We start from the raw sequence: 56541 nt of genomic DNA on the forward strand, positions 1-56541 counted from the left end.
GGCTCGCCGCAGCGCGTCGTGGGCGAGCGCGGACAGCAGGCCGGCCGCCGCGGCCTCCGGCAGGCCGTCGCTCGCGCCGGCCCCGGCGCGGGACGGCTCGAACCGGCGGTCCTGGTTGTCCGGACCGAAGGGCCGCACCGCGCCGGCCGGCACCAGCGCCTGTTCCTTGGTCAGCAGCGACGTGGCCGGGGCCCAGGAGGCGACCGGGTCACCCCCGGCGCCGGTGGCCGTGGTCAGCGCGTCCGGGTCCACCTTCGGCAGCGCGTCGGCGCCGGAGGCGTCGTCCGGGGCGGGGGAGCCGGGCACCACGTGCTCGGCGTAGACCTCGGCGGCGGTGTTGAGGGCCCGCAGGCGGGCGCCCGCGGTGTGCTGGACGTCGAACGCGACGACGGTCCGGGTCCCGGCGGCGCCCAGACCGACCTCCACGGCGCCGACCTTCAGCGGGGTCTGGGTGACCGGCTCGTCCGCGTACCGGGTGAAGACCCCGACGGACGGACGGAGCGCGAGCGAACGGCGGTCGAGCTCGACGAGCGGCCCCTCGGTCGCGTCGTCGTCCGGAGCGGCGGCGACGACCGGCTCGAAGGCGGGCCGTTCGGGGGCCGCGGTCAGGTCGACGGGCTCGGGAGCGCCGGGCCGGGCCCGGCAGAACGGGCACTGCGGATGGGGCAGCAGCCGCTCCGCCAGGACGTCGAACGAGGCCATGTCCTGGAGCAGCACCTGGCCCCGGGTCTCGGCCGGCAGCGCCTTGGTGACCAGCCGGAACACCTCGTAGCCGAGCAGGTTGCCGAGCATCGCGGCGAGCGGGCCGCGCGGCCCGGGGCCGGGGGAACCCCCCAGGGCCAGACCGCTCCAGAGACCGGCCGCGACCGCCGCGTCCCCTGTCGCGCCGAGGCGCAGCGCCGCGCAGGCCAGGCATCCGTCGGAGCCCGGGCCGCTGACCGGTCCGACCACCGCCCGGTCGCCGAAGGTCCAGGCGGGGAGCAGGAAGCGGCCGTCCGGAACGCCGTGGCCGAGCAGGGCGATCGAGGTCCGGAACGCGTCGCGGCCGCAGGCGGCGACCACCACGTCGTACCCCTCGTACGCCTTCCAGTCGCCCGCCGAACCGGCCCCGGCGTCGGGCAGTACCGTCACCTCGGCCGGACTGCCCTGCGTGGTGAACTCCGCCGCCTCGGCCCGCAGCTCGCCGAACTCGGCGGCAGTGGCGGGGCCTTCGGCCAGTGCGGCCTCCACGGCGACGGAGGCGCAGCCGTTGCGGATCAGGGAGAGCGCGCACCAGCGGGCGACCGGACCGTCGCCGAGCACGGCGATGCGGGTGCCGCGGAACGCGGCGAACCTGCTGTCGGCGTCGTCGGCGTAGTGGTCGAGGTAAGCGATCTGCGGCGCGAAGCGCGCGGCGACCGCCGGCTGCACGGGTGCGTCCGTTCCCGGTTCGCCGGGAGCCGGCACCGGCCGGGCGAACCCGCGGGCGTAGAGCGCCTTGACCAGGCCGCCCACCATGGCCTTCTGCTGGTCCTTGAAGCCCGTGCAGATCTCCGCCACGGTCCGGCTCCCGTCCAGGTGCGGGACGAGGAGGGTGGCGAACCGGTAGGCGGACGGGGAGCTGAGCTGGAAACCACCGTCGGCGTTGTGGAAGATCACGCCGGTGGGCGTCTCGGTGAACAGCACGTCGCGGCGCACCCTGGGACGGGTGTCCGAGGTCTCCTCGTACGGGGTCGTGGACATACGGAGTCGCACCTCCGGGTCGGGCCTGACGGCCACTCGGTTCTGAAAAGTCGAGGAAAGACAGAAAAGGAGAGAAAGACAGAAAAGGCGGGAAAAGCGGGAAAGGGAGGATGTTCGGGTGTCCGGCCCACCGGGCCGGGCCGCGTTCCGGGCCGCAGCCCCGGTCCGTCAGGTGGCCCCGGACGGAAGGGCGCGCCGGGCCGTGGCGATGACGGCCTGCGGGATGTCGCCGGTCCGGGCGGCCCCGTGCAGCGCGTGGGCGCGGAACAGGGCGTTCATGCGGAGCGTCCCGGGTTGTTCCTCGTCGAGGAGCCCGGTGTCCAGGAGCCGCTCGAGCAGCTCCTCGGCGTGTGTCTCGGGGACGGAGAGGGCACGGGCCGCGGCCGGTGCGGTGATCTGCCCGTCCAGTCGCGCCAGGCGCAGGTGCGCGTCGGCCACCGGGGCGGGCAGCCGGTCCAGGGCACCGTCGAGGGTCAGGGGCACGGACATCCGGGCGTCGTCGGGCAGCGCCAGCCGGGCGGGCAGGTCCCGCCGCAGCCATGCGGCGTGGTCCGCCAGGCGCAGCTTCGGCCGGGTCAGCAGCCGGGCCGCGACGATCCGCAGGGCCAGCGGGACATGCCCGCACGTCTCCGTGAGGGCGTGTGCGGCCGGGGCCTCGGCCGTCACCCGCTCATGACCGAGGACGGCGACGAGGAGCGCGTGGGACTCCTGCGGCGGCAGGGCGCCCAGTTGCAGCACCGCAGGGCCGTGCGTGGCGACCAGGGCGGCCAGTCGCATACGGCTGGTGACGACGAAGGCGCCGCAGCCCGGCATGTCGAGCAGCCCGCGGACCTGGTCGGGGTGCACGACATCGTCGAGTATCACCAGGCACGATCCGGGAGAAGCGCCGGAGGGGAGTGCGGAGCGCAGTTCGGCGGCCGCCTCGTCGGCGGACCGCGGCGTGCCGTCGGGCCCGGTCAGCGGCAGCAGTACGCCGCCCGCGGGGTACCGGTCCGCCACCAGCTGCGCGGTGTGCAGGGCCAGCGCGGTCTTGCCCATTCCCGGTCCTCCGGAGATCACCGCGATCGCCGGGCCGGCGTTCGTCCGCCCGTCCCTTCGGCCCTCGCCGCTCAGGTGGCTCACCAGGTCGGCGGTCTCACGGGTGCGGCCGGTGAAGCCGGGGACATGGGGCAGCCTGGGCCCCGGCGGATGCGCCGGCCCTGAGGGCGGGCGGCCGTCGCCGGGGAAGGCGGGCCCGCCGGAGGGGACTCTCTCCCCCCGGGGCGCAGGGGCGCCGGGCACGGCGTCGGCCACCGCGGGCGCCGCGCGCGGGGTGAGGGTGAGCGGTGCGGCCTCCAGGGCCGGGCCACGGGGTTCGTCGCCCCGCAGGATGGCCAGTTCCAGGCCCTGCAGTTCCGCGCCGGGATCGACGCCGAGTTCCTCCCGGAGGTGCGTCCTGATCCTTCGGTACTCGGCCAGCGCCTCGATCTGCCGTCCCGCCCGGTACAGCGCCCGCATCAACTGGGCGGCGAGCCCCTCGTGCTGGGGGTGGGTGCGGGTGGCCTCCCAGAGGTCCACCAGGACCTCGCGGGCCTGTCCCCGGGCCAGCTGGATCTCGCAGACGCGTTCCAGGACGCGCAGGCGCTCCTCGACCAGCCGGGGCACCTCGTCGCGGTGCAGCAGCTCGGAGGGGACATTGGCGAGAAGGGGCCCTTGCCACAGGTCGAGTGCCGTGCGCAGCAAGGGGAGTTCGGACTCCCCCGCCCCGGCCGCGTCGGCCACCAGGCCGCGGAAGTGCAGCAGGTCCAGGGTGCCGCCGTCGGCCGGGAGGCGGTAGCCCCCGGCGACCGCGACCACCGACTGTTCCTCTATGTCGTACTTCGCGAAGAGGCGGCGCAACCGCAGGACGCAACTCTGCAGGGCCGCCTTCGCCGTCGCCGGCTGCTCGTCGCCCCAGACGGCCTGCCGGAGACGCTGCGTCGGGACCACCTCACCGGGGCGGATCAGCAGCGCCGCCAGCAGTGACGTGGGTTTGGCCGGTGGGAGGACGGCCACATCGCAACCGTCGGTGATGCTGAGTGGGCCGAGCAGCTGAAAACGCACGATATTCCCCCGTTGACCTTCGAAGATCTGCCGAACCGGCTTGTCATGGTCCGCTTCGAGAAGCGGTGTCCTGTCACCGTGACCACCCGTGGTCGGGAGGGTGGCTGGTACAGGACCTCTCCCCGCACTCTGACGAGGGCGGGTACGAGCACATGCGAAGTCGGTGTGCACGGCATCAATCGGCCTTGTGGCAGTGGTGAGTGTCTACTGGCGTAGACCGACGGTCAAGAGGAGGTTGTGAAGAGCTCCCAAGGTGGACTGCTGAAGCTGAGGGGCAGTCAAATGTCGCTAAATACAGCCTTGTTGCTGGTAAACGATGCTGTCGGTGCCGGCGCGGAACGGACGCCTCCGGCAAAGCAGGCATGTGGTTGTGGGGGGGGGTACCCACACGAGGTTTGCGGCGGCCGGCACCGACCTGGCCGCACGGACGTCCGGACGCACGGACGGACGGGCATGGCGAAAGCCCGGTCGGAGCCCGCCCCTTGAGGGGAGGGACGCCGACCGGGCGTCTGCTGCACCGGACGTGCGTCAGGCGGAGCAGGAGGTGGTGCTGCAGGTGGAGCTGGAGGTCGAGGTGGAGCTGGTGCTGGTGCAGCCGGCCAGCACGACCTCGCTGGCGTCCGAGTAGTCGGAGATCTCGAAGGTCTCGGCCTCGAGCTCGAGGATCTCGTCCGCGAGGGTGCTCAGGTCCTTGTTCATGGTGACTCCTGATCGGTCAGGGGGACCGCCGTGGCCGGCTGCCTCCGCCGTGTGGGTACGGAACCATTCCAGCGGCCTCCGCTCACCGTTCGGCATGTCTCCCGCTGGCATCCCGCTGGCATCCCGCTGACACGCTCCGCCGACGGACGACATGGACGGTCCCCACCCTCCGTGCAGGCCCTGCTCCTGGGGTGCGACGCGAGGGTCGAGACGGCCGCGTCGATCCCTTTATGGGGGCAATCGTTTGCGTAGCCTCACGGCAGTCGATCGCGAAGAGAGGGCTCATGCGTCGAATCCAGGTCGTGGCCACCGGCGGCACCATCGCGAGCCGGTCCGGGGCGGAGGGCCGCCGGGCGACCGTGCTCGCGAGGGAGCTGGTCGCGTCGGTCGGTCCGCTGCCGGCCGGCGCGGAGGTGAGGACGCGGGACGTGGTCACCCGGGGCAGCTACGCCTTCGGCACCGCGGACCTTCTGGCGCTTGCCCGTGAGGTGCGCGACGCGCTGCACGCCGGGGTTGACGGGGTGGTGATGACGCACGGCACCGACACCATGGAGGAGACCGCCTTCCTGCTGGACCTGGCGTTCGACGACCCGCGGCCGATCGTGCTGACCGGTGCCCAGCGCCCCTTCGACGACCGCGCCGCGGACGGCCCGGCCAACCTGGGTGACGCCCTGGCCGTGGCCGCCGACGACGCGGCCCGGGGGCAGGGCCCGCTGCTGGTCTTCGACGGCTTCGCCTTCCCCGCCCGCGGGGTGCGCAAGAGCGACACCATGTCGGCGCACGCCTTCACCGCGCCCGGACGCGGACCGGCGCTCCGCGTCGTGGACGGGCGCGTGGTACCACTGTCACAGCCGAGGCCCCGCCCGCGGCTTCCCCTCGACCTCGACCTCCCCGACCTGCCCCGGGTGGACGTGGTGCCGGTCTATCCCGGAGCGGACGGACTGTTCGTCCGGGCCAGCCTGGACGCCGGCGCCGCGGGGGTCGTGGTGGCGGCGGTCGGCGCGGGCAACGCCGGGCCGGAAATGGTCGAGGCGGTCGCCGAGGCGGTGGCCTCGGGTCACCCGGTGCTGATCTGCTCACGGGTGCACTCCGGTCCCGTCGCACCCCTCTACGCGGGCGGCGGCACCGAACTCCAGCGGGCCGGCGCCGTGTTCGCCGACGACCTCAGCCCCTGGCAGGCCCGGCTGCTGCTGGCCGCCGCGAGCGCCGTACCCGGCCGTTCACCCGAAGTCCTGGTCCGCGCCTGGCTCGCCGGAGAGGACCCGCCGCCCGGCTCCTGAGCCTGAGCGCCCCGCACCACCCACCACCCGCCCCATCCCCAGAATGTCATCAAAGGAGATGTCGATGACCAAGGAAATCCTTGTCGGCTTCGGAGCGGACGTCGACGCCGTCGGCGGTTGGCTCGGCTCCTACGGAGGCGAGGACTCGCCCGACGACATCTCCCGCGGTCTGTTCGCGGGCGAGGTCGGCGTGCCGCGCCTGCTGGAGCTGTTCCGGCGCCGCGGCCTGACCCAGACGTTCTTCTGGCCCGGCCACTCCGTCGAGACCTTCCCGGAGGAGTTCGACGCCTGTGTCGCCGCAGGCCACGAGATCGGTGTGCACGGCTACAGCCACGAGAACCCGATCGCCATGAGCCGGGAGCAGGAGGCCGCGGTCCTGGACCGCTGCATCGAGCTGATCGAGACCCGCTCCGACCGCCGTCCGACCGGCTATGTGGCGCCCTGGTGGGAGTTCAGCCCGGTCACCAACGAGCTGCTGCTCGAGCGGGGCATCAAGTACGACCACTCCCTGATGCACCGCGACTTCGAGCCGTACTACGTGCGGGTCGGCGACACCTGGACGAAGATCGACTACAGCGCGCCCGCCGAGACCTGGATGAAGCCGCTGGTGCGCGGCCGGGAGACCGACCTCATCGAGATCCCGGCCAACTGGTACCTCGACGACCTGCCTCCGATGATGTTCGTCAAGGCCAGCCCGAACAGCCACGGCTTCGTCAACCCCCGCGACCTCGAGCAGATGTGGCGCGATCAGTTCGACTGGGTGCACCGGGAGATGGACTACGCGGCCTTCACCATGACCATCCACCCCGACGTGGCCGGCCGCCCCCAGGTGCTGCTGATGCTGGAGCGGCTGATCGACCACATCAACTCCCACGAAGGCGTCCGCTGGGTGACCTTCGACCAGATCGCGGACGACTTCGCCGCCCGCAACCCGCGCCAGAAGAGGGACAGCGGTTGACGCTCTCCTCCCTGAAGGGCGGAGTGTCCACGGAGGAATCCCGATATGACCGCCGTGCGCGTGGCCGACCTGGACACGCTGTGGCGGGCGGCGATGCCGCACGGATCCGGGAGCCCTCCCGACAGCAGTGGGCCGGACGCCGGAGAGCGGTCAAGAGAGGTCATATCTGCCTGTAGGGGACCCCTCACCGGGAACCGCCGGGGCACCAGGCACACTCTGTGGTTGTAATCCCTCTTCACAAAGGATGACCCAGGCATGATCACGCTCACGAAGGAAGACGGCCCGGCGGACCTGGACGGAGTGACCCATCTGTCCATCGGGGTCTCCTGGGACCCCACCGCGGGCAGCAGCGGCGGGTTGTTGGGCAAGCTGCGCCACAAGACCGGCACCGACCTCGACCTGATCGCCATCGCCATGCACGGCGGGGACCCGGTGCGGCTGGCCGGCCTGGACTCGCTGGACCCCATGGGCAACGGATCGCTGGTGCACAGCGGGGACAACCAGACCGGGCACGGGGACGGCGACGACGAGACCGTCACGGTCGAATTCGCCCGGATACCGCCCCACATCACGTCGATCGTGTTCGTCGCCGCCGCGTACAAGAAGGGCAGCTCCTTCCAGAAGGCACGCAACATCAGCTTCAAGGTCTACGACGCCACCGGAGGCAGCTCCCAGCAGGTCGCCGACATCTGGCCGAGCATGCTCACCCAGGACAACGGCTGTGCCGTCGCCAAGGCGATCCGGGTCGGCGGCACGTGGAAGCTCGAAGTGATCAACGAGACGGGCAAGATCAAGCAGGGCGACGAGCACGCCCTGATGCGCTTCGCCGTCAGCAAGTAGCCCGTTCCCGGGGGGCGGCCTCGTCGTCACCCACGGCCCGGCAGGTCACCCGGGCCGCGACGCACGTCGGTGCCGGACGTGCTCGGTGAGGGGACGTCGAGGAGCCCCCCGAGGGGGCTTATCGGTGCGGGGAGTTCGCGTATGCGGATGTGGACGGGTCGGCGGCGGGGACGACACGGAAGGCCAGGCACACGACGGGCGTGTCGTCCTGAACCGGCGTGCCCTCGCGCTCCCAGAAACGGCGGTGCCCGGCGCGCCACTCCTCCAAGGAGGCGTCCCCCTCGCCCTCGGCGGCGGCGTGTTCCCAGCTGACCTCGCTGAAGGAGGTCAGCTCCACCCCGGTGATCTCGATGGTGGCGACGGCACGGCCGTCGTTGTCCAGAAGGGCCAACCGCTCACCGACGAACTCCAGACCCTCGGTCTCCTCGACGTACTCGGCCAGCAGACCGGTCGTGGCGGTCTTCCGTCCGCTCAGGACAAGGGAGTTCAGTTCGGTCCGCAGGTCATCGGGGGTACCGAGTTCCATCGCGCGCATACCGCTGACACGTGGCCACACTGCCGCATCGCCTCACTTGATCACCCGCGTCGGTCGCGGTCCGCTCCGGGGCGATCATTATGGCCCGGAGCCCGGGGGCGACCACCTCACGCCCGGTCCGTCAGCTCCTCCGCGTAGACCGGGGACAGCGGCTGGGGCCCGACGTACTGCCGGCAGTCGCACTCCCCGGCCTCGTGACGCAACGGTTTCTTGTTCTCGTCCCAGGCCGTCGGCACCTCGACGCGTTCGTGGCATCGCCCCTGTTCGTCGTGCTTGGCGAGGTGGTGGGTGCACCCGCACACCGGTTCCGGGGGCCTGCGCGCCGCTTCGACGGCCGGTCGTTCCTGCTTCGCCGCCTCCAGCAGTTCGAGCTTGCGCTCGTGCCGGTCGCGCAGCGCGGTGCCTCGGTGCCGGGTCTCCACCGGGCACCGAGGCCGGAACGGGGGGTGACGTCGAACAGCGCGTCCAGCAGGGCGTCTTCCGTCACGCCGGCCGTGGCGAACCGCCCCGCAGCGCCGGGCGGTTCCCGGCGCCTCACACGGGAAGCCGCGGCACGCTCTCGAGGAGCCGGCGGGTGTACGGGTGCGCGGGGGAGCCCAGCACCTGCGCCGTGTCTCCCTGCTCGACGACCCGTCCGCGTTCCAGGACGGCGGTGCGTTCGCACAGGGACGCCACCACCGACAGGTCGTGGGAGACCATGACCACGGTCAGCCCCTGTTCCCGCTGCAGTTCGGCGAGCAGATCGACCACGGCGACGCGTGTCGTGACGTCCAGCGCGCTGACGGGCTCGTCGGCCAGCAGCACCCGCGGACGGCACACCGTCGCCCGGGCGATCGCGATGCGCTGGCGCTGGCCGCCGGAGAACTCGTGCGGGTAGCGCTCGGCCGCGTCCGCCGGAAGCCCCACCCGCTCCAGCGCCTCGGCCACCTTGGGGACCGCCGTGGCCTTCGAGTCGAGGCCCAGGGAGCGCAACGGCTCGGCGACGATGCCGCCGACGCGGCTGCGGGGGTCGAGCGACGAGTACGGGTCCTGGAAGACGCACTGCACGCTGCGCCGGAAGTGCCGCATCTGCCGGCGGTCACGCACGTCCAGCCCGGCGCCGTCGAAGCCGACCGTGCCCCGGGTCGGCCGGGCCAGGCCCAGGAGCAGCCGCAGCAGGGTCGTCTTGCCCGCGCCGGACTCGCCGACGAGCGCGAGGCTGCGGCCGGCCTCGACGGCGAGGGAGACGTCCCGCACGGCGGGCGTGGCGCTTCCCCGGTGGTGCAGCGAGACGTCCTTCAGCTCCAGGACCGGCGGCGGTGGCGGCGGTGGCGGTGTCATCGGGGGTCTCCCAGGTTCAGGGCGGACTCCAGCCGCCGGGCACTGCCCACCAGCGCCTTGGTGTAGGGGTGGTTCGGTGAGCGGACGAGGTCGAGGAGGGTGCCCTCCTCGACGGCGCGGCCCCTGCGCATGACCAGGGCACGGTCGGTGATCCTGGCGACGACGGCGAGGTCGTGGCTGACGAAGACGACGGCCATGCCGCGTTCCCGGACGAGTGCGTCGATCAGGTCGAGCATCTCGGCCTGCACGGACACGTCGAGTGCGGTGGTCGGCTCGTCGGCGATGAGCAGCTTCGGGTCGCAGGCCAGTGCCATGGCGAGCGCGACCCGCTGGCGCTGGCCGCCGGACATCTCGTGCGGGAAGGACCGGGCGATACGGTCGGGTTCGGGCAGCCGCACCTGTTCCAGGGCGTCGACGACGGCCTTCTTCAGGGCGGCGCCCCTCAGCCCCCGCCGCCTGCGCAGGGGTTCGGCGACCTGCCTGCCCGCCCGCATCAGCGGGTCCAGGGCGGTGAGCGGCTCCTGGAAGACGACGGCGGCGTCCCGCCCCCGCACCCGCGTGAGGTGCTCCTCACGCGCGCCGACGATCTGGGTTCCGGCGAGCTCGACGCTGCCGGTGGCGGTGATGCCCTCCGGCAGGAGGCCGAGGACCGCCAGCGCGGTCAGCGACTTGCCGGAGCCCGACTCGCCGATGAGGCCGAGCCGTTCGCCGCGTGCGACGGACAGCGACAGGTCGTCGACGAGTGTGGTTCCGTCCGCGGTGCGCAGGGTGAGGCCGCGGATGTCGAGGAGGGTCATGCGCGCCTTCGCCGGGTCGTCGGGTCGAGGGTGTCGCGCAGGCCGTCCGCGACGAGGTTCACGCCCACGACCAGCAGGACGAGCAGAACGCCGGGAGCGAGCGCGCCGGTCGGTGCGGTGGTGAAGGTGGCCTGCGCCTCCTGGAGCATGCGGCCCCACGACGCGTTGGGCGGCGGTGCGCCCAGGCCCAGGTAGGACAGGCCCGCCTCGGCCAGCACGGCGAGCCCGAACTGGAGGGCCAGGTTGACCGCGAGGGTCGGCCAGATGTTGGGCAGGACGTGCCGGGCCACGGTACGCGGCCAGGACGTGCCGGAGATACGGGCCGCGGTGATGTAGTCCTGGTTCAGGACCCGTTTGACCAGGATGCGGGTCAGCCGGGCCACGACCGCGCTCTGCGCGAGTCCGATCGCCAGCACGGCCGAACCGAGCGTCGCCGAGCGCGCGGCGACGATGAGCATCGCCAGCAGCAGGGTCGGGAAGGCGATCAGGATGTCGAGGAACGCGGAGAGGGTGTCGTCCAGCCAGCCCTGGGCGAAGGCCGCGAGCAGCCCCAGCAGGACTCCGAGGGTCGCCGCGATCAGGACCGAACCCAGCCCGGCCTCGACGGCGATCCGCGATCCGATCATCACCTGGGTGAACAGGTCGCGTCCGAGTTTGTCGGTGCCCAGCAGGTGGCCGTCCCCGGGAGCGGTGAGCCGGCCGCCGGAGGTGTCGTCGGCGTCGTACGGGGTCCACACCAGCGAGACGAGCGCGAGCAGCGCGATCAGGCCCGCGAGCACGCACCCGGTGAGCAGGGTGTACGAGCGCACCGGACGGCGTCGTCCGACGGCGGCCCCGGTCATCGGGCACCTCCCGCGAGGCTGCCGCGCAGCCTCGGGTCGATGATCCGCTGGACGAGGTCGGCGGCGAAGCCGATGAGCAGGACGGCCAGGGTGGAGACGAACAGCACGCCCTGGACGACCGGATAGTCGTGCTGGGCGATGCCGGTGACGAGCAGGGAGCCGAGGCCCGGCAGGGCGAACACCGACTCCACGACCACCGCGCCGAGCAGTGTGGACGCCAGCTCGATACCGAGGACGGAGACCACCGGCACGGAGGCGTTGCGCAGCCCGTGCCGCCACATGGCCTGGCCGAACGAGGAGCCCAGCGCCCGTGCCGTGCGCAGGTAGTCGCTGCCCAGGACGTCCAGGGTCGCCGAGCGGACGTACCGGATCAGCGACGCGCTCATCACCAGCGCGATGGTCACCACGGGCAGCACCAGCGACCGGATCGCCTCGCCGGGCAGCGACCAGCCGTCCGGCGGGAACCCGCCGGCCGGCAGCCAGCCCGCGTTCAGCGCGAACACGGCGATGAGGATCATGCCGAGCCAGAACACCGGTACGGCGATGCCCAGTTGCGAGACACCGCTGAGCAGGCCGCCGTACCAGGTGTGCCGCTTGTACGCGGCCGTGAACCCGGCCGGCAGCGCGATCAGGACCGCGAGGACGAACGCGGCCAGCGTCAGCGGGACCGTCACGTCGAGCCGGGCGGTCACCTCGGGCCCGACCGGCAGCGTGCTGACGAACGAGGTTCCCAGATCCCCGCTCGCCAGCTGCCCGAGCCAGTGCGTGAACTGCTCGGGCAGCGGCTTGTCGGACCCGATGGACTGCCGGGCCGCCGCGATCTGCTCGGGGGTCGCGCCCACCGTGGTGAGCGCGTTGGCGGGGTCGCCGGGCAGCAGACGCAGCAGCGCGAACAGCACCACGCTCGCGAGCGCCAGCGACACCAGCAGGAAGCCGAAGCGGCGCAGGAGGTACCGCGTCATCAGCTCTTCTTCTTGATGTCGTAGGCGAAGAACTGCGAGTTGAGACCGTTGAGCGGGTAGCCGGACAGCTTGGTGTTCGCCACGACGATCTGCGGGTAGAGGTAGAGCCAGTCGCTGGCCGCGTCCTCGGCGGTCTTGCGGTTGACCTTCTTCAGCAGCTCGGTCTGCTCCGCCTCGGTGGCGGCCGCCTCGGCCTCCTCGACCCAGCGGGTGACCTGCTTGTCGTCGTAGCCCCAGTAGAAGTCGGGGTTGCCGTACCAGACCAGGTCGCGGTCGTTGACGTGCTCCTGGAGCGTGGCCGTGAAGTCGCGGTTCTGGTAGACCTTCGTGTACCACTCGTCCGACGTGATCGTGTTGATCTTGACGGTGATGCCGACCTTGGCCAGCTCCGACTTGATGAACGTCGCGGCGGTCGGGTGCGGGTCGTAGTTGGGGGTGTCGAGGGTGAAGCTGAAGCCGTCCGCGTGACCGGCCTCCTTCAGCAGCTTCTTGGCCCGCGCGGGGTCGTGGGTGTCGACGTCGGTCAGGTCCTCGTACCACGGGTCGGTGGGCGGCACCATCGAGCCGATGAGCTTGCCGTAGCCGCCCCAGACGGATTCCAGCAGCTTCTTGTCGTCGATCGCGGCGGAGACGGCCTGTCGCACCTTGGCGTCGGTGAAGGGCTCGGCCTTGTCGTTGAAGGCGAGCAGCAGCTTGGTGGTGGAGTTGCCGTCGTTGACCTTGTAGTTCGGGTTCGACGTGAACTGGTCGAGGGCGTCGGGCGACTGCTCGCTCGTGACGATGTCGACGGCGTTCGTCAACAGCGCGTTGTTCAGCGCGGTCGCGTCCTTGTAGTAGTGGAAGACGACCTGCTTGTTGGCCGCCGCCTCACCCCAGTACTCGGCGAACCGGTCCAGGCTCAGGGCCGATCCGCGCGTCCACTTCTTCAGCCGGTACGGCCCCGTGCCGTCCTCGCTCGTCTTCAGGTCCTTCGCCTCGGAGTTGATGATCCAGACGTAGGAGAGGTTGTAGACGAAGGAGATCGACCGCTTCGACAGGGTGACCTTCACCGTCCGGGCGTCGGGGGTGGCGATGTCCTCGATCACCTCGAGGTTGCTCTTGCGGGCGGACTGCGAGTCCTCGGCGAGCACCCGCTCCAGGCTGTACTTGACGTCCTGGCTGCTGAGCTGCTTGCCGCTGTGGAACGTCACGCCGTCCTGGAGGGTGAAGGTGTAGGTGAGGCCGTCCTCGCTGACCTCGTGGTCCTCGGCGAGCAGCGGCTCGACCTCGCCGTCGTCGGCGAGCTTGAACAGCCCCTCGTAGACGTTGCCGTTGAGGGCCTCGGTGACGCCCTGGCCGCCGCCCGCGGTGTTGTCCAGGTTCTGCGGCTCGTAGAGGGAGCCGATGTTGACGGTGGCGTCCTTGTCGTACGTGCCGCCCGCCGCGCCGCCGCTCCCCGAACCGCCGCCGCACGCGGAGAGGGTCAGGGCGAGCGTGACCGCGATGGCGGTGCCGTACAGGGAGGACTTCTTGATGCTCATGACAGGGTGTGCCTTCGTGCTGCGAGGAGGGGGAGGAAAGACGGCGGAGGCGATCAGCGCTGCGCCGGGAAGCCGTCGCGGAAGACGGGGAGCTTCTCGCCGGCCTCGACGGGCAGGTGGAAGCGGTTCTGCCGCGGCGGCATCGGACAGTTGTACTGGTCGGAGAAGCCGCAGGGCGGGACGAAGGCGCGGTTGAAGTCGAGCACGACCCGGCGGTCGTCGTCCGCCGTCCGCCGCACGAACAGGAAACGCCCCGCCCCGTAGGTGGTGGCGCCGTTGGTGGGGTCGCCGAAGACCAGCAGCAGGGTGCCGTCGTCGTCGAAGGCGCTGAGTGTGTAGGTGTGTCCGTCCAGCGTGAGTTCGATGTCCCCCGGGACCACCAGGTCACGGGTGCCGCCGTTGTCGCGGATGTGCTCGAAGGGGACACGCCGGGCACCCGGCACCGGTGTGTAGGAGGCCTCCAGGACCCAGGCCGGGTCGTGGGGGAAGGCGTCGGTGCCCTCGAAGTGGCGGAGGGCCGGCGCCGCGGAGTCCCAGAACCGGAGCCCGTACTCGGGCGCGCCGGTGACGCGGTCGGTGCGCTCCAGTGCGGTGACGGTCACCGTGTCCGGTTGCCCCGCCCGGGCCGCCTCGACGTCGGGACGCTCACCGGCCGGCAGCCAGCGGGTCTCGACGAGGGCGAGGTTTCCCGTCGGGGAGGTGAGCGCGCGACGGCGCTCGGCACGCCAGGTGTCCCACTCCGCCGCGGAGTCGGCGGCGGGCGGGACGGGGACGGCGGGGTGGGACACGGTCTGGCTCATTCACGTCGAGGTCGGGGGCGGTCACACCGCGCGCATCACGCCGCGTGAATAGATGCCCAAAGCATGGACTATATGATCCATAAGTCGACCTAATGTCAAATTCCGGCCAGGAGCGTGCGGGCTGCTCGACGGCGGTTCAGGCCCGGGGCGGTGCCGGCGCGGACGGTGCGGCGGCCGACGACCGGAGCTGTTCGATCACGTCGTCCAGGTGTGCGGCGGCGGCTCGTGCCGCCGCCGTGGCATCACCGCTGACGATGCCGTCGATGATGTCCAGGTGCTGCCGCAGGGACTGGGCGGGACGGCCGGGGCGCAGGGCCAGCCGGAACTGGAAACGCACCATCGGCCCGTTGAGCCGTTCGAGTTGGCGCCTGGCCACCTCCTGGCCGCTGGCCTCGACCACCAGCTCGTGCAGGCGCTGGTTGAGGGCGGAGTAGGTGTGCACCGCTCCGTCCGCGACGGCCTGCCGCATCTCCGTGCCGATGCGGCGCAGCTCCGCACGCTGCGCCTCGGTCGCCCGCGTGGCCGCCTTCTTGGCGCACAGCTGCTCCAGCGCGGAGCGGCACTCGGTGATCTGGATGGCCTCGTCGACGGAGACCGCCCGGATGCGGGCGCCGCGGCGGGGGACGATCTCGACGATCTCCTCGGCGGCGAGGTCCTGCAGGGCCTCACGGACGGCGCTGCGGGTCGTCCCGTAGGACTCGGCGAGGTCGTTCTCCACAAGCCGCTGCCCGGGCACCAGGTCCCCGGCGCGCAAGGAATCCCTGATGGCGTCGGTCACGTACTGGCGTCCGGCTGCGCCCGTCAGCTTGTCGGTCAACTCGTTCGACCTCTTTCGTCGGCAGGTCTGTGCAGGTGAAGCCTAGAGCCGCGGCGGCTTTGGCCGTTCCCCCGAGAACTTCTTTTGTGATTTCTTCAAACATCTTGTCAACAATCTGGTTGATGATCTAGCTTCCTCTGCGTACCCCCCCGTTCACGAAGGAGTGGCCGATGCCTGCCGAAGCAGTCGCCCGGACCCGCGTGGCGCGCCGTCACGGCTCCCAGACCGCGATTCCGTGCCTGTTCATGCGAGGCGGTACGTCACGTGGGCCGTTCTTCGACGCGCGACTGCTGCCCGAGGACACCGGGCTCCGGGACGCCGTGCTGCTGGCCGCGATGGGATCGCCCGACCCGCGCCAGATCGACGGCGTCGGCGGCGGGCACCCGCTGACCAGCAAGATCGGCGTCGTGCGGCCGGGAACGGAACCCGGCGTCGACGTGGAGTGGACCTTCGTCCAGGTGCAGCCTGGCGGGGACACCGCCGACACCTCCTCCAACTGCGGCAACATGCTGGCCGCCGTGCTCCCGTTCGCCGTCGAGAGCGGCATGGTGGTCCCCGACGCCGACCGCACCACCGCCCGCGTACGCACCGGCAACACCGGCATGGTCGCCGAGATCACCGTCGCCACCCCGGAGGGCCCCGACGGGAAGCGGTACGTCGACTACCAGGGGCAGGCCCGCATCGACGGGGTCCCCGGCACCGCCGCCCCCGTCGAGATCGGCTTCCTGGACACGGCCGGCTCCGTCGCCGGCTCCCTGCTCCCCACCGGGCGTACGCGCGACACCGTCGAGGTCCCCGGGACCGGCGCCGTCGACGTAACCCTGATCGACAACGGCCAGCCCCTGGTGATCGTGGAAGCCGGGCGCCTGGGCGCCACCGGCTACGAGACACCCGCACAGATCGACGCCGACGACCGGCTCAAGGCCCGGGTCGAGGCCCTGCGCCTGGTCTGCGGCGAAGCCATGGGCCTGGGCGACGTCACGGAGAAGAACTACCCGAAGATGACGCTGGTGGCGCCGCCGCGGCACGGGGGCACCCTCTCCACGCGCAGCCTCATCCCACGGGTGTGCCACCAGTCCATCGGCGTGCTGGCCGCCGTCACGGCCGCCACCGCCTGCGTACTCGAGGGCAGCGTCGCCCGCGACGTCGCCGCCGCGGTGTCCGGCACGGAGCCCACCGTCTCCGTCGAGCACCCGTCCGGAGAGTTCAGCGTCACCCTCGGCCTCGACCCGGACGACCCCCAGCGGGTCACCCGCTCCGCGCTGCTGCGCACCGCCCGGCCCATCATGGCCGGCGACCTGTTCGTACCCCGTTCCGTCTGGGACCCCGTCCCCGCCACTCAGGAGAACACCGCGTGATCATCGACGTCCACGGCCACTACACGACGGCGCCGGCCCCGCTGGGGGAGTGGCGTGAGGCCCAGACCGCCGCGCTCACCGACCCGGCACAGGCACCCGACCCCGCCGGGCCCGTCATCAGCGACGACCAGATCCGCGAGTCCATCGAGACCAACCAGCTGCGTCTGATGGACGAGCGCGGCATCGACGTCACCGTCTTCTCCCCCCGCGCCTCGTTCATGGCCCACCACATAGGCGACTTCGCCACCTCCTCCGCCTGGGCCCGCATCTGCAACGACCTGTGCCACCGCGTCTCCGAGCTGTACCCCGGGCGATTCGCCCCCGGCGCGATGCTGCCGCAGTCACCGGGAACCGATCCGGCCACCGTCATCCCCGAACTCGAACGCGCCGTGCTGGAGTTGGGCGCCGTCACCGTCAACATCAACCCGGACCCCTCCGGCGGTCACTGGACCGCACCGCCGCTGACCGACCGGTCCTGGTACCCGGTGTGGGAGAAGCTCTCCGAACTGGACGTGCCGGCCATGGTGCACGTCTCCACCAGCTGCAATCCGGCCTTCCACACCACCGGGGCGCACTACCTCAACGCCGACACCACCGCGTTCATGCAGCTGCTGACCGGGGACCTGTTCGCCGATTTCCCCGAGCTGCGTCTGATCGTCCCGCACGGGGGCGGCGCCGTGCCGTACCACTGGGGACGCTTCCGGGGCCTGGCACAGGCACTGGGCAAGCCGGAGGCGGTGGAAGAGCTGCTGCGCAACGTCTTCTTCGACACCTGTGTCTACCACCAGCCCGGCATCGACCTGCTGCTGGACGTGGTCCCGCACGCCAACATCCTCTTCGCCTCCGAGATGATCGGGGCCGTGCGCGGCATCGACCCGCACACCGGCCACCACTTCGACGACACCCGCCGCTACGTGGAGAACGCGGGCCTGTCCGACGAACAACTGACCGCGATCGAGGAACGGAACGCCCGGCGCGTCTTCCCCCGTCTGGACGCCCGCCTGACCGCCCAGGGCCGCTGAGCCCTCCGGGCCCCGCCCCACACGGCCGGGCCCCTCGATCACCCACGACAGCGCAAGGAGCCAACCACACCATGCACGAACTCGGAGTCGTCCACCGCACCGTAGAGCGCGCCGACCGCGCGGCGGTCGAGGCCCTGTCACGGTTCGGGGTCGCCACGGTCCACGAGGCCATGGGCCGGCTCGGCCTGATGCGGCCGTACATCCGGCCCGTCTACGAGGGCGCGAAGCTCTGCGGCACCGCCGTCACCGTGCTGCTGCAACCCGGCGACAACTGGATGCTGCATGTGGCCGCCGAGCAGGTGCGAGAGGGCGACGTCGTCGTCGCCGGCTGCACCACCGAGAGCGAGGACGGCTTCTTCGGCGAGCTGCTCGCCACATCCCTCCGTGCCCGCGGGGCCGAGGGCCTGGTCATCGATGGCGGCTGCCGCGACGTCGACGAGCTGCGGCAGATGGACTTCCCCGTCTTCTCCCGCGCGATCAACGCCAAGGGCACCGTCAAGGCCACGCTCGGTTCCGTCAACGTCCCCGTCGTCGTCGCCAACGCGCTGGTCGAGCCGGGTGACGTGATCGTCGCCGACGCCGACGGTGTCGTCGTGGTCCCCGCCGCCCGGGCCGCCGCGGTGGCCGAGGCGGCCGCCCGGCGCGAAGCCGCCGAGGAGGGCAAGCGAGAACGGTTCAAGGCCGGGGAGCTCGGCCTCGACATGTACGCCATGCGCGGACCCCTGGCCGAACTCGGCCTGACCTACGTCGACTGACGGCACGAGGAGCACTCTGATGACCGACCAGGCCTTCGCCGTCACCCCCGGCTGGCTCGACTGGTACCGCGGCCCCGCCGAGCCCGCCTTCGCCCTGCCGGCGGGGACCGTGGACGCCCACTGCCACGTGTTCGGCCCCGCCGCCGAGTTCCCCTTCGCGGCCGAACGCAAGTACACGCCCGTCGACGCCTCCAAACACGACCTGTTCGCCCTCCGGGACCACCTCGGCATCGCGCGCAACGTCATCGTGCAGGCCACCTGCCACGGTGCCGACAACAGCGCCCTGGTGGACGCCCTGCACACCGCGGGCGACCGGGCCCGCGGGGTGGCGACCGTACGCCCCGACGTCGGGGACGACGAACTGCGGCGCCTGCACGAGGCCGGAGTGCGAGGGGTGCGCTTCAACTTCGTCCGGCGCCTCGTGGACGCCGCGCCCACCGAGGCGCTGGCGACCATCGCCCGCAGGATCGCGCCGCTGGGATGGCACGTCGTCCTCTACTTCGAGGCCCCGGACCTGGTCGACCTGGAGACGTTCTTCGCCTCCCTGCCGGTCCCGCTCGTCATCGACCACATGGGCCGCCCCGACGTCACCCGGAGCCCGGACGGGCCCGAGTTCGCCCGCTTCCTGCGCTTCGTCGAGACCAACGACGTCTGGGTCAAGGTCTCCTGCCCCGAGCGCCTGACCGTCACGGGACCGCCTGCCCTGGACGGCGAACGCCACGCCTACCGGGACGTCGTGCCGTTCGCCCGCAAGGTCGTCGACGAGTTCACCGACCGGGTCCTGTGGGGCACCGACTGGCCCCACCCCAACCTCAAGAACCACATGCCCGACGACGGCCTGCTCGTCGACCACATCCCGCACGTCGCCACGACCCCTGCCCGGCAGCAGGCCCTGCTGGTCGACAACCCCCGGCGTCTGTACTGGCCCGAAGAGGCCGGCTGACCGCAAACCACCGGCCCCGCAAGGGTGCCGCGTCCCCATTCCTGGAGCGTGCAGTGCAGCACATCCCCACCACCAACGCGGCCAACCGGCTCGACCGGTTGCCCATCTCGAAATTCCACAAGACCACCCTCTACGCGGTCGCGTTCGCCTACTTCTTCGAGTTCGCGGACATCAACACCTTCGCCATCACGGCCCCCGTGGTGCGCGAACAGTGGGGTGCCGAGGTCAACCACATCGCCTATGTGACCTCGTTGTCCTTCGTCGGCATGTTCATCGGCGCCATCGTGGCCGGCGGACTGGCCGACCGGATGGGACGCAAGCGCACCCTCACCGTGACCACGCTGTGGTTCACCCTGTGGTCCTTCGCCTGCGTCTTCGCCTGGGACCTCTGGTCCCTCAGCGTCTTCCGCGTGCTGACCTCGGCGGGTCTGTCCGCGATGACCGTCGTCGCCGTCGTCTACATCAGCGAGCTGTTCCCCAGCGCCAAGCGAGGGAAGTTCCAGGCGTACGCCATCGTCATCGGCATCTGCGGCACCCCCGCCACCAACCTCATCGCCTCCGCGGTGGTGCCGATGGCCGACTGGTCCTGGCGCCTGGTCTACCTGTGGGGGTCGCTCGGTGTGCTGTTCCTGTTCTTCGTGCGCAAGCTCGAGGAGTCCCCGCAGTGGCTCGAGTCCCGCGGCCGCCACGAGGAGGCGGAGGCCGTCCTGACGCGCATCGAGGCGAGCGCGGCAGCCGAGCACGGCGAGCTTCCCGCCGCGCAGGACCCCAAGCCGCAGGGCCCGGTCGTCAAGCCGGGGCTGGGCATGCTCAAGGACAAGAAGTTCCTGTACCCGACGATCCTGTTGTCGGTCCTGTGGATCACCCAGACCATCGGCTTCTTCGGCTACTCCAGCTGGGCGCCGACACTGCTGGCCGCCGAGGGCGTCAGCGTGGAGGACTCGATCTTCTACGTCGCCCTGACCACGGTCGGCGCGCCGCTCGGCTCCTTCCTCGCGGCGATGGTCACCGACCGGTTCGAGCGCAAGTGGTGTCTGGTGGTCTTCGGGCTGGTCATCGCCGCGTCCGGTCTGATGTACGGACTGACGTTCACGCCGGTGCTGATCGTCGTCTTCGGGTTCCTGGTCAACCTCTTCGAGCGCGGCTACACCGCCCTGGCCTACGCGTACTCGCCGGAGCTCTACGACACCCGGGGCCGCTCGCTCGGCACCAGCATCGCCTACGGCCTGGGGCGGCTGTCGAACGCGGTCGGCCCGCTGATGATCGCCGGTATCTACAACGGCGTCGGCTACGAGGCGGTCTTCATGTTCATCGCCGGAACATGGACCGTCGGAGCCATCGTGCTGGCCCTCTTCGGGCCGGCCACGCGCCGCCGACGGCTGGCGGCGGAGGCCGAAGCCAGGGAGAAGCAGGAGGCCGTACCGGCGACGCCCTGACCGCCGGAGTCACCACGGGCACAGCCGGGGCCGCGGCCCCGGCTGTGCCCGTTCCGGGATCGCGGTCGGCATCCGCGTCTCCCAGTCCAAGCTCAGCGACTTCCACCACCGCTGGGCCGGCGGCGCCGAGGACGCCGAGACCATCTTCACCACCCTGGCCCGTACCGGCGCGCACTTCCTGCACACCACCGAACACAAGGCGCTCGAGCCCGCCTTCCCCACCGGTACGGAGACCCTGGCCGAGCTCGCGAAGAAGTTCAGCGGGCTGTCGGTGATCGCCAACGGCGGTCTGGGAGACCCGGAAGCCGCCCGTGCCGTACTGGGTTCCGGGGCCGCCGACGTCGTCGCGCTCGGCAAGGGCGCCCTCGCGCAGCGGGACTGGCCCCACCGGGTGCGTGACGGCCTCGAGTTCGCGACCGAGATGCGCCCCGACACCCTCGGGCCGCTCGCCGACGTCGAGGACTGGGAACTGGCCCCGTGAACACGCAGGCCTGACCGGCGACGTGGTCGTCGCGGCCCGTCCGTCATGACGGTGCCCGGCTCAGGACCGCCGGTTCCCGCGGGCCGCGTCCCCGACGAGGCGGCGGAGCCACAGGTGGGCGGGATCGTCGGTGCGGGTGCCGTGCCAGATCGAGCTGACCGTGTAGGTGGGCATCGGCAGGGGCGGCGGGGAGGTGGTCAGGCCCAGGGCCTCGGCGTAGACGGTGGCCGCGTGGGAGGGGAGCGTGACCAGGGCGGGCAGGGCGGGGAGGTGGAGAGCGGCTCCGGCGAAGTGGGTGGTGGAGGCGATCACCCGGCGCTCCAGCCCCCGTGCCTCCAGGATGTCGTCCACGATGCCGCGCCGGCCGTCGTAGGAGATCAGCAGGTGCGGGTGGCTCAGATAGTCGTCCAGGGTGATCGGGGTCCCGAGCGGCAGCAGGCGGTGGTCGAACAGGCAGGTGTAGCCGGAGTCGAACAGGTCGTGGCTGCGGTGATCGGCCCCGTGGGCGGGGGCGGCGGACACCCCGAGGTCGATCTCGCCACGGTCGATCATGCCGGTGACGGTGTTCCGGTTGGCCTGCCGTACGGCGAGCCGGACGCCCCGCAGTCCGGCGGTGGCGGCCAGCAGCCGGGGCATGAGCGCCGCCTCCAGGTCGTCGGACATGCCCAGGGTGAAGACGCGCCGGGCCGTGCGGGGGTCGAAGCGGTCCCGGTCGGTGACCACGCCGTGGATCAGCCCGAGGGCCGGCTCGATACGGCGGGCCAGTTCGACGGCGCGCGGTGTGGGCTCGACACCGCCGCCGGTGCGGGTGAACAACTCGTCGTCGAACAGCCCGCGGAGCCGGCCCAGGGCGGCGCTGGTGGCACTCTGGCTCAGATGCAGGGCGGTGGCGGCCCGGGTGACGCTGCGCTCGCGCATCAGAGCGGAGAAGACGACCAGCAGGTTCAGGTCGGCCTTCCGGAATTCGGTCTCATAGATGTCGATCATCGTAAAGATGAGTTTGCCGGACGCGGGGGAGGGTTCCTACGGTCGACGCATGACTGCTGCCGCCCCCGTCGCGCCTGATCGGCCCCGTCGCACCGTGACCGTCGCCGTCGTCCAGGCGGCGGCCCCGCTGTTCGACACGCCGACCGCGCTGACCCGGGCGGAGGAACTCATCCGGGAGGCCGCCGGTCGGGGCGCCCGGGTGGTCGTGCTGCCCGAGGCGTACCTCGGCGGCTACCCCAAGGGGCTGGACTTCGGCATCACGGTCGGCAGCCGCACCCCGGCGGGCCGCGACCTCTTCCGCCGCTACCACGCCGCGGCCATCGACGTTCCCGGCCCGGAGGTCGAGACACTGGCCGCCGTCACCCGGGAACTCGACTGCCACGCCGTGGTCGGCGCCGTCGAGCGCAGCGGCGGCACCCTCTACTGCGTCGCGCTCTTCTTCGGTCCCGACGGCTACCTGGGCCTGCACCGCAAGCTGATGCCCACGGCGGGCGAACGCTACCTGTGGGGGCAGGGAGACGGCTCCACCCTCCCCGTCGTCGACACCGGCACGGCCCGCCTCGGTGCGGCCGTCTGCTGGGAGAACTACATGCCGCTCCTGCGCACCGCCATGTACGCCAAGGGCGTCGACCTGTGGTGCGCGCCGACGGTGGACGACCGCGAGGCATGGCAGTCCACCATGCGGCATGTCGCCCTGGAGGGACGCTGCTTCGTCCTCAGCGCCTGCCAGTACCTGCGCCGCGACGCCCTGCCGGCCGACCTCCACCCCGTCCAGGGCGACGCGCCGGACACGGTCCTGATCGGAGGCGGCTCGGTCATCGTCTCCCCGCTCGGCGACGTCCTGGCCGGGCCGCTCCGCGACGGCGAGGGCATCCTGACGGCCGAACTCGACCTCGACGACCTCGCCAGGGCGCGCTTCGACTTCGACCCCGTCGGCCACTACGCCCGCCCCGACGTCTTCACGCTCCACGTCGACGAGTCGCCCCGCCCGACCGTGACCGGAAGCTGATCGCGTCCGGCAGCCGCCGGATGAGACCCTCGTCAGCGTTCAAGAGGCCGTGATCCACCGATCCACCGATCCATCGATTCGTCGACCACCGACGGCCGCACCACCTTCGCGCAAGTGACCGAACGGGAGTTCTCGTGACGTACGACATCGACGCCATCCGCGCGCAGTTCCCCGCGCTGGCCGCCGGGATCGCCCACTTCGACGGCCCCGGTGGTTCACAGACCCCCCGGCCCGTCATCCGGGCCATCGCCGACGCCCTGTCCCTCCCGCTGTCGAACCGCGGCCACCGCGTGGCGGGGGAGCGCAACGCCGAGACCATCGTCACCGACAGCCGCCGGGCCATGGCCGACCTGCTGGCCGCCGACCCGGCGGGGATCGTCTTCGGGCGCAGCGCCACACAGCTCGCCTACGACTTCTCCCGCGTCCTCGCCAGGACCTGGTCACCGGGGGACGAGGTGGTCGTGACCCGGCTGGACCACGACTCGAACATCCGGCCCTGGGTCCAGGCGGCGGCCCGGGCGGGTGCCACCGTTCGCTGGGCCGACTTCGATCCGGCCACGGGGGAACTGACCCCCGCCGACATCGAGGCCGTCCTGTCGGAGCGCACGCGGCTGGTCGCCGTGACCGCGGCCTCCAACCTCATCGGTACGCGTCCCCGGATCGCGGAGATCTCCCGTCTGGCGCACGACGCCGGTGCGCTGACGTACGTCGACGGCGTGCACTACACCGCCCATTCCCTGGTCGACGTCGCGCAGTTGGGCGCGGACTTCTTCACCTGCTCGCCCTACAAGTTCCTGGGCCCGCACCACGGCGTTCTCGCCGCCCGTCCCGAACTGCTGGAGACCCTGCACCCCGACAAGCTCCTGCCCTCCACGGACGCGGTGCCGGAACGCTTCGAACTCGGCACGCTGCCCTATGAGTTCCTCGCCGGCACCCGCGCCGCCGTCGACTTCCTCGCCGGATTCGACACGGACGCCGGGGGAACCCGGCGCGAGCGGCTGGCTGCGGGGTTCGCGGCGCTCGAGGAGCACGAGGAAGCGCTGCGGGCCCGGATGGACAAGGCGCTGAGCACCCTCGACGGCATCACGGTCCACTCCAACGCCGCCGACCGCACCCCCACCCTGCTGCTGACCTTCGACGGCCGCAGCACGACGGACGCCTACGCGTTCCTGGCGGACCGCGGTGTCCACGCGCCGTCCGGCTCCTTCTACGCCCTGGAGGCCTCCCGGCGACTGGGCCTGGGCGACACCGGCGGCCTTCGCGTCGGCCTCGCGCCCTACACCCACACCGGGGACGTCGACAGGCTGGTGGAGGGCCTGGCGGACTTCCTGCGCTCGTCAACTACCCGTCGCTGAAGCGACGGGCTTGCACAACGGGCACCACTGGCGGTGATGCTGCGTTTGCGTCCAGCCCCGGCCCGCGGATGCGGGGGCGGGGCGGGGGCCGTTGACGGGGCCCCGCATCGCCACAACTCCCACGCCCGGGCGCGGATGTTGCGGGAGCCTCCCCCACTCTCGGCTTCGCTCGAGTGGGAGGTGCCCCCATCGGTCCGCGTGACCAACGAATCCGCAGGACCGGCACGCGAACCGGGCCTGGGAAGCCCGGTTCGCGTGGTCGATGTGCCCGCATTCGGCGCAGGTGCGGGAGGTGTACGCCGGATCGACGTGCACCACCGGCACCCCCGCCCGGCGGGCCTTGTACGCGATGAACTGCCCGAGCTGGGCGAAGGACCAGCTGGAGTGGGTGGCCCGTTGGGGCTTGCGAAGCCGTACCCGTCCGCGGATGCCCGTCAGGTCCTCCAGGGCGATCCCGCGACCGGTGCGTTCTGCCTCGGCCACCACATGTTTCGCGATCTTGTGATTGATGTCCCTGGCCCGCCGGGCCTCCTTGCGGCGGCGTCTCTTCAGCCGCCGCCGGACGGACGGGGTGTTCTTCTGCTGCAGCTTGCTGCGCAGGACTCGCTCGCGGGCCCGGATCCGGTTGAGTCCGCGCCCGGCCATGATCTCGCCGTCGGAGGTGGTGGCGATGTTCACGATGCCCAGGTCGATGCTGAGGAAGTCCACCGGATCGGTGTTCGGCGGCTGCTCGGGGACCTCGCAGGTGGCGTTCAGGAACCACCTGCCGTCCCGCACCACCAGATCCGATTCGCCCTTGCGATACAGCGCCAGCGTGGCCGACTGCTCCGGCGACGCAGTGAACGCCACATCCTTGATCCGCCCGGTTACGGTCCAGATGGAGACACGCCGCTCGGGGAGCTGTCAGGACAGCATCCGGTCGTCGTACGGCTGTGCGCCATCGGGCCGAAAGGCGATCGGCTTCTCGGTGGCCCGCCGGTGACGCTTCGAACCCGGCCTGCCAAGGTTTCCGGCCCTCAGGTTCGCCTTCAGTGTGGCGTACGCGTCGCAGGTCTTCTTCACGACGTGCTGGGCGGCCTGCGCCCCCAAGTTCCACCGTGCCCTGATCTCACCGTAGGTGTGCTCGCGCAGCGCGAAGCTGCGCTTCACGTTCTTCTCGAACGCGACCCCGATGGCCCAGGTGGCGGCCGCGTTGCAGGCGCGCAGGGTCGCCTCCAGTGCCGCCGCCTGTACCGGCGTCGGCAACAGTCTCACCTGCACCGTCAGCTTCACGATCATCCAACGTACACACATACGACCACTCGCCGCGCGTTCGCCTTCCATCACCCGACCGGGTGAACTCGCTATCGTTCACCAACACCCCCGGCTCCGCCGGGGACAACGCCCAGCTCGGTTTGGTTCAGGAGATCGCCGACGGCTTCGGCCCCGTGGACATCGCCGTCCTCTTCGCCGGTGAGGTCCGCACCGCTCTCCTGGACCAGCAACTGCTCACCCTGGACAGTTCCCAGGTGGCCGAGGCCACCTGCATCCTCGGTGCCCGCCGCGTCGTCCCCGTCCACTTCGACAACCGGGCCCATTTCACTGAGGGGCGCGACCAGCTGGTGGACGCCTTCACCACCACCGGACTGATGGACCGTGTCCAACTCACCTGACGACACCACCGCGGTGCACGAGCGAAACGTGACGGCTTCTCGGTGGCGTCCTGTGTGCCGGGGGCGATGTCAGTGGTGTGGGGGACGCTTGGCGCTCATGTCCCCCGACCAGGAGCCGTCAGATGCCGATCCGTGTTGCCAGCCGTCGCCGTGCGACGGCGTCGTTGACCGCCGCGTTCCCCGGTGCGGAGATCATCGATGTGACCTCCAGGGCGCCGCAGCCGTGGGTGCGGCTGAGCCCCTTCTACCCGCACGGCGGCATCCCGGTCCCCTTCAGCGACGGTGTGACCGGCCAGTCGGTGGAGGGGATCTGGCAGGCCCTCAAGGTTTTCCGGCAGGCCGACGTCGACCCGGCGAAGCTCGAGATCACGGCGATGAAGGGACTGAAGCGGACGGTGCGTCGGTACGGCCCCGTCCAGGGGCACCGCACCGGTCTGCACGGCGACCGGCTGCTGCCCTACGAGACGGCCCGGCGCCGGATCTATCTGCCGGCCTACCGATGGGTCCTCGAGCACCGCGTGGCGGATCTGGTCGAGCGGCTCCGCGACAAGCAGGATGTCGTACTGCTGGACTACACCACCAACGGCGACGTCGCCGATCCAGCCACCCCGCTCTCCCACGCCGCGCTCGTCCAACTGCACATAGAAGGCCGCTGGCCCCGGGAAGCCACACCCGGACACTGAAGCCAAGGGGGGCGAGGCGGGACGCCCGACCCCGGCGACGAACGCCCAGCGGGAGCTCGCTCCCCTCTCCTGCTTTCTCCTGCTTCCCGAGTCCCCCGAAATCCGGCAGGCGGCGTGGCCCGGGCCGGCCCGCGGCGTACGGTCCGTAGCATGTGGGTCGTGATCGGCACAGTCCCCGACGTGATGCAGGCCGCGTACATCGACTCCGTCGGCCCGGCCGACGCCATCCACTACGGCGCCATCCCCGTCCCGCCGCTGGGCCCCACGGACGTGCTCGTCCGGGTCCGGGCCGTGGCCGTCAACCCGGTCGACACCTTCGTGCGGTCCGGTGCCTACGCCACGCCGCTCCCGTTCCCGTTCGTCCTCGGCCGCGACCTGGTGGGCGAGGTCGCCTCGGCCGGGACCGGCGCGGTGGGTTTCACCCCGGGGCAACGGGTGTGGTGCAACAGCCTGGGCCACGCCGGCCGACAGGGGGCCGCCGCCCAGTACGCGACGGTCGCCGCCGAACGGCTCTACCCGGCACCCTCCGACATCAGCACGGAACACCTCGTTGCCGCCGCCCACCCCGCGGCGTCGGCCTGGCTGGCGCTCTTCCGGCACGGGCGGCTGCGGCCCGGGGAGACCGTGTACATCGGCGGCGGAGCCGGCAACGTGGGCGGGGCCGCCGTGGCCCTGGCCGCCGCGGCCGGGACGCGTGTGGTCTGTACGACGCGTGCCGAGGACGCCGCGGCGGCGCGTGCTCTGGGCGCCACCGAGGTTCTCGACTACCGGGCGCCCGACCTCGGCGAGCGCCTGCGCCGGGCGGCGCCCGAGGGTTACGACGTGCACCTGGACACGTCCGGACACGGAGTGCTCGCCGACGCCGTGGACCTGCTGGCCCGGGGCGGGCGCCTGGTCGCGATGGTCGGACTCGGCGGCGGGCCCGACACGTTGCCGCTGGGCCGGTTGTACACCAAGGACGCGAGCATCGTGGGCTTCGCCATCAGCAACGCCACGGTGAGCGATCTGGCGGAGGCGGCAGAGGGGGGCGTGGGCCTCTTGCGCAGAACGCCGTGGCGCCCACGCATCGCCGACCGCCTGCCGCTGTCGATGACGGCGCAGGCCCACCAGAGGCTGGAGGCCGGCGAGGTGCGCGGCCGGCTGATCCTCGCCTCTCCCTGACCTCCCTCGATGACGGGATGACCCGGTGCTGTGGGGCAGCACAACAGAATCTCGGTGTCGGCGATCTCCCGGAGCGGACGCACCCGTCGTGCCCCCTGCCGACCGTTCTGGCGAGCGGCCGGTTGTCCGCTGCGGCCTCGCACCACCCGGCACGGCCGGGGCTCGGGTGCGTCCCCGACGACCGCGGGATCTACGCGAGCCCGGGCGTCGAGGAGAGTCTGACGCTCCCCCCGGTCAAAAGTTCCTCCGCACGGCCGCTCAGCCGGATCTACGAAACGTGCCCGGTGAGCCGCACGCTCTCACGGGCGCCGGAGAATAGCGCAACCCTTCCAGGGTATTCGGCGGAGGCTGATTCGCTTCGCCGAGGAGACGCCCGTGACCATCGCCCGTTCCGAGACCGGACGCACCATCACCACCGACGTCCCGGCGCGTCTGGACCGCCTCCCGTGGTCGCGCTGGCACTGGAGCGTCGTCATCGGCCTGGGCACGGTCTGGATCCTCGACGGCATGGAAGTCACGATCGTCGGCAACATCGCCGGCCGCCTGTCGGAGCCCGGCAGCGGCCTGCCCATCACCTCCGGTGAGGTCACCGGCACCGCCGCCGGAGGCATCACCGGCCCCCTGATCTTCGCCGGCCTCACGGACAGCGGGAGGGTCGGCGACACGGTCCTCGCCTTCCAGATCGGCGCGGGCCTGATGTGCGCGGCGGGCATCGTGGCCGTCTTCCTCGCGGTGAACGCGGAACGCCGCTCCCTGGAGGACATCGCCACCCCGCTCTCCGCCGAGGCTTCCCGCGTACCCTCCGGCGGACGGGACGCGTAGCGTCCGGCCGTATGGAACCATCGGCTCACCCACAGCCCGCGCCCGGCGTCCGCCGCCGGGCCCGTGACCTCGGCATCGTCATCGGACGCGCCGCCACCGGGCCCTTCAACGCGATCACCGATGTGCCGGGCGTCCGCGTCGGTCACACCACCGTCCGCCGGCAGCCCGACGTGCACAGCGGAGTCACCGCCGTCGTCCCCGACACCGTCGGCCCCCGCACACCGCTGCCGGCGGGGGTGTTCACCGGCAACGGCTACGGCAAACTCATCGGCACGACCCAGCTCACCGAACTCGGCACGCTGGAGACCCCGGTGCTGCTCACCTCCACCTTGTCGGCCTTCCGCGTCGCCGACGCCCTCGTCGGCTGGATGCTGCAGCAGCCCGGATGCGAAGAGGTGCAGAGCCTCAACCCCGTCGTGGGGGAGTGCAACGACGGCCTCCTGTCCGACATCCGCGCCCGGCCCGTCCACGAGGAGCACGTCCGGGCCGCCCTCGACGAAGCGTCCGGCGGGCCGGTGCCCGAGGGCTGCGTCGGTGCGGGAACCGGCACGGTCGCGCTGGGTTTCAAAGCCGGCATCGGAACCTCCTCACGCACTGTGGTCCTGGGAGGCCGGCGCTGCACGGCGGGCGTCCTGGTGCAGGCGAACTTCGGCGGCACCCTGCGGGTGCTCGACCGCACCGTCACCCCGCGGTCCACGGGCATCGACGCCGACGGCCCGACGCCGGCCGAGGAGACCGGCTCCTGCATGATCGTGGTGGCCACCGACGCCCCCCTCGACGCCCGGCAGCTCACCCGTGTCGCACGACGTGCGGTGTTCGCCCTGGCCCGTACGGGCGCGGCCTACAGCCACGGCAGTGGCGACTACGCCGTGGCGTTCGGTACGCGGCCCGGCACCGGCGCCCCCGCAGCGGACGCCGAACTGGGGCCGCTGTTCGAAGCGGTCCTCGACGGGGTCGAGGAGGCGGTGCTCAACTCCCTGCTCGCCGCGACGACGACCACCGGCTTCAAGGGCCGGACGGCGCCGGCGCTCCCGGCGGACCGCCTGCTCGCCGCCCTCACGGCCCCGGAGTCACCGCGGGCGCGCTGACAACGGACAGCGACCGGGCGGGACGCACCGCGGGCCGGCGGCCCGGACCTGCCGGGTACGCGCAGGAAGGCGTCACGCGGGCCGGCGGTACCGTGCCCGCCGCATGTCCACACGCCTGCCACGCATCGGCGTGCCCTCGGCGCTGAGCAGTTCCGGCGCCGCCCCGTCGTGGCAGGAGGCGGGTGTCCCGTCCGCGTGGACGACGCGCCACCACGGCACACTCTCGTCGAGCAGGCTCATGGCGCGCCCCACCTGCCGTGGGCCGACACCGATCCTCCTGCCGATGTCCCCGTAGGAGGCGACGGAGCCGGCCGGCACGGCGAGGACCGCCTCCCGGACGTCGTCGACGAAGCTCATGGCGGCCTCAGTCGGTAGGCGGGTAGATCAGGCGCCCGTCGCGGACCCGCGCGTGCTCGTTCAGGACGGCCGGCCTCGACGCCGTGCCCGACAGGATGTGCACCACCTCCGCGCCGGCGACGAGCAGCGCGTCGGAGACCAGCCTGCGGTGGCACCGCCACGGCACCGCCTCGCTGCACATGACGGCCGGCCGTTCGCGCTCGGCCAGCTCGAGGAGTTCGTTCAGGCCTTCTGCGAATTCGTCACCGGCCATGTGGTCGGCGTAGTCACGGAACGCCTTCACTCGCCATGCGCCGTTCTCGCTCGGTACGCCCTTGGGCGTGTGCCGTCGGCCGCCGAGCCCGGCGATCCAGCGGTAGGCGATGTCGGATGGCAGAGCGTCGACGATCGCCGCCTGATTCCACTGCGGATACTTCCTCGAGGACGGGTACGAGCGGACGTCGACCAAGCAGGTGACGTCATTGTCACGCAGCATCTTCAGCACGTCGTCGAAGTCGCGTGTCGAGTGCCCGATCGTATGAATGCGGTTCGTCATCTCGAAATCTCACCCGGATCGCACCGTTCTCCGATCGTTCCGCTGACCGGCGTGCGCCTCGAAGGCGCGAGCACCATTCCCTACCGTTTCGTCAACGCTCCCCCCTTGTGCATGGCGATGTGGCCGGTTCTGTCGCTCTTGATCTCGTATTGCGGATCGTCCTTCGAGCAGTGGCGCGTATGCCCCTTGTACTCCACATCGCGTGTGTGTTTCTTGACGATGACGCCTTCCACGTGCCCGGCTTCCGAGTTCCACCGCACATGGTCTCCGACGTCGAACTGCTCGGCCATTCCGGTTCCCTTCCTTCGATCCTCTCCCTGCCGCCTGCGTCGACGCCCTCATTCCGTGGGGAAGTCGTCCGGGAACTCCTCCCGGACGCCGCGCGTGGGGTCCTCCACCGGGGCGTCCAGCTGGACGGAACCGGGGGCGGCCCGGTGCGGGGCGGCGGGGCTGTACGGGGACTGTGGCGGCGGTGGCGGTCGGCTGTCGCCGGGCGTGCCCGTACCGGCCGGGGGCAGCCGCAGGGCGAGCAGGGCGACGTCGTCGCCGCTCGGGTCGATGCGGGCCAGCAGCTCGTCGCAGAAGCCGTCCACGGTGCGCCCGGTCAGCATGGAGGCGTGGTGGCGGAGCTTGGTCATGCCGAGATCGATCGGGCGGCCCCTGCTCTCCACGAGGCCGTCGGTGTAGAGCAGCAGTGTGGAACCGGGGGGAAGTTCCACATACGTGTCCGGCCACTCCAGCCCCAGGTGCAGGGCGGCGCTCATGCCGATCAGCGGTCCGTGGCTGGTCAGGAAGCGCGTGTCCCCCTCGTCGGTGACCAGCAGCGGAGGTGGATGTCCCGCATTGGCCCAGTGCAGCTGCCAGGGGCCGCCCTCCGGACCTTCGACACGGGCGAAGACGAGCGTGGCCATGGGTGCGTCGCTGGTGTTCGTCACCGCCTCGTCCAGGTCCTGCATGATCACGCTGGGCGGCTCCCGGCGGTTCCAGGCCAGGGCGCGCAGCATGTTGCGGACCTCGGCCATGTGGGAGGCAGCCTCGAGGTCGTGGCCGACCACGTCCCCGATCACCAGCGCCATGACGCCGTCGGAGAGCAGGAGGGCGTCGTACCAGTCACCGCCGACCTCCATGGCGCGCTGCGCCGGCAGATAGCGGGCGGCCATGCGCAGGTGGTCGACCTGGGGGAGCGGGGCGAGCAGTTGGCGCTGCATGGTCTCGGCGACGTTCCGCTGCTCGTGGTAGAGACGGGCGTTGTCCAGCACCAGGGCCAGGCGCCGGCCGATGTCGGTGAGCAGCAGGATCTCGTTGTTCGTGAGGTCGGGGGAGTCCCCGGCGCGGGCCACGGTCAGCATGCCGTAGTGGCGCCGCCGGGCACGGAGCGGCACCACGACGGCCGAGTGGCCCCCGAGCCGGTCGAACAGAGGTCGGTGGGTGGCGGCGAGCGGGGCGCCCGGGTCGTCGAGCAACTCGGCGGCGCTCAGCAGCACGGGATCGTCACCGCCCGTGGCACGTGCCCCTGCCGAACGGGACCCGGACGGCAGCGGCGGCAGGGGGCCCTCCAGCCGCCGCGCCCGCCGAGGACGGGTGTGACTGCGCACGGCGACCCGCTCCAGCGCCCCGGCTCCTCTGTCCCGCTCGGAGCGCAGATCCACCGCAGCCCAGTCACCGAACGCGGGAACCAGCAACCGCAGCAACCGGTCGATCCGGTTGGAGGCCGCCATGGTGGACATCAACACCGACGAGACGTCCGCCACCAGGTTCAGCCGGGTGGTCAGGGCCTCCAGAGCCGCGGTGTGCGCCGCGGCCTGCTCCTCCGCGTCGCGATGCAGGCTGAAATCGTTGAAGACGACCACCAGCCCGGCTCGGCGGCCCGCCAGCAGCAGGGGAGTGGTGGCCCAGATGATCGGCACGGTCGTGCCGTCGCCCCGCAGGAAGTACTCCTCGCTGCCCTCCTCGGAGGATCGGCCACTGCCCAGAAGCGCCATGATCGAGCACTGGTCACGCGGCACAGGGCCACCGTCGGGGCGGCGGTGCAGCAGATCGTGCGCGTCCTGGCCGATCATCCGGGCCGCGGGCCGGCCCAGCAGCCGCTCGGTCCACGGGTTGACGAACGTGATGCGCCCCGAGGTGTCGACGGTGAAGACGCCGGTGCCCAGGGCGTGCAGGACCGCTTGGGGGAAGCCCGGCTCCAGAGCCTCATCGGGCGCGCTCATGACCTCTCCCTCGTCGTTCGGACGGGTGTCCGATGTGCGTCCACGGCGATCACCATTCCCCGAGCCCTCCCCCACCCGGGTACCCCATCCTCCGGAACCGTGCGCTCCGAGCGGTTCCGGAGGATGGGGAGCACGCCCCGCCGCAGCCTCGCGCCGACTCCCACCGGCATGATCAGTACGGTGACGCCATGGCCAGCCGTTCGCGCATGTGCAGAACGCGCGTGCGGCATGCACCGCCCGAAACCTCTCCCCATGGCATGGCCGTTAGGTGAGCCATGCAGCCCGAATTCCACATCAGCCACCGTGAAGAGGACGACTGGACCGTCGTGGAGATCCACGGCGAGATCGACATCCACACGGTGCCGCGCATCAGGGACCACGTGGTCCACCGTCTTGAGACAGGCCACCGACGCCTCGTCGTCGACCTGGCCGGGATGACGTTCATGGACTCGACGGGCCTGTGGTTGCTCGTCGGAATCCGGAAACGGATCCGGTCGCGGACCGGCGACCTGCGGCTGGTGATCACGAATCCGGAAGTGCTCCGGATCTTCCATGTCACCGGCCTGCACCAGGTCTTCCCGATCCATGGCTCAGTGGAATCCGCGATGACGGAGTGACATGAGAGGCGACCAGCACAGACGCCCGGAGACCTTCCCGCCGCCCCTGGCTGCCCCCTGGCCGAACAGCTCCGACATCGACTGCCCGTGGTGCCGGCAACTCCTCGTGGCGGTCCCTGACCGCGCCGCGCACGACACGCGAACGCCGGGGTCGAGCAAAATCGATTCCTCGTGCCGACGGCGCCGGACGGCGTCCTGGCTCGAACGGATTCGCACGGTGATGGTGCCGGTGGCGGCGGTGGTCACGGTGGTGGCCGCAGTCGTGACCGCGTGCTCGATCTGACCCGGCCCACAGCGCGTGAACGAGAGGCGCCACGGCCCCTGCGCCCCTCCCTTCCGCAGGCCGCGTCACGCAACGCGCCTGCCGCTTTGCTCGGGTTCCTCCTCGTCCGGCAGCCGTACGTCGTCGACGGCGATGTTGACTTCCACGACCTCCAGACCGGTCATGCGTTCGATCGCGGTGATGACGTTGGTGCGCACGTCTGCGGCGGCGTCCGCGATGGCTGCGCCGTAATGGACGACGAGGTCCAGGTCCACGGCGGCCTGGCGCTCACCGACCTCCACCTTCACTCCCTGGGTGGTGCTGCTGCTCCCCCCGGGCACGCGTTCACGCATCGCTCCGAATGCCCGGGCCATACCCGCGCCGAGGTCGTAGACCTCGGGAACCTCCCGGGCGGCCATGCTCGCGATCTTCGCCACGACGGTGTCCGCGATGGTGGTGTTGCCGCGGTCCTCCGCAGGGATGTCGGCGCCCCTGCGGCCCTGCCGTGCCGTCTTCGCCTGCTCACCCGGTGTGGCAGCGGTGCTGCTGTGCTGTGCGCTGACTGACATGACCGTCACCTCGATCAGTGCGGGACTTGACGAGCTGCCTCACATCCAACGTAGAGCAATGAGACCAATGAGGTGAAACGAGACGAATGGGATGAGAGTCCGCGATCGGATCGCCGCAAGACCGACACCGGCACCGGGCGGCATGTGCCGGCCGGAGGCCCGTCTACAAGCGGATGACGATCAAGGCGACGTCGTCGCGTCCGCCGTCGGCCACGCCGAGGCGGGTGAGCAGGGCGTCGGCCAGTCGGTCGGGGCTCAGACGGGCGTGGCGGACGAGGGCGTCGGTGAGGCGGTGCAGCCCGGCGTCGATGTCCTCGCCGCGACGTTCGGTGAGCCCGTCGGTGTAGAGCACGAGGGTGTCGCCCGGGGTGTAGGAAACCGTGGCCTGGGCGCGCGGACCCTGCCCGACCGGGACGCCCAACGGCGGCTCGGTGGCCTGGTCGAGCAGGACGACCGTGCCGTCCGTACGGGAGAGGACGGGCGGAGGGTGGCCGGCGCTGGTGTAGGTGATGTGCCGACGGCGGGTGTCGATGACGGCTTTGACCGCGGTTGTCGCCAGTGCGCCCTCGAAGGTGGCGGCGTACCGGCTCAGGACGTCCATGGCCGCGCCGGGTTCGTGGATGGCGCGCACGGCTGCGGACAGTGCGCTCCGGAGCATGCCCATGACGGCGGCGGCCTCCAATCCGTGGCCGACCACGTCGCCGACCGCCACGGTGTACGTGTCTTCGGACAGGTCCACCACGTCGTACCAGTCGCCGCAGACGTTGAGTGAGCGAGCGGCGGGCATGTAACGCACGGCGATCTCCCGGTGGGCGGCCAGGTCCGGGGAGTGCAGCATGGCCTCTTGCAGGGTGAGGGCGATATGACGTTCCCGGGCATGGGTGTTGCGGAGTTCCTCGTTGAGGCGCTGGAGTTCCTGTGCTCGTACGTACAGCTCGGACTCCAGTGCCTTGTGTTCACTCTCCGGATCCCCCGGTCTCGAGCGGAAGAAATGGGTCAGTACGAACTCGGTCACGTCCTCCACCCGGTGGAGGAGCCATTCCACCCGTCCGTCAGGTCCGAGGAGGGGGGTGTTGACGGGCGACCACCACTTCTCCTGGAACACTCCGGGACGTCCGGACACCGGGATGTCGTACCGCTGCATCGCCATCGTGTCCGGTTCTTTCGACCGCAGAACCCGCTGCAGGGAAGCGTTCAGATTGCGCACCCCGTCGGCGTCCGGATCCGCCGGATTGTCGGGGTGGACCTCGAAGAGGTACCGACCGATCATCTCCTCGCGGGTCCGGCCCGTGACCCGGAGATACGCCTGGTTGACATCGGCGACCACCAGATCGGTGTCCAATACAACATAAGGGCTGGGCGTCACGGCGAACAGCACCTGGTAATCGATCCGTGGTGTGGTCACACGTGCTCTCCCGTCACGTCCACCGGTCGCCGTCCCCCGGCTTCAACTATGCCTCGGTCCTGAAGCGGCGACCTGTCGCCTCATGGGGACGGCGTCGCCGATGGTTCTGCCCCGGCGATGCCCGGGGCGAGTCGTCCGGGGCGACAGGGCGGCACAGTCGTGTTTGGCGCGTGGCTTTCGTGGCACTCGGTGCGGGCATCCTTCGGGGGATCGGAGCGTCGTCGGGCGCGGTGGACAGGGGCTGCAGCATGCGCCTCCCCTGCCGAAGCGGTTGGTCGCGGAAACGGAAGGATCGGCGATGACGACCGTCGGCATAGAAGAGGAGTACTTGCTGGTCGACCCGATCACCGGTCGGCTGGCTCCGCACGCGGAAAGGGTCAGGGCCGCGGCAGGCTTGCAGCCCTTCGTCGCCGGGGAGGAGATCCAGCCGGAAATCTCGCAGGCGCAGATCGAGGTGGCGACGCCCGTGTGCGCCACGCTGAAGGAGGCCGGTGGCCACCTGCTGCGGCTGCGGCACGCCGTGGCCGGTGCGGCGGAGAAGAGCGGCTACCGGATCATGGCCAGCGGCACGCCGCCGTTCCGCGAGGACACACCCGTGCCGATCACCGACCAGACCCGTTACAAAGCGATGCAGCGGCAGGCTCCGCAGCTGGTGGCGGAGCAGATGGTCAGCGGCATGCACGTGCATGTGGGCGTCCCCAGCCGACGGATGGGGACGGAGGTCCTGAACCGGATCCGGGTGTGGTTGCCGTCCCTGACCGCCATGGCGGCGAACTCGCCGCTGTGGGAGGGGCAGGACACCGGTTTCGCCAGCTGGCGCACCGTCGTCTTCGGCCGATGGCCGGTCAGCGGCATCCCGCCGCGCTTCGCCGACGCGGCGGACTACGAGGCACGAGTGAGTCGACTGCTGTCGACCGGCGTGATCAGCGACACCGGTCAGCTGTACTGGCAGATCCGGCTGTCCGAGAGCTATCCCACAGTCGAGGTCCGTTGTCTGGACGTGCAGTTGCGCACGGACGACGCGGTCATGCTCGCCGGCCTGATCCGGGCGCTGGCCGACACCGCGCTGCGCGAAGCGATGTCGGGCCGTCCGCCGGCGGAGCCCGCTCCGGAGATGATGCAGGTGGCGATGTGGCAGGCAGCACGTCATGGGCTGAGCGGGGACCTGATCGACCCGACCGGCCGGCGTCGGCGGGCGGGCGACGTGGTGTACGGGCTGCTGGACCATGTGGGTCCCGCGCTGGATGCGGCCGGTGACACTCGCGAGGTGACCTCGCTCGTCCACCGTCTGCTGCAACAGGGCACAGGCGCGGACAAGCAGCGCCAGGTCTTCGTCGAAGGCGGTCTCGACGCCGTCGTCGAGATGATCGTCGAAGTCGGCGGCACGCCTTGACAGGCACTTCCTGCCCGACGGCCGACCGGCCTGGACGGCGTGGTGGAGGCCGGCGGAAGTCACGCAGGGCCCTGTGATCCGACCCCACCGGAACGGAGGCACGGGGCAGGGCGAACTGCGCCGTGGGGGAGCGGGACTCACGCCGGGGCGATCGCCCGCCTCACCCAGAAAGCGGCTCCGCCGTGACGACCAGATTGGCCAGGTAGCCTCCGCGCTCGGGAACGAAGGGAGGCGCGCAGGTGACGAGTGTGAGGACCGGGTCGCCCGTCCGGCGGAAGGTGGAGGACGGCAGTTCGTTCTTCGGCATCGTCGAACGTGAGACGACGCGGTAGAGGACCGGCTCCGCGCCGGCGCGTCGCACCTCGACCTCGTCACCGGTTCGTACGTCGTACAGCACGGCGAACTCGCCGAGGTCTCCGGTGTCGCTGTCCACATGACCGACGAGCACGGCCGATCCCCGTGTACTCCCGGGTGCCGGGCCGAAGCGGTACCAGCCGGCCACGGCGGCGTCCGCGGGAACCACCATGGCGCCCTGTCCGGTCACACCCACAGGTCGGATGCGAGCGTCGAGGCCGACGTCGCGCACCAGGACGCGCCGAGGTGGCGGGTCCCGGTGCGGGACGTCGGCGTGCGGCCCCGTACCGCTGGGCAGCCCGGCCGCCGCAGCCTCCCGCACCGGAGCGGCGGGTCCGAAGTCGGGCGGGGGCGAGGCCGGGCCCGGCGGCGCGCCCGGCAGGTTGAGTACGACTGCCAGAGCAGCAGCCACGACGGCCGGACCGGTCAGGCCTCGCGCTGTGTCAGACACGCCGCCCCGCGACTCGACGGGCCACCAGGACGCCTGTGACCGTCACCGCTCCGGCCGCGGCGGCCCAGGCCGGCCACTGGCCGGAGGAGTCCGGGGTGACAGCGGCCCCGTTGCCGCCCGCGCCGACGGCGTTGGGCGCCGATTCCATGCCGCTCAACGTCTGCGTCGCCAGAGCCAGGTTCTTGTCCTCGGCGCTGCCCCAGGCATAGACGACGTTGTTCGTCCCTTCCTTGAGATCCAGATCGGCCGGACCGATGGCCACGGTGTCCGTACCGGCGAGCACGACGTCGGCGCTCACCGTGCCGGCGTCGACCTCTGCGGTGTCCTCCTCGGGGTTCTCCAGGCCGGTGAAGACCGGCTGTCCGCCCGCGCGGACGTCGACCGCCGGAGCGGCCGCGACGTGACGGACCGTCAGGCGAGCCCCGCCGGCATCGACCTGCGAGACGTCATTGACGAAGGTCGTCAGCCGGGGTTCACCGTCGGCGTCGAGATGGGCGGCGACCGTGGCGTTCGCGCCCTCGGGCACCTTGATCTCCTTCTGCAGGGCGGCAGCGCCGTCGGGGCCTCGGCCCGCTTCGAAGATCTGGATGTCGTAGGTCCCGGCGTCGAGAGCCTGAGGGCCGGTCACCGTGCCGGGCTTGAAGTCGCCGAGCAGTTCGTCGCCGTTGGCGTAGACGTCGACCGTCATCCCGGGAATGCCGTGGAAGACGGACACCATGGCCTTGTCCTGCTCGTCGGCCGGAGCAGCCGTGGCGGGCACGGCGGCACCGAGGGCCAGGGCACAGGCGCCGGCCGAGGCGGCGACAGCGAGGGGGGTCCGGGAGGTCATGGGGGATCGTCCCTTCGAGTGAAGTCTCTGCGAGATGCGCAGACTCGGTGGTGTTTCGTGCGCCGGCACCGCCGTGGATGCGCGAGCGACGCTGCGTGTCCGACACGGCCCGACACGCCTACGCGCCCGCCGTGTGGGAGCGACCCTGCTCGAGCGCCCCGCGCAACCGGTGCAAACCACGGCGGGCGTGACTCTTGACGGTGCCCAACGGCATTCCGGTCCGTTCCGCGATCTGGGCCTGGGTCAGGTCCTCGAAGAAGGCCATGCACAGTACGTCCCGCTGATGCCGGGGCAGCCGGGACAGTTCATCGGCCAGCAGCACCCGGTCCAGGACGTCCTCCGGCGCCGCGTCCTTCCACGCGAACCCGTCGGCCCCGTGGGCGGCCGAGTCCATGAGCGTCAGTCGTCGCGTCCGGGCGGCCAGCGCGTCGACGATCTTCCGGCGGGTGATGCCGACGAGCCAGGCGCCCAGGGAGCCCCGCTCCGGACGGAAGCCGGCCCGTCCGCGCCAGGCGCCGAGGAACACCTGCTGAGTCACGTCTTCGGCCTCGTGGGGGTCACCGAGCGACCGGGCGGCCATGGTGCGGACCAGAGGCCCCCAACGCCGGTAGATCGCCGCGAACGCGCGATCGTCGGCGGCACGCAGTCCACGGGCCAGTTCGTCCTCGTGCCGCGTTTCCCCCACAGCCGGTGCCAGGGTGCCGATGGCCGGCGTGTTCGTGCTCATGGCCTGGTTCCTCCTGCCGTGCGTCACGTGCGGGGACGAAAGGCCGTCCGCTGACCGCACCGGTCGCCGCGGGCCGTCGTGCCGTGCGCCGGCTCCCAGTGTTGTGACGCATGAACGACGCAGACAACCTGCGTCGTTCATGCGTCGTACGGTGGACTCATGGGCGTGAACGAAACCGACGGTGACGGCCGGGACGGCGAGGAAACGCGGCGCGGCGGAGGGCTGACCACCGGCGAGGTGGCCAGACGGCTCGGGGTGGCACCCACCACGGTCCGCACGTGGGACCGCCGCTACGGCCTCGGCCCCGACGCGCACACCGGTGGCCGGCACCGCCGCTGGACCGCGAAGGACGTGGCGCGGCTGGAGCGGATGTGCGCCCTGACGGCGACCGGAGTGCCACCCGCCGAGGCCGCGCGCCTGGCGCGCAGCGACGCGCCGCCGGACGTCGGCCCGGTCCGTCGGGGCGCCGCCCTGCGACCGCCGGCCCGCGGGCGCAGCCGGGCAGGCAGTGGCCTTCGGCTCGGGGAGGTCCGTCAGGAGTGCAAGGGGGTCGCCCGTGCCGCACTGCGCCTGGACGCCGCCACCCTGGACGAACTGCTGCTCGCGGCGATCGCCGAGCACGGCGTGGTCGCCGCCTGGACCGAGGTGATCATGCCGACGCTGCAGGCGGTCGGCCGCAAGTGGGAGAACTCGGGCGAGAAGTACGTGGAGGTCGAGCACTTTCTGTCCTGGCACGTCTCCGGTGCGCTGCGGCGCAGCGCACCTCCCGCGGTCGCCGACCGCCCGGGCGCCACCACGGTGCTCGCCTGCGTGCCGGGGGAGAACCACACACTGCCGCTGGAGGCACTGGCCGTCGCACTGGCCGAACGCGGTCTTCCGGTGCGCATGTTCGGTGCCGCCCTGCCCGTCGAGTCACTCGTCGCGGCCGTGCGGAGAACGGGGCCGGTCGCGGTGGGGCTGTGGTCCCAGTCCCGTGCCACCGCGAGCCGGCCACTGGCGCAGCACGTGGCCGCGATGGAGTGGGGGGTGCGGGGTGCTCGTCGACGGCCGGTCGTCCTGACGCTGGGGCCCGGCTGGGCCGGGCAGGGCATGTCCGGTCTGCCGCGTCCGTCGGGGCTTGCGGAGGCGGTCGCGGCGGTGGAGTCGGTGGTGTCGGAGTGACGGGCCGCTGTCGTTGGCGCACTCGGCCGTGGTGGCGCCTGGCATCCGCCGACGTGACGTGATCCGCTGGACGCACAACGCCTTCGCCGGGACCCGGCAACCAGTGCGCGGCGGACTGCGTGAGGCACCTGCGTGCCGCTCCACGAAGCCGTGCCCCGGGTACCGGCTCACGCGAGCGAGCCGGAGGACGAGTCCGGACCCCGCCCGACCGGTGCGGGCACCGACAGAGGAGAACCATGAGCGACCGTCACCGCGGGGCACCGGACACCGTCGTGGTCGGTGCCGGTCTCGCCGGCCTCGCCTGCGCATCGGACCTGTGCCGCGCGGGACACCGCGTGGTTCTGCTGGAGGCTTCCGACGGGCCGGGCGGCCGAATGCGAACAGACCGGCGGGACGGCTTCCTCCTGGACCGCGGCTTCCAGGTGTTCAACACGTCCTATCCTCAGGTGAAGCGGCGTCTGGACCTTCGGAGCCTCCGACTGCGGCCGTTCACCCCGGGATTCGTGGCACACACCCCGACCGGGCCGGTCCGCCTCACCGATCCGACCCGGAGGCCGAGCGCGGCGGTGGCCCTGCTGCCCGGGCGGGCCCTCACGGCTCGCGACCTGGCCGCGTCGGCGGCGCTCACCGCGCGGGACGCTCTGCTGCCCGTGGCCCTGCTCAAAAGACGTCCGGACCGCGCCACCTCGGTCGCCCTGTCCCGCGCGGGGCTGTCGGACACGGCGGTGAACCACATTCTGCGGCCGTTCCTGTCCGGCGTCTTCCTGGAGGACCGTTTGGAGACCTCCGCCCGCTTCTTCCACCTGGTCTGGCGGAGCATGGTCCGAGGGACCCTCTGTCTGCCCGCCGACGGCATCGGCGCGGTACCCGCACAACTGGCCCGCGGTCTGCCCGACGGCGTCCTGCGGCTGGAGACGCCGGTTGCCGAGGTCACCGCTTCGGGAGTGCTGCTGACGGACGGCAGTGAGGTGCCGGCCGCGACCGTCGTGGTCGCGACCGACGCCGTCACGGCGGCCCGACTGCTGCCGGGCCTGCCCGTGCCGGACGGACGTACGGTCACCACGTATTACCACGCGGTCGACAGCACGCCGACGGCGGAACCGACGCTGATGGTGGACAGCACCGGAACAGTCCTGAACACCTGTGTACTGACCGAAGTCGTCCCTGCCTACGCACCGCCCGGGACCGCGCTGGTCTCCAGCTCCGTGCTGGGCGGGGACGAGCCCGGTAGGAGCGACGTCGTGCTGCGACGCCTGGCCGATCTGTACGGCACCGACACGAGCGGCTGGCAGCAGATCGCCGCGTACACCGTCGAGGGGGCGCTGCCCGCGATGCCGCCGCCCTGGCCGCTCAGTCTCACGACCCGCTTCGGACCGGGGAGGTACGTGTGCGGTGACCACCGCGCGACCGGCTCGGTCCAGGGGGCCCTGGCGTCGGGTACACGCGCCGCCCGGGAGGTACTGGCCGACTTGGTGCCCGGTTGATGCCGCGCCGGCCGATGTCGACCGCCTCCACGGGCGGCCGGCGCCCTGAAGGGACGCCGACTGGAAAAGACTCGTCGATCTGGTGCTCGGGGTGAACGTGGACGTCAACGGTGCGCGTGTTCCGGTGGCCGGGGCCACCGGTGTCCTCGGTGGTGCGATCGCCGAACGGCGGGCCCGGTGAGCCGGCCCCCCGCGCTTCCTGACGGCCCGTCCGATGTGCTCATCATCGGCGGCGGCGCGGCCGGCCTCAGCCTCGCGTACCGGCTGACGGAGACCGGCACCACCACCGTGACCGTCGTCGAACCGCCGGACGGACCGACGCGTCCGCCCGAGCGAACCTGGTGCTACTGGGACCAGGGCACCGGCGACTTCGATGAAGTGATCACCGCCTCCTGGTCCCGGCTGCGCGTCCGCGGTGCCGACGGCAGCGAGGTCACCGTCGACCCGGCCCCCCTGCGCTATCGCATGCTGCGGTCCGCACCGTTCGAGCGTTGGATGCACTCCCGATTGGCCCGCTCTCCCGGTGTGCACCTGCTGCGCGCGACGGCGGACACGGTGCGCGACGTGCCCGGCGGCGCGGAAGTCCGGTGCACGGCACCCGACGGACGGACACTGACGCTGCGCGCCCGCCAGGTGTTCGACTCCCGCCCGTTGCGCGCTCTGCCTCCGGCCCGGACGCACCTGCTGCAGCACTTCCGCGGTTGGTTCGTACGCACCGACGACAACCGGTTCGATCCCGAGGTCGCCGACCTGATGGACTTCCGGTTGCCGCAACCGCGCCACGGCCTCGCCTTCGGCTACGTCCTCCCGCTGGCGCCGGACCGGGCGCTCGTCGAGTACACCGAGTTCTCCCGGGCGCCGCTGTCCACCGCGGAGTACGAGGCGGCGCTCGGCCACTACGGCCGCGAGATCCTGAAGCTCGGCGCGTTCACGGTGGACGCGGCGGAGCAGGGAGCGATCCCCATGACCGACGCGCGCTTCCCCCGGCGCGTCGGACCCGCCGTCTTCCGCATCGGGGCGGCGGGCGGCGCCACCCGCCCCGCCACGGGCTACACCTTCGCCGCGGTGCAGCGGCAGAGCGGGGCCATCGCCGCGGCCCTGCGCGACGGGCGCACGGCAGCAGTGCCCGCACCTCACGGACGCCGTGCCCTGGCCATGGACGCGGTCCTGCTGCGGGCCCTGGACACCGGACGGATCGACGGCCCCGACTTCTTCACCACCCTGTTCCGCCGTACGCCCCCGGAACGACTGCTGCGCTTCCTCGACGGCGCCACCTCACCCCTGGAGGAGTGGGGCATCGGACTGCGGACCCCGGTCGGCCCGATGCTCCGAACCGCCGTCGAACTGCCCTTCCTGCCGCGTCGAGCCCACCCCGCCCCACGATCCGAAGAGAGCCACCGATGACACTGCTGCGCGACCACGACCTGGCACGCGCCTTCGACCACGCGTCGCACACCTACGACCGCCTCACGGCTCTCGACCCCGGCCACCGCACCGGTCTGCTCCGCTCTGCCCGGCGGCTCCGGCTGCCGGACGGCGGAGCGGGACGGCACGTCCTCGACCTCGGTCGCGGCACCGGTACGTCCACCCGGGCCCTGCCGAGGGCCGCGCCCCGGGCCCGTATCACGGCCCTCGACGCCTCTTCGGGCATGCTGCGGCGCGCACGGGCCGAACCCCGGCCCGCTCGCGTGCGCTTGCTGCACCTGACCGCCGAAGAAATGGCGAAGGCCGGGGAAGGACCGCTCGACGCGGTGTTCGCCGCCCACCCGTTCCGCAACGTCACCGACCCGAACCGGGGCCTCACCGCGGTCCGAAGTCTGCTGCGACCGGGGGGGCGCCTCGCCGTCCACGGGTACAGCCTCAGCGGCTCACCGGTGCACCGTGCCCTGTGGACGGCCGTGTGCCGAGGCGTGATCGTCCCGGCGGGCACACCCGCCGGCGACCGCACCCTGTACCGCCACCTGTGGCACAGCGTCCTCGCCTTCGACACCGCACCGGCCTTCGCCGCCCGTCTGACGCGGGCCGGCTTCACAGGTGTGCGTGCCACGCCCGTCGCCGGCCGGCAGACCGGCATCGTGCACACGTTCCTCGCGCGCAACGGCTCCACCACGGCAGGGGAGCGGACCCGGTGAGCGCCCGCTCGCACGGTGGTGCCCGGCGGGGCCGCGACCGCAGGGCCGAGGTGCTGATGCCCGCGCCCGGCCGGGACCGGTTCGAGCGGGAGGACGCGCCGTCGGTCGCCGTGATCGGGGGCGGAATCGCCGGTCTTGCCGCAGCTGTTCTGCTGGCCGAGCGCGGCGCCCGGGTCACTCTCTACGAACGGGAGGAGGCACTCGGCGGCCGACTCGCCGGACACCGGACCCGCCTGGCCGACGGCTCCGCAGTGACCATGAGTCGCGGCTTCCACGCCTTCTTCCGCCAGTACTACAACCTGCGCGGTCTGCTCCGGCGGACCGACCCCGATCTCGCGCGGCTCACCCCGCTGCCCGACTACCCCCTGCGGCACAGCGGCGGCCTGAGCGACAGTTTCGCCCGGGTGCCGAGAACCCCGCCGTTCAGCGCACTCGGATTCGTCGCCCTGAGCCCCGCCTTCGGCTGGCGGGACCTTGCCGGCATGGACGCACGGGCGGCGCTGCCCCTCCTCGACGTCCGGGTGCCCGACGTCTACGAACGTTTCGACGGCATCAGCGCGACGACGTTCCTGAAGGGCGTCCGCTTCCCCGAGGCCGCGCACCACCTCGCGTTCGAGGTGTTCTCGCGCAGTTTCTTCGCCGATCCGCGCGAGCTGTCCGCCGCGGAACTGCTGCTGATGTTCCACATCTACTTTCTCGGCTCGGCGGAGGGACTTCTCTTCGAGGTGCCGAACGCCCCCTTCCCGCAGGCACTCTGGGAGCCGCTGGGCGACTACCTCCAGCGCCTCGGGGCCACCCTCCGCACCGGCACACCCGTGCACGGTGTCCAACCCCACGACGCCGGGGGAGTGACAGTGCGGACCGGCACCGCCGCACACCCCCACCAGGCGGCGGTGCTCGCCCTCGACCCCGGCGCTCTGCGCCGGCTCGTCGCGGCGTCACCCGGCCTGGGCACCGCCCCCTGGCGCGACGACATCGCCGCCCTGCGGACGGCACCGCCGTTCCTCGTCTCCCGGCTCTGGCTCGACCGGCCGGTCCGCGCCGACCGCCCCGGCTTCCTCGGCACCAGCGGATACGGCGGCCTGGACAACATCAGCGTCCTGGAGCGCTACGAGGACGAGGCGGCGCGCTGGGCCGCCCGGAACCGGGGCTCGGTGGTGGAGCTGCACGCCTACGCCCTCGCGACCGGCGCCGAACCGGAGAAAGTGCGGAGCACGCTCGTCGACCGTCTCCACGAGGTGTACCCGGAGACCCGCGAGGCGCGCATCGTCGACGCCCGGCACGAGTGGCGCTCGGACTGCCCGCTCTTCCCCGTCGGTTCCCACCACCGGCGCCCCACCGTGCGGACCCCCCACCCACGGGTGACGCTGGCCGGCGACGCGATCCGCTGCGACCTCCCGGTCGCGCTCATGGAACGCGCCGCCACCACCGGCTTCCTGGCGGCAGGCGCGTTGCTCGCCGGCTGGGGTGTCCGCGGTCAAGTGCTGTGGACGGTTCCCCGGGCGGGCCGTTCCCCCGTGCTGCGGGCCCTCGGCGCACTCGCGGGGCGACGCGCGCACCCGTGACCGACGAGCTCACCCCGGGAACCGTCCGGTACTGCGCAGCGCCCAGCGGCGCTCGGCGTACGCCATGTCATCGCGCCACAGGCGCCCGGCCGTACGACGCATCAGCGGGCGCAGTACCGGGGCGGCCCTTTGGGCCAGCGCGAAGCCGCGCCGCCCGGAGGTGGCGACGACCGCCTCGACCACGGCGGTCCGCGGCCGGCGGCAGGCCTCCCCGGTGAGCGGCGTGGCATGGGTCTCCACCACGGACGTCGCCCCCTCGCCGTCGGTGACGCGCATGACGACCGTGCGCGGACCGGGCGCGGTGAACTCGGCCCGCACGGGCACCACCAGGCGCCCGGCCACCCGGAAGGAGACGTCGACGACGAAGGCGTCGTCCTCGTCACCCTGCGGCTCCCGCACCACCGTCAAGTCGACGAACGAGTACGGATGGAACCACGAGCCGTGCCACGGGTCGAGCCGGTTGGCGACGACGTCCTGCGCCTCACACCGTCCGACCGCCGTGAAGACCGCGTCCACCGCGCTGCCCACGGCGGGACGCAACGGCACCGCAGGACGGTCCGAAGGCACCTCACCGCCCACCGTGTCCAGACGTACCCAGACCAACACCCCGTCATCGTGCGCGGGGTAGGGACTCCAGCCGGCGAACGCACCACCATCCAGGGCCAGTCCGTGCCAGTGGCACACCAGCGTGCCGCAGACCACCCGGCTGTCCCGCAGCGGCGCCCCGAGGTGCGGGCAGACGCCCGGCCCCGCGTGCAGTGCTCCCGCCTCCGAGCGCCACAGCACGACCTCGACGCCGCCCACCGTCCGACCGCACGGGCGCCCACCGACGCGCACGTCCCGGGAGGCACCGACCACGAACCAGTTGCCGAAGGGCCGTGCGGACGCCCGCTTGAGCGCTTCGGCGATCACGGCCGGCCGCGCCTGCCGCCACGTCGGAGTCTGCGCCGCCCAGCCCGGGCCACGGCGCCGCCGCAACGGCGATGTCCAGCGCTCGCCCGCTCGGTCACCCACTGTCCTGCCCCTTCCGCTCGTGTGACGTGCCGCCCGCCAGCCGGGGCGGATGTGGTACGCGGTCGCGCCACCGGGCGCCGGCCACCTGGACGGCACCTGCCGCGGCGGTGGCCGCGCGCCGAGCGCGGGACACCACCGCACGGTGATGCAGCACGCCGTAATCGTGGTCCGCGATCGCGTCGAGAATGCCGCCGTACAACGCGAAGGCGGTGCGGATGCAGGGGCGCACCCGCGGGTCGAGCATGGCGATGCCCGGTTCCGCCGACCGGTACACGTCCCGGGTCATCGCCTCGGCGGCGACGAGCGCCGCTCGGATCCTCGGGTCGCGCCGCCCCGTGCGCCGGCTCCACTCCAGCAGCGGCCTGTCCACACCGTGAGCGGCGAGCAGGTCCGCCGGCAGGTAGACGCGGCCCCGGTCCAGGTCCTCGCCCACGTCCCGCAGGAAGTTGGTGAGCTGGAACGCCACCCCGAGGGCCGCCGCGTGCGGCGCCGCCTCCTCGCGGGGTACGACGGTGCCCAGCACCGGGAGCATCTGCAGCCCGATCACCGCGGCCGAGCCGTGCATGTAGGCCCGCAGATCGGCATAGCTCGGATAGTCGGTGACGGTCAGGTCGGCACGCATCGAGGCCAGGAAGTCGGCGAACAGCACGGGCTCGATGCGGAACCGGTCGACGGTGTCGGCCAGGGCCCGCACCACGGGCTCCCGCCCGCCACCGGTGCGCAGCCCGTGCGCGAGGTCGCTCTCCAGACGCCTCAGCAGCCGGTCGCGCTCGTCGGAGGTACGGCTCCGGTCCAGGTCGTCCACGATGTCGTCCGCCCAGCGGGCGAACCCGTACAGCGCGTGTACGGCCGAGCGGCGTTCCAGCGGCAACAGCCGAGTGGCCAGGAAGTAGGTTCTGCCGTGGCGGGCGTTGAGCCGCCGGCACCGGGCGTAGGCCGCGCGGAGCGTGGGATCGGTGATCCCGGCGGCGTCCAGTTCACGACGGGTCATCGGCGCCTTCCGCAGACGGCACGGACGGCGCGGGCGGGACGGTGGCCCCAGCCGAGGCCGGCCGGTGCCGGGAGGTGCGGCGGCTGACGTCCGCGGCGCCACCGGTGACGCGAGCGGCGGCGAGCTTGCCGCTGAGGAGCACCGTCGGGACGCCGACGCCGGGGGTGGTCCCGCAACCGGCGAGCACGACGTTGTCCAGCCCTCGTACGAGGTTGCGCGGACGGAAGGGGCCGGTCTGGGCGAACGTGTGGGAGACCGAGAAAGGGCTGCCCGCCGCATGACCTCGTGCCGTCCAGTCCAGAGGGGTCACCAGCATCTCCTCGTCGATGCTGTCCGCGAAACCCTCCAGGCCCCGGCGCTCCAGCTCGGCGACCAGGCTGTCGCGGTAGCGCGGGCCCAACTCCCGCCAGGCGGCGGCGGAAGGCCCGACGGTGGTGTTCGGACAGGGGGCCAGGACGTAGTGGAGGTGCCGGCCCGGCGGCGCCAGGGTGGCATCGTGTGCGGTCGGACGGCTGATCAGCAGGGACGGGTCGCTCATCAGCCTCCCCGAGCGGATGATCTCGTCGAACGTGCGCTCCCAGGCCGTGCCGAAGGAGAGTGTGTGATGGGCGAGATCGGGCCAGGTGCGGTCGGTCCCGGCGTGCAGGACCACCGCGGACGGTGAGTGACGCAGCCGCACCGGACGCCGGGGTGCGCGCCCCAGGAGCCGGTGAGCGGCGGACAGTTCACAGGTCAGCACCACCGCGTCACAGGCGATTCGCTCACCCGACGTCAGGCGTACCGCCGTGACCCGGCCCGCCGACCGCTCCAGGGTGCTCACCTCGGCCGACCAGCGGAGGTCGGCCCCGGCGCAGGCCGCGGCCTCGGCCATGGCGCGGGGCAGCGCGTACATGCCGCCCTTGGGGAACCAGACGCCGTCCACGGTGTCCATGTAGGCGATCACCGCGTAGGCCGCGAGGGCCCGGGCGGGGGCGACCCCGGCGTACAGGGCCTGGAAGGAGAAGACACGGCGCAGACGGGGATCGGAGAGGAAGCGGCCGATCCCGGCGTCCAGCCGTCCGAAGCCGCCGAGTGCCGCCAGACGAGCCAGGTCCGGATGCAGGAGCTGGAAGGGCGAGTCGAAGTTGGTGTCGATGAAGCGGCGCATCTGCGCCCGGTACAGCCGTTCCAGCCAGGTCCGCAGCCTGCGGTAGCCCGCCGCCTCCACCGGTCCGGCGAAGCGCCGCACCTCCGCCTCCATCGCCTCACCGTCGGTGTGCACGTCGAGAGAGGTCCCGTCCGCGAAGCACGCCCGGTAGGCGGGGCGCAGGGCCACGAGCTCCACACGGTGGTGGAGGCTGTCGCCGACGGCTGCGAAGGCTTCGTCGGCCAACCGGGGCATGGTCAGTACCGTGGGACCGGTGTCCAACCGGTATGCGCCGAGTCGCATCCGGCCGGCCCGGCCGCCGGGGACGGCGTCCCGTTCGACGACGGTGACCCGCCTGCCCGCGCCCAGCAGGTGGAGGGCGCAGGCGAGGCCGGAGAGGCCTGCGCCCACCACGACGACATGGTCGGTCCGTCCGGTCACCGTCCTCACATGCTCTCCTTCCCGCGGCCCGGGGCGATGCCCGAGGCCCGTTCGACCAGCGAGGCGAACTCCTCCTGCACCGGGGGTCCCGCACCGGTCCTCGCGAAGTGCCGCAGGCCGGCGGCCGCCAGGTCCTCGATCTTCGACTCCACCAAGGCCCGGGCTCCGGTCCGCTCCAGTGCCGCCCGCATCCGCTCCACGATCTCGTCGGACCGGGCCGCGGCGCCGGGGGCGAGCACGGCCGCGGCCTCCTCGTCCCCGTCGGCGTCGGCAAGCCTGAGGGCCACGGCGAGGAGATAGGTGAGCTTGCGCGAACGCAGATCGTCACCGGTCGGCTTGCCGGTCAGCTCGGGGTCGCCGAAGGCACCGAGGAGGTCGTCGCGGAGCTGGAAGGCCAGCCCCGCGCACCGGCCGGCGGAGCGCAGCGATGCGACGGTCCACTCGTCGGCGGCGGCCAGCGAAGCCCCCAGCGCCAGGGGCCGCTCGACCGTGTACAGAGCGCTCTTGAGCGTGGCGATGGTCAACGCGTCGTCGACGCCGGACGAGCCGGTCGCCTGCGCGTGGATGTCGCGGTACTGACCGGCGACCATCTCACTGCGCATCGCCTGCCACTCGCGGTACAGCCGCGGTCCGTACGGCGAGCCGAGTGCCGCCTCCGTCAGCAGATCGTCGGCCCACGCCAGCGCCAGATCACCGGCGAGCACCGCGGCGGACGTCGCGAAGGACTCCGGCGAGCCGGTCATCCGCGCCGTGCGGTGCATTCGGACCAGGCCCACGTGCATCGCCGGCCCGCCCCGGCGCAGCGGTGACCCGTCCATCACATCGTCGTGGATGAGAGCGCACGCCTGCAGCAGCTCGAGCGCCGCCCCCGTCCGCAGGAGCGCCGTGGCGTCGCCCGCGCCGCCCGCGGCCCGCCAGCCGCACCACGCGAACGCCGTGCGCAGCCGCTTACCGCCACGTCGGACGAACGCGGTGACAGGACCGGCCACGTCACGGGCGAACACCGCGTCCACGTCACCGGCCCGGCGCAGTCGCGCGTCGAGGACGGCTCCGAGGACCGTCTCGACGGCCCTGGTGGCCTCCGCGGCGGTGAGCGGGCCCTCGGCGCGCCCTGCCGGTTCGGCCGCCGTCGGTCGTGGTCCAGGCATGCTCCGCTCCTTTCTCACTCTCGGTCACCTGCACACCGGTGCTTCCGCCGAGTGCCCCGGTGTGGATGCGTGTGATCCATGCCCGGTGCGGAGCCCACCCGTGGAACCGCTCACTCCACCGGCCCATCGGCGTATGGCTCATGGCCGTATGTCCCCGTGTGCACGTCCCCGGCGCCCGGCCTCGTCGAGGATCATCACCCAGCCGTAGCCGTCCACGAAGCAGCGGTGCGACCGGTCCGCCGGCCTGAGCCCGCTGCCGCCGGTGCTCGCCGTGGAGTGGTCGGGCCGGCATGCGGGCCCGACCACGCCGGACTAGCGTGAGAAGCCACAGCGGCAGCAAGCAGCGCACCCTGAGGAAGGTGACGCAGATGCCGGACCATCAGGGGGACGTCCTCACAGCCGCTGCGCAGCAGGCGCTGACGGACGAGCTTCGCTCCTCGCTCCTGGGCGAGGTGATCGACCGCGGGCATCGCGGCTACGACGAGGCCCGGGCCGTGTGGAACGGGCTGATCGACCGCCGCCCCGCGCTCATCGCCCAGTGCTCCGGCACGGCGGACGTGGTCGAGACGGTACGGGCCGCGCGCAAGCACCGTCCCCTGGTCAGCATCCGCGGTGGCGGGCACCAGGTGGCGGGCAGCGGGGTGTGCGACGACGGACTGGTGATCGACCTGTCGCACATGAAGGGCGTGCACGTCGACCCCGCCGCCCGCACCGCGCGGGCCCAGGCGGGCGTGACCTGGGGCGAGCTCGACCGCGAGACCCAGCTGCACGCTCTGGCCACACCGGGCGGGGAGATCTCGGCCACCGGGATCGCCGGTCTCACGCTCGGCGGCGGCTTCGGTTTCGTGATGCGGACGTTCGGCCTGAGCTGCGACAGCGTCCGCTCGCTCGAGATCGTCACGGCGGACGGCGCGGTGCGCACGGTGAGCCGGGAGGAAGAACCCGAGCTGTTCTGGGCGGCGCGCGGCGGGGGCCGGGGCCTCGGAGTCGTCACGTCCTTCGAGTTCGGCCTCCACCCACTCGGGCCCGAGGTGGCCGGAGTGCTGGTTCTCCACCCCTACGACCGCGCCGAGGAAGTGCTGCGGGCCTGGCGGGACGCGACGTACTCCGCACCGGAGACGGTCACGCCGGAACTCCTGCTCTGGAGCGTCCCCGCGGGCCCCGCGATCCCGCCGGAACTGCACCGGTCGAGCTGCGTGATGGTGGGTGCCGTGTACGGGGGCCCGCCGGGCGACGCCGCCGCCGCGCTGGCGCCGCAACGCGAACTGGGCCCGCCACTCATCGATATGAGCGGAACCCTTCCCTACGTCGCGCTGCAGAGCGCGAACACCTGGCGGTTCCCGGACGGCGAACGGTACTTCATGAAGTCGCACTTCACGGACGAGCTGAGCGACGAGGCCATCAGGACCCTGGTGGACCGCTACTCCCGGCGGCCGACTCCGGAGAGCCTGATCGTCGTGCGGACCCTGGGCGGCGCCGTGGCACGCGTCGGCCCCGACGACAGCGCGTTCGCGCACCGGTCCGCGCGCTACAACGTGAGCATCGACGCGGGCTGGCGGGACCCGGCGCTCGACGAGACCGCGATCGAGTGGGCACGCTCGGCGTGGGACGCGATGAAGCCGTTCTCGAGCGGCGGGACGTACGTCAACTTCGCCGGGCTGGGTGAGGACGCGAGCCGGCTGCGGGGCGCGGTCTTCGGCTCACACGAGGAGCGGCTCGCCCGCACCCGCGCCGCGTACGACCCGGAGGGCCTCTTCGGACCGGCCGCGGCAAGGCCGTGAGCATGTGAGCAGACCGCGGTGTGGTCGTCGGTCGCCCGCATACGGCCGGGGGATGCGTGCCGGCTACAGGCGGCCGTGCTGCTTGCCGGCGTCTCTTGGGGCAGTGGAACGAGACCATTCCACGCGACCTCCTCTGACCGGGGTTCAAGAAGACGCGAGCAGGCGTCGCCGGTGGCCGGGGTGGGGAGGTGACGCCGCCGGTGGCGTTGTGAGCAGCACGGCTTCTTCGACATGGGGAATGTGCCCCTTATTGTGGATCTTTGTACGGATCGCCAGAAGCGGGGATGGAGTTGGGGCCGTGGCGTTCGCGGAGCCGGCCGGTGGCGGTGAGTCCGTGCCCTCTCCCGAGTCGGCCCCGGGGTCCGGGCGACGGCCCTGGGCACCGCTGCTGGCAGTGTGCGCCGGGTATTTCATGGTGATCCTGGATGTGACGGTCATCAACGTCGCCGTGCCGGTGATCGGCCGGGAACTGTCGGCCTCGCTCACCGGCATCCAGTGGATCACCGATGGGTACACCCTGGTCTTCGCCGGGTTCCTGCTGACCGGTGGCGCGCTGGGCGACCGGCTGGGCAACCGTCGGATCTTCTGCTCGGGCGTGGCGGTGTTCACCGTGTCCTCGGCCGCGTGCGCGGCCGCGCCGAGCGCCCCCTTCCTGGTTGCGGCCCGGCTGGTGGAGGGGCTCGGCGCGGCGCTGATCGTGCCCGGTTCCCTGGCCCTGCTCCAGCAGGCCTACCCGGCGCAGGCCGCACGCTCGCGGGCCTTCGGACTGTGGGGTTCGATGGCGGGCATCGCGGCCTCCGCCGGGCCGCTGCTGGGCGGGCTCCTCGTCTCCACGGGGGGCTGGCGCTGGGTGTTCCTCATCAACCTGCCCGTCGGTGTGGCCTGCCTGATGCTGACGCTGCGACACGTGGCACGCTCACCCCGGCGCACCGCTCGGTCCCTGGACTGGCCGGCGCAGTGCGCGGTCGTGGCGGCGGTGGCGCTGCTGATCGCGGCGCTCAACGAGGCCGGACGGCGGGGCTGGTCCGATCCGGCTGTTCTCGCCGGGGCGGGCCTGGCCGTGCTGGCCGCCGCGGCATTCGCGGTGCGCGAACGGCTGGCCCGGTCTCCTGTCCTTCCGCTGAGTCTGCTGCGGTCTCGTACGATGAGCGGCGGAGCCGTCATCGGCCTTCTGTTCAACTTCGGTTTCTACGGCATGGTGTTCACCGCCAGCCTGGAATTCCAGCACCAGCGCGGCTTCAGCGCCTTGGAAACCGGGCTGGCGCTTTTCCCGGCGGTGGCGATGACCATGTTCGCCTCCGTCCTGTCCGGGCGGCTGACCCGCCGCACCGGTGATCGTCCGCTGGTGATCTCCGGCATGCTCCTGGCTGCCTCGGGCCTGGCCGGCTGGGCCTCGGCGGGAGCCGACCCCGCCTACCCGCTGCTGGTGGTCCCGATGATGGCTGCGGGGTTCGGCACCTCCTTCGCCCTCACCGGCTCGACCGCCACCGTGATGGGTGCCGCACCCCCGGCGTACTCGGGGGCCGCCTCCGCCCTGTTCAACACCACCCGCCAGATCGGCAGCGCCACCGGCGTGGCGCTCGGCGGCAGCCTGCTCGCCACAGCCACCGACTACGACACCGGGCTGCGCACCAGCATGGCCATCGGCGCGCTCGCCTACCTGACCGCCGCGGGCCTCGCTTGGCTGTGCGTGCCGGCGAAGTCCCGAAGGGCATAGGGAGCCTTGGGCCGCTGCCGCCCCGCCACCGACACGTGCTGCCAGGACACCGCCGAGGGGGTCGCAACCAGACCCCGCTGGAACCTCACGGCCGACGAAGCCGAGGTGACGGCCCGTCACGAGGTGACGGTCGGCCGCCTGGACCGGACGGTTCCTGACCGGCCTTGCTCCGGGGGAGCACGGGCGGATGCGGAGGCCGCACAGGAACGTCCGACGCCCGGGCAGGGACGCCGGCGTCATGGCACCCTCCAGGACAAGGCGGCTCGCCGCGCTGCTCGTGCGGCTCGCCGTCGTCCCCGGAGCGGCCGCGGCCTCCCCGGCCGGTGGGGGACCCGGTACTTCGGACGGGCCTCTCACGGCCGACGCCGATCCGCTGCCGGCCCTCCGGGCGGCAGCCCGTCCTCTGCGCACCACCGAGCCCTCAGCCCCTCGAGGACCTGCGTCCCTTCGGGAAGGCGGTCGGCGACGCCGTGAGGGTCGGTACCGACGAGGCAGCCCACGGTCCCCACGACTTCGTCGCCTTCAGGCATCGTTCATTCCGGTACCTGGTCGAGCGAAAGGGCTTCCGCTCCTTCGCCCTGGAAGCCGGCCGGAACGCCGGTGCGCGCCTCGACCACCACCTGCTCACCGGTCGCGGCGGCCACGGTGGTCCCGGCATCCAGCATCTTGCCCCAGAGAGCTCGTGGCGCCCGGAACCTGGCCGTCGAAGGTGGAAGCGTGCAGCCGTGCTCGGCTCCCGGACGAACAGGGCGGTGGCGGGCCCGGCGACCGCAGCGGGGCCCACGCCTCGCCACCACCTCCCTGCAGAACGTGCCACTGCGGAACAGCAGGGGGCGGTGCCGTCGGAGGAGCCGAAACCCTATGGAGAAACAGAGGTTCCTGCCAGGGCGGCGCTCAGGCGGTCCTTGATCCTGCGGCGCATCGAGGCCATGGTGAAGCCCTTGGGGTCGATCTTGCCGGGCTGCCACTCCAGGTGGCCGATCACGCTGCACTCGGTCCAGCCGTGAGCCCGGCAGACGGCGGCGGCCGCCTTCTCGATCGCCTCCAGCTGCGCCTCGGGCCAGGGGTCGACGCCGTCGCCGAGGTTGATCGCCTCGAAGCCGTAGAAATACCGGTTGCCGTCGGTGTTGGCCTCGTTGTCGGGCGGCAGGGCGGCCTCGTCGATCACCGCGCGCAGGACGTCGTCGTCACCGAGCCCCGCGTGGTTGGCCCGGCCGTTGCCCACCAGGTGCACGGTGCCGTCCTTGGCGACGACGCCGTGGCACAGCGGGCCGGGCAGGTCGGAGCGGCCGTCGTAGCACAGCTGGACGCTGCCCATGGTTCCGGAGGTGACCGTGTGATGGACCATCACACCATGCACGGGGCCCCAGGGACCCTTGTGGTTGCGGTTGTGGGTGCGCCACGAACGGTGCTCGACGACGGTGAGCCCTTCGGCGCGCAGCGCATCGAGAAACCGGTCTGCTGACAGTGGGGTAGCCATGACTCTCCTCGTTGGGATACGGCTGCACGGGAGGCTCCTCGCCGGACAGCATTCCGTGAGAAGACCCCCGAGGAGTCCCGAACCGGCTCTGCCGGCCCGGTGGAATGCCAGTGTTCCGGCCGGTGCGTCACCGCCGCGTGACGGCCGTGCGGCCCCGTCCCTCACCCTCCGTCGGGGTCGGTGAGCATCTCCTCCAGCCACTCCTGGACCACCCGGCACACGGCATTGACCCGGGTGAGCGTCATGCTGCGCTCGACACCGGAGGCGACGTCGTCGGTCAGGCGGATGTGGGCCCGCAGAGGTTGGGCGGAGCCCTCCTCGACCCAGACCCGGATGACCATCACTCCGGTGCCCGATGCTGTCATGCCCCTCACCGTCCGGGACGGCCGTCACCGCGGCGTGACGGAGCAAGGCCCGCGACCAGCCGGTGCAGCCGCTCGGTCGGTTCCAGCCCCAGTTCGTCGTGCAGGCGCCGGGCATAGCGGGCGAAGGCGTGCAGCGCCTCGGAGGGGTTGCCCTCCGCCAGGTGGGCCCGGACCAGGCACACGTGGCCGCTCTCGCGCAGCGGGTCGGCGTGCACGGCCGTCTGCGCCGCGGTGACGGCCTCGGCGTACCGCCGCGCCGTGATCAGCCGCCCGGCCAGCGTCTCCAGGGCGTGCAGTCGCAGCTGCCGCCAGCCCTCCGCCTCCAGCAACGCCCAGTCGTCGTACCAGCCGGGCAGCAGGTCGGCGGAGAGGGCGTCGACCGCGTCCGGGACACAATCGGGGAGCCGGGCAGCCTCGACGGGGTCGAGGACGCGGTGGGCGGTCCTGCGGGCGTGGTGGAGGTCGACGGTGGTGCCGCGGGCCAGGCGCACCTCGGCCGGG

The 56541-nt window shown here is 72.0% G+C and carries 52 protein-coding genes and 4 pseudogenes (1 of these 56 only partly in view); 25 read left to right on the top strand and 31 right to left on the bottom strand.

Translation table 11 applies throughout. The annotated features are described in order from the left end of the window. The 3 genes from JL475_RS24620 to JL475_RS24630 all read right to left on the bottom strand — a co-directional run. On the bottom strand, positions 1-1722 hold a 1722-nt coding region (locus JL475_RS24620), incomplete at its 3' end, for a TOMM precursor leader peptide-binding protein (RefSeq protein ID WP_202280108.1). Positions 1723-1890: 168 nt separating this feature from the next. Continuing rightward, complete coding sequence (locus tag JL475_RS24625; protein ID WP_202280109.1) at positions 1891-3804, bottom strand: AfsR/SARP family transcriptional regulator; 1914 nt, start codon at positions 3802-3804, stop codon at positions 1891-1893. 528 nt (positions 3805-4332) lie between these two features. After that, positions 4333-4503: a thiazolylpeptide-type bacteriocin gene (locus JL475_RS24630; RefSeq protein WP_031128743.1), complete on the bottom strand. Its 171-nt coding sequence runs from the start codon at positions 4501-4503 to the stop codon at positions 4333-4335. 284 nt (positions 4504-4787) lie between these two features. On the opposite strand from JL475_RS24630, the gene JL475_RS24635 reads away from it, so the two are divergent. From JL475_RS24635 to JL475_RS24645, 3 genes are all read left to right on the top strand, one after another. After that, positions 4788-5783, top strand: coding sequence for an asparaginase (locus tag JL475_RS24635; RefSeq protein WP_202280110.1), 996 nt, complete (start codon positions 4788-4790; stop codon positions 5781-5783). 64 nt (positions 5784-5847) lie between these two features. Continuing rightward, positions 5848-6741, top strand: a complete 894-nt coding sequence (locus JL475_RS24640; protein ID WP_202280111.1) for a polysaccharide deacetylase — start codon at positions 5848-5850, stop codon at positions 6739-6741. Positions 6742-6996: 255 nt separating this feature from the next. Beyond that, positions 6997-7581 carry a TerD family protein gene (locus JL475_RS24645; RefSeq protein WP_202280112.1) on the top strand — a complete coding sequence of 195 codons (585 nt, stop codon included), beginning with the start codon at positions 6997-6999 and terminating at the stop codon, positions 7579-7581. 118 nt (positions 7582-7699) lie between these two features. Here JL475_RS24645 and JL475_RS24650 read toward each other — a convergent pair whose 3' ends face one another. From JL475_RS24650 to JL475_RS24690, 9 genes are all read right to left on the bottom strand, one after another. Then, complete coding sequence (locus JL475_RS24650) at positions 7700-8107, bottom strand: ASCH domain-containing protein (RefSeq protein WP_237408157.1); 408 nt, start codon at positions 8105-8107, stop codon at positions 7700-7702. 116 nt (positions 8108-8223) lie between these two features. Further along, positions 8224-8538: a hypothetical protein gene (locus JL475_RS24655; RefSeq protein ID WP_202280114.1), complete on the bottom strand. Its 315-nt coding sequence runs from the start codon at positions 8536-8538 to the stop codon at positions 8224-8226. A 112-nt stretch (positions 8539-8650) separates the two neighbouring features. Next, on the bottom strand, positions 8651-9436 hold the full coding sequence (locus JL475_RS24660; RefSeq protein ID WP_202280115.1) for an ABC transporter ATP-binding protein: 786 nt from the start codon (positions 9434-9436) through the stop codon (positions 8651-8653). Further along, on the bottom strand, positions 9433-10233 hold the full coding sequence (locus JL475_RS24665) for an ABC transporter ATP-binding protein (protein ID WP_202280116.1): 801 nt from the start codon (positions 10231-10233) through the stop codon (positions 9433-9435). Before JL475_RS24665 ends, JL475_RS24660 begins: the two co-directional genes overlap by 4 nt. Then, the gene (locus JL475_RS24670; protein WP_202280117.1) at positions 10230-11075 is read right to left on the bottom strand and encodes an ABC transporter permease; all 846 of its coding nucleotides are present in this window, start codon (positions 11073-11075) and stop codon (positions 10230-10232) included. The genes JL475_RS24665 and JL475_RS24670 overlap by 4 nt, the downstream gene beginning before the upstream one ends. Then, the gene (locus tag JL475_RS24675; protein ID WP_202280118.1) at positions 11072-12037 is read right to left on the bottom strand and encodes an ABC transporter permease; all 966 of its coding nucleotides are present in this window, start codon (positions 12035-12037) and stop codon (positions 11072-11074) included. Before JL475_RS24675 ends, JL475_RS24670 begins: the two co-directional genes overlap by 4 nt. Next, complete coding sequence (locus tag JL475_RS24680) at positions 12037-13557, bottom strand: ABC transporter substrate-binding protein (protein ID WP_202280119.1); 1521 nt, start codon at positions 13555-13557, stop codon at positions 12037-12039. Before JL475_RS24680 ends, JL475_RS24675 begins: the two co-directional genes overlap by 1 nt. A gap of 53 nt (positions 13558-13610) precedes the next feature. Beyond that, positions 13611-14357: a DUF1684 domain-containing protein gene (locus JL475_RS24685; protein ID WP_202280120.1), complete on the bottom strand. Its 747-nt coding sequence runs from the start codon at positions 14355-14357 to the stop codon at positions 13611-13613. Positions 14358-14493: 136 nt separating this feature from the next. Next, the gene (locus JL475_RS24690; RefSeq protein ID WP_202280121.1) at positions 14494-15174 is read right to left on the bottom strand and encodes a GntR family transcriptional regulator; all 681 of its coding nucleotides are present in this window, start codon (positions 15172-15174) and stop codon (positions 14494-14496) included. Between the two features lie 170 nt (positions 15175-15344). Between JL475_RS24690 and JL475_RS24695 the strand changes: the two genes are divergently transcribed. The 6 genes from JL475_RS24695 (at position 15345) to JL475_RS24720 (ending at position 21169) form a co-directional block, all read left to right on the top strand. Continuing rightward, on the top strand, positions 15345-16532 hold the full coding sequence (locus JL475_RS24695) for a 4-oxalomesaconate tautomerase (protein WP_202280122.1): 1188 nt from the start codon (positions 15345-15347) through the stop codon (positions 16530-16532). Next, positions 16529-17554, top strand: a complete 1026-nt coding sequence (locus JL475_RS24700; RefSeq protein ID WP_202280123.1) for an amidohydrolase family protein — start codon at positions 16529-16531, stop codon at positions 17552-17554. Before JL475_RS24695 ends, JL475_RS24700 begins: the two co-directional genes overlap by 4 nt. A gap of 71 nt (positions 17555-17625) precedes the next feature. Next, positions 17626-18309, top strand: a complete 684-nt coding sequence (gene ligK, locus JL475_RS24705; protein WP_202280124.1) for a 4-carboxy-4-hydroxy-2-oxoadipate aldolase/oxaloacetate decarboxylase — start codon at positions 17626-17628, stop codon at positions 18307-18309. A 19-nt stretch (positions 18310-18328) separates the two neighbouring features. Next, positions 18329-19252: an amidohydrolase family protein gene (locus tag JL475_RS24710; protein ID WP_202280125.1), complete on the top strand. Its 924-nt coding sequence runs from the start codon at positions 18329-18331 to the stop codon at positions 19250-19252. 53 nt (positions 19253-19305) lie between these two features. Then, positions 19306-20688 (top strand): MFS transporter, encoded by a 1383-nt coding sequence (locus JL475_RS24715; RefSeq protein ID WP_202280126.1) that lies wholly within the window; start codon positions 19306-19308, stop codon positions 20686-20688. A gap of 271 nt (positions 20689-20959) precedes the next feature. After that, positions 20960-21169 (top strand): hypothetical protein, encoded by a 210-nt coding sequence (locus JL475_RS24720; protein WP_202280127.1) that lies wholly within the window; start codon positions 20960-20962, stop codon positions 21167-21169. A gap of 60 nt (positions 21170-21229) precedes the next feature. On the opposite strand, the gene JL475_RS24725 is transcribed toward JL475_RS24720, so the two are convergent. Continuing rightward, positions 21230-22156 carry a LysR family transcriptional regulator gene (locus tag JL475_RS24725; RefSeq protein WP_202280128.1) on the bottom strand — a complete coding sequence of 309 codons (927 nt, stop codon included), beginning with the start codon at positions 22154-22156 and terminating at the stop codon, positions 21230-21232. A 49-nt stretch (positions 22157-22205) separates the two neighbouring features. On the opposite strand from JL475_RS24725, the gene JL475_RS24730 reads away from it, so the two are divergent. Together JL475_RS24730 and JL475_RS24735 are read left to right on the top strand one after the other, a co-directional pair. Further along, the gene (locus JL475_RS24730; protein WP_202280129.1) at positions 22206-23165 is read left to right on the top strand and encodes a nitrilase-related carbon-nitrogen hydrolase; all 960 of its coding nucleotides are present in this window, start codon (positions 22206-22208) and stop codon (positions 23163-23165) included. 134 nt (positions 23166-23299) lie between these two features. Further along, entirely contained in the window at positions 23300-24520 is a 1221-nt protein-coding gene (locus JL475_RS24735; RefSeq protein WP_202280130.1) for a cysteine desulfurase-like protein, read from the top strand. Between the two features lie 2 nt (positions 24521-24522). On the opposite strand, the pseudogene JL475_RS24740 reads toward JL475_RS24735, so the two are convergent. After that, positions 24523-25792 (bottom strand): annotated as a pseudogene (locus tag JL475_RS24740) (RNA-guided endonuclease InsQ/TnpB family protein); the annotation flags it as partial. A gap of 98 nt (positions 25793-25890) precedes the next feature. Between JL475_RS24740 and JL475_RS24745 the strand changes: the two are divergent. From JL475_RS24745 to JL475_RS24765, 5 genes and pseudogenes are all read left to right on the top strand, one after another. Continuing rightward, positions 25891-26172 (top strand): annotated as a pseudogene (locus JL475_RS24745) (MBL fold metallo-hydrolase); the annotation flags it as partial. A gap of 122 nt (positions 26173-26294) precedes the next feature. Further along, positions 26295-26855, top strand: coding sequence for a hypothetical protein (locus JL475_RS24750; protein WP_202280131.1), 561 nt, complete (start codon positions 26295-26297; stop codon positions 26853-26855). A gap of 159 nt (positions 26856-27014) precedes the next feature. Next, positions 27015-28016 carry a zinc-binding dehydrogenase gene (locus JL475_RS24755; RefSeq protein ID WP_202280132.1) on the top strand — a complete coding sequence of 334 codons (1002 nt, stop codon included), beginning with the start codon at positions 27015-27017 and terminating at the stop codon, positions 28014-28016. A 375-nt stretch (positions 28017-28391) separates the two neighbouring features. Then, positions 28392-28610, top strand: a pseudogene (locus JL475_RS24760) (MFS transporter); the annotation flags it as partial. Positions 28611-28849: 239 nt separating this feature from the next. After that, a complete protein-coding gene (locus JL475_RS24765; RefSeq protein ID WP_202280133.1) occupies positions 28850-29926 on the top strand; it encodes a P1 family peptidase in 1077 nt (358 codons plus the stop codon). A 72-nt stretch (positions 29927-29998) separates the two neighbouring features. Here the strand turns inward: JL475_RS24765 and JL475_RS24770 are convergent, their stop codons facing one another. From JL475_RS24770 to JL475_RS24785, 4 genes are all read right to left on the bottom strand, one after another. Continuing rightward, entirely contained in the window at positions 29999-30283 is a 285-nt protein-coding gene (locus JL475_RS24770) for an MGMT family protein (RefSeq protein WP_202280134.1), read from the bottom strand. A 7-nt stretch (positions 30284-30290) separates the two neighbouring features. Next, complete coding sequence (locus JL475_RS24775; protein ID WP_202280135.1) at positions 30291-30818, bottom strand: DUF488 family protein; 528 nt, start codon at positions 30816-30818, stop codon at positions 30291-30293. Positions 30819-30898: 80 nt separating this feature from the next. Continuing rightward, positions 30899-31108, bottom strand: coding sequence for a DUF2945 domain-containing protein (locus JL475_RS24780; RefSeq protein WP_202280136.1), 210 nt, complete (start codon positions 31106-31108; stop codon positions 30899-30901). Positions 31109-31156: 48 nt separating this feature from the next. Further along, complete coding sequence (locus JL475_RS24785) at positions 31157-33028, bottom strand: SpoIIE family protein phosphatase (RefSeq protein ID WP_202280137.1); 1872 nt, start codon at positions 33026-33028, stop codon at positions 31157-31159. Positions 33029-33303: 275 nt separating this feature from the next. On the opposite strand from JL475_RS24785, the gene JL475_RS24790 reads away from it, so the two are divergent. Continuing rightward, positions 33304-33645, top strand: a complete 342-nt coding sequence (locus tag JL475_RS24790; RefSeq protein ID WP_202280138.1) for an STAS domain-containing protein — start codon at positions 33304-33306, stop codon at positions 33643-33645. 348 nt (positions 33646-33993) lie between these two features. On the opposite strand, the gene JL475_RS24795 is transcribed toward JL475_RS24790, so the two are convergent. Both JL475_RS24795 and JL475_RS24800 read right to left on the bottom strand, forming a co-directional pair. Then, positions 33994-34476: an Asp23/Gls24 family envelope stress response protein gene (locus JL475_RS24795; RefSeq protein ID WP_202280139.1), complete on the bottom strand. Its 483-nt coding sequence runs from the start codon at positions 34474-34476 to the stop codon at positions 33994-33996. A 163-nt stretch (positions 34477-34639) separates the two neighbouring features. Then, positions 34640-35881, bottom strand: coding sequence for a PP2C family protein-serine/threonine phosphatase (locus JL475_RS24800; protein ID WP_202280140.1), 1242 nt, complete (start codon positions 35879-35881; stop codon positions 34640-34642). A gap of 298 nt (positions 35882-36179) precedes the next feature. Between JL475_RS24800 and JL475_RS24805 the strand changes: the two genes are divergently transcribed. Further along, complete coding sequence (locus tag JL475_RS24805; protein ID WP_202280141.1) at positions 36180-37274, top strand: glutamate--cysteine ligase; 1095 nt, start codon at positions 36180-36182, stop codon at positions 37272-37274. Between the two features lie 160 nt (positions 37275-37434). Here JL475_RS24805 and JL475_RS24810 read toward each other — a convergent pair whose 3' ends face one another. The 3 genes from JL475_RS24810 to JL475_RS24820 form a co-directional block, all read right to left on the bottom strand. Further along, a complete protein-coding gene (locus tag JL475_RS24810; protein WP_307825145.1) occupies positions 37435-38079 on the bottom strand; it encodes a class F sortase in 645 nt (214 codons plus the stop codon). Then, positions 38072-38908, bottom strand: coding sequence for a DUF4397 domain-containing protein (locus JL475_RS24815; protein ID WP_202280142.1), 837 nt, complete (start codon positions 38906-38908; stop codon positions 38072-38074). The genes JL475_RS24810 and JL475_RS24815 overlap by 8 nt, the downstream gene beginning before the upstream one ends. 118 nt (positions 38909-39026) lie before the next feature. Continuing rightward, positions 39027-39635 carry a sigma-70 family RNA polymerase sigma factor gene (locus tag JL475_RS24820; protein ID WP_202280143.1) on the bottom strand — a complete coding sequence of 203 codons (609 nt, stop codon included), beginning with the start codon at positions 39633-39635 and terminating at the stop codon, positions 39027-39029. Positions 39636-39794: 159 nt separating this feature from the next. Between JL475_RS24820 and JL475_RS24825 the strand changes: the two genes are divergently transcribed. The 5 genes from JL475_RS24825 (at position 39795) to JL475_RS24845 (ending at position 45977) form a co-directional block, all read left to right on the top strand. Further along, complete coding sequence (locus tag JL475_RS24825) at positions 39795-40796, top strand: MerR family transcriptional regulator (protein WP_202280144.1); 1002 nt, start codon at positions 39795-39797, stop codon at positions 40794-40796. Positions 40797-41032: 236 nt separating this feature from the next. After that, complete coding sequence (locus tag JL475_RS24830; protein ID WP_202280145.1) at positions 41033-42280, top strand: NAD(P)/FAD-dependent oxidoreductase; 1248 nt, start codon at positions 41033-41035, stop codon at positions 42278-42280. A 177-nt stretch (positions 42281-42457) separates the two neighbouring features. Then, positions 42458-43684, top strand: coding sequence for a lycopene cyclase family protein (locus JL475_RS24835; RefSeq protein ID WP_202280146.1), 1227 nt, complete (start codon positions 42458-42460; stop codon positions 43682-43684). Next, entirely contained in the window at positions 43681-44412 is a 732-nt protein-coding gene (locus JL475_RS24840; RefSeq protein ID WP_202280147.1) for a methyltransferase domain-containing protein, read from the top strand. The genes JL475_RS24835 and JL475_RS24840 overlap by 4 nt, the downstream gene beginning before the upstream one ends. 56 nt (positions 44413-44468) lie before the next feature. Further along, on the top strand, positions 44469-45977 hold the full coding sequence (locus JL475_RS24845) for an FAD-dependent oxidoreductase (RefSeq protein ID WP_202280162.1): 1509 nt from the start codon (positions 44469-44471) through the stop codon (positions 45975-45977). Positions 45978-45986: 9 nt separating this feature from the next. On the opposite strand, the gene JL475_RS24850 is transcribed toward JL475_RS24845, so the two are convergent. Genes JL475_RS24850 through JL475_RS24865 form a run of 4 tightly spaced genes read right to left on the bottom strand, consistent with a single transcriptional unit; the run spans position 45987 to position 50697 of the window. Then, on the bottom strand, positions 45987-46991 hold the full coding sequence (locus JL475_RS24850) for a DUF5914 domain-containing protein (RefSeq protein ID WP_307825146.1): 1005 nt from the start codon (positions 46989-46991) through the stop codon (positions 45987-45989). Further along, a complete protein-coding gene (locus tag JL475_RS24855) occupies positions 46984-47982 on the bottom strand; it encodes a phytoene/squalene synthase family protein (RefSeq protein WP_202280148.1) in 999 nt (332 codons plus the stop codon). Before JL475_RS24855 ends, JL475_RS24850 begins: the two co-directional genes overlap by 8 nt. Further along, positions 47969-49558 carry a phytoene desaturase family protein gene (gene crtI / locus JL475_RS24860; RefSeq protein ID WP_202280149.1) on the bottom strand — a complete coding sequence of 530 codons (1590 nt, stop codon included), beginning with the start codon at positions 49556-49558 and terminating at the stop codon, positions 47969-47971. Before crtI ends, JL475_RS24855 begins: the two co-directional genes overlap by 14 nt. After that, the gene (locus JL475_RS24865; protein WP_202280150.1) at positions 49555-50697 is read right to left on the bottom strand and encodes a polyprenyl synthetase family protein; all 1143 of its coding nucleotides are present in this window, start codon (positions 50695-50697) and stop codon (positions 49555-49557) included. The genes crtI and JL475_RS24865 overlap by 4 nt, the downstream gene beginning before the upstream one ends. A 368-nt stretch (positions 50698-51065) precedes the next feature. On the opposite strand from JL475_RS24865, the gene JL475_RS24870 reads away from it, so the two are divergent. Both JL475_RS24870 and JL475_RS24875 read left to right on the top strand, forming a co-directional pair. Further along, complete coding sequence (locus JL475_RS24870; protein ID WP_202280151.1) at positions 51066-52478, top strand: FAD-binding oxidoreductase; 1413 nt, start codon at positions 51066-51068, stop codon at positions 52476-52478. Positions 52479-52776: 298 nt separating this feature from the next. Then, positions 52777-54195: an MFS transporter gene (locus JL475_RS24875; protein WP_307825147.1), complete on the top strand. Its 1419-nt coding sequence runs from the start codon at positions 52777-52779 to the stop codon at positions 54193-54195. 533 nt (positions 54196-54728) lie between these two features. On the opposite strand, the gene JL475_RS41265 is transcribed toward JL475_RS24875, so the two are convergent. From JL475_RS41265 to JL475_RS24890, 4 genes and pseudogenes are all read right to left on the bottom strand, one after another. Further along, positions 54729-54860 carry a hypothetical protein gene (locus tag JL475_RS41265; RefSeq protein ID WP_272932968.1) on the bottom strand — a complete coding sequence of 44 codons (132 nt, stop codon included), beginning with the start codon at positions 54858-54860 and terminating at the stop codon, positions 54729-54731. Between the two features lie 242 nt (positions 54861-55102). Then, positions 55103-55675: pseudogene (locus tag JL475_RS24880) on the bottom strand (N-acetylmuramoyl-L-alanine amidase); the annotation flags it as partial. 161 nt (positions 55676-55836) lie between these two features. Beyond that, entirely contained in the window at positions 55837-56040 is a 204-nt protein-coding gene (locus JL475_RS24885) for a hypothetical protein (protein WP_202280154.1), read from the bottom strand. Between the two features lie 5 nt (positions 56041-56045). Next, on the bottom strand, positions 56046-56541 hold the 3' portion of the coding sequence (locus JL475_RS24890) for a bacterial transcriptional activator domain-containing protein (RefSeq protein ID WP_202280155.1). 356 nt of this gene lie beyond the right edge of the window; 496 of the gene's 852 nt are visible here — the last part of the coding sequence; the start codon falls outside the window, past its right edge; its stop codon occupies positions 56046-56048.

Origin of the sequence: Streptomyces sp. M2CJ-2, assembly GCF_016757295.1 — a bacterium.
Lineage (GTDB): Bacteria > Actinomycetota > Actinomycetes > Streptomycetales > Streptomycetaceae > Streptomyces.

Coding starts and splice junctions, on each gene's coding strand:
- JL475_RS24825 (WP_202280144.1), top strand. CDS start 39,795: ATGGGCGTGAACGAAACCGACGGTGACGGCCGGGACGGCGAGGAAACG.
- JL475_RS24680 (WP_202280119.1), bottom strand. CDS start 13,557: ATGAGCATCAAGAAGTCCTCCCTGTACGGCACCGCCATCGCGGTCACG.
- JL475_RS24765 (WP_202280133.1), top strand. CDS start 28,850: ATGGAACCATCGGCTCACCCACAGCCCGCGCCCGGCGTCCGCCGCCGG.
- JL475_RS24660 (WP_202280115.1), bottom strand. CDS start 9,436: ATGACACCGCCACCGCCGCCACCGCCGCCGGTCCTGGAGCTGAAGGAC.
- JL475_RS24885 (WP_202280154.1), bottom strand. CDS start 56,040: ATGACAGCATCGGGCACCGGAGTGATGGTCATCCGGGTCTGGGTCGAG.
- JL475_RS24840 (WP_202280147.1), top strand. CDS start 43,681: ATGACACTGCTGCGCGACCACGACCTGGCACGCGCCTTCGACCACGCG.
- JL475_RS24650 (WP_237408157.1), bottom strand. CDS start 8,107: ATGGAACTCGGTACCCCCGATGACCTGCGGACCGAACTGAACTCCCTT.
- JL475_RS24630 (WP_031128743.1), bottom strand. CDS start 4,503: ATGAACAAGGACCTGAGCACCCTCGCGGACGAGATCCTCGAGCTCGAG.
- JL475_RS24750 (WP_202280131.1), top strand. CDS start 26,295: ATGCCGATCCGTGTTGCCAGCCGTCGCCGTGCGACGGCGTCGTTGACC.
- JL475_RS24780 (WP_202280136.1), bottom strand. CDS start 31,108: ATGGCCGAGCAGTTCGACGTCGGAGACCATGTGCGGTGGAACTCGGAA.
- JL475_RS24785 (WP_202280137.1), bottom strand. CDS start 33,028: ATGAGCGCGCCCGATGAGGCTCTGGAGCCGGGCTTCCCCCAAGCGGTC.
- JL475_RS24795 (WP_202280139.1), bottom strand. CDS start 34,476: ATGTCAGTCAGCGCACAGCACAGCAGCACCGCTGCCACACCGGGTGAG.
- JL475_RS24815 (WP_202280142.1), bottom strand. CDS start 38,908: ATGACCTCCCGGACCCCCCTCGCTGTCGCCGCCTCGGCCGGCGCCTGT.
- JL475_RS24695 (WP_202280122.1), top strand. CDS start 15,345: ATGCCTGCCGAAGCAGTCGCCCGGACCCGCGTGGCGCGCCGTCACGGC.
- JL475_RS24775 (WP_202280135.1), bottom strand. CDS start 30,818: ATGACGAACCGCATTCATACGATCGGGCACTCGACACGCGACTTCGAC.
- JL475_RS24770 (WP_202280134.1), bottom strand. CDS start 30,283: ATGAGCTTCGTCGACGACGTCCGGGAGGCGGTCCTCGCCGTGCCGGCC.
- JL475_RS24870 (WP_202280151.1), top strand. CDS start 51,066: ATGCCGGACCATCAGGGGGACGTCCTCACAGCCGCTGCGCAGCAGGCG.
- JL475_RS41265 (WP_272932968.1), bottom strand. CDS start 54,860: ATGCTGGATGCCGGGACCACCGTGGCCGCCGCGACCGGTGAGCAGGTG.
- JL475_RS24865 (WP_202280150.1), bottom strand. CDS start 50,697: ATGCCTGGACCACGACCGACGGCGGCCGAACCGGCAGGGCGCGCCGAG.
- JL475_RS24725 (WP_202280128.1), bottom strand. CDS start 22,156: ATGATCGACATCTATGAGACCGAATTCCGGAAGGCCGACCTGAACCTG.
- JL475_RS24640 (WP_202280111.1), top strand. CDS start 5,848: ATGACCAAGGAAATCCTTGTCGGCTTCGGAGCGGACGTCGACGCCGTC.
- JL475_RS24675 (WP_202280118.1), bottom strand. CDS start 12,037: ATGACGCGGTACCTCCTGCGCCGCTTCGGCTTCCTGCTGGTGTCGCTG.
- JL475_RS24645 (WP_202280112.1), top strand. CDS start 6,997: ATGATCACGCTCACGAAGGAAGACGGCCCGGCGGACCTGGACGGAGTG.
- JL475_RS24845 (WP_202280162.1), top strand. CDS start 44,469: ATGCCCGCGCCCGGCCGGGACCGGTTCGAGCGGGAGGACGCGCCGTCG.
- ligK (WP_202280124.1), top strand. CDS start 17,626: ATGCACGAACTCGGAGTCGTCCACCGCACCGTAGAGCGCGCCGACCGC.
- JL475_RS24665 (WP_202280116.1), bottom strand. CDS start 10,233: ATGACCCTCCTCGACATCCGCGGCCTCACCCTGCGCACCGCGGACGGA.
- JL475_RS24820 (WP_202280143.1), bottom strand. CDS start 39,635: ATGAGCACGAACACGCCGGCCATCGGCACCCTGGCACCGGCTGTGGGG.
- JL475_RS24635 (WP_202280110.1), top strand. CDS start 4,788: ATGCGTCGAATCCAGGTCGTGGCCACCGGCGGCACCATCGCGAGCCGG.
- JL475_RS24685 (WP_202280120.1), bottom strand. CDS start 14,357: ATGAGCCAGACCGTGTCCCACCCCGCCGTCCCCGTCCCGCCCGCCGCC.
- JL475_RS24830 (WP_202280145.1), top strand. CDS start 41,033: ATGAGCGACCGTCACCGCGGGGCACCGGACACCGTCGTGGTCGGTGCC.
- JL475_RS24855 (WP_202280148.1), bottom strand. CDS start 47,982: ATGACCCGTCGTGAACTGGACGCCGCCGGGATCACCGATCCCACGCTC.
- JL475_RS24805 (WP_202280141.1), top strand. CDS start 36,180: ATGACGACCGTCGGCATAGAAGAGGAGTACTTGCTGGTCGACCCGATC.
- JL475_RS24710 (WP_202280125.1), top strand. CDS start 18,329: ATGACCGACCAGGCCTTCGCCGTCACCCCCGGCTGGCTCGACTGGTAC.
- JL475_RS24730 (WP_202280129.1), top strand. CDS start 22,206: ATGACTGCTGCCGCCCCCGTCGCGCCTGATCGGCCCCGTCGCACCGTG.
- JL475_RS24670 (WP_202280117.1), bottom strand. CDS start 11,075: ATGACCGGGGCCGCCGTCGGACGACGCCGTCCGGTGCGCTCGTACACC.
- JL475_RS24790 (WP_202280138.1), top strand. CDS start 33,304: ATGCAGCCCGAATTCCACATCAGCCACCGTGAAGAGGACGACTGGACC.